Below are 41,169 nucleotides of genomic sequence, written 5' to 3'. Positions count from 1 at the left end.
CTGGACTGCGCAGCAGTCCCAGTCTTTTGAAACAAAGAGCTGGGGCCGCTTCGCGACCCAGCGGGAGCAAGCTCCCTCGCCACGGGTACGGTGCTCACCCTCAGCCGACTGGCATTAGGGCTTGCCCCCTCCCACATTGAGATCTTCATAGGCCTCAGTAATCGTCGCCGCGCTCGGTGATGTCGCGCTCCACCGGCCCTGCATCCGGGTCATACCCCACCGGAAACTTGCCCTTCAGCGTCCATGCAAACGCAATGATCTCGGCAATTGTGCGGTACAACTCTTCCGGAATGCTGTCCCCCAGTTCCATCCGCGCCAGCAGCTTCACCAGCTCGGCGTTTTCATAGATGGGCACTTCATTTTCCCGCGCCAGCTTCAGGATGGCTTCGGCCAGGGCATCGTCGCCCTTGGCCGTCAGGGTGGGCGCCTGCTGGCCGTCGTACTTGAGGGCAATCGCCTGGCGCGGTGGGTTGGCGTTCTTCATGCGGTCTCATCCACCCAGCGTTGCTCCAATCCGGTTTTTGGCCCGCGTGGCGGGGTGCCGAGGTGGCAGTCGAGGTCGCCGACGTTAAGGCCCGACGTCACCAGGCGCTCGCGCAGGGCGCCCAGGTGGCTTTCGATCAGGCTGGCGGTAAACGGCCGCGTCGCCCACAGCTGGCTGGACAGTCTGCCCTGCGTCAGTTGCGCCTGGACCTGCAACGGCCCCAGCGGCTCCATGTCGAAGGCCAGTTCGACGCGCCAGAGCATCTGCTTGGCGTCCTTCTTGTCCTTGCGTTCGGGCTGGTCCTTATCCGGCGGCGGTTCCTCGCGCTGGAACTTGACTTGCAGCGGCACGATGTCTTGCAACGTGCGCATCGGGATTTCCAACTGCCAGGTGCTTTGCAGGCGGCCGTCGGCGGTGGTGCCGGTCTGCTCCAGGCTCGACAGCTGATGGCTCTGCAACCGTGAGATCGCCCCGGCGGCCAGGCGCAGCAGGTTTTCCAGGTCACCTTCGCCTTCCAGTTTCGCCATCAACCGCTCGGGCAACGGGAAACCGGCGGGTATCTGCCGGGCGCTGACCTGGCCGAGGGTGTTCAGGGGGCTGCGCACGAAGTTGGGCAGCACCTGGGCCAGGGTGTTGGCGGCGAGGATGGCATTCATATTGGTGCTGGCGGGCAGGGCGGGCAGTAAGTCGGCGACCAGGCGCAGCAGCGCGCCTTTCATGTCCAGCGGTGGGATCTGTGGGTTTTGCCCGGCAAGCAGTTTGGCTTCAAGAAACGCGCCGCTGTTCTGGATGACTTGCGCCAGTACCTTGGGATTGCTCACTTGCGCCAAGTCCGGCAAAGCGGCCAACAGACGGTCGGCGGCGGCGCGCAGGTCGGCGGAGGTGCTGTCGCCACGGGGCAGGTTCTGCAGCGCAGTGAACACCGCATCCAGCGAGCCTTGGCGGCTTTGCTGGGTCGACAATTGCTGGGTGACGGCCAATTGATCCTTGAGCCCGCTCAGCGGCACAAAACTCAGGGTCTGTGCGTTCTGCACCACGGCGCTGAGCAAGCTGCCGACGCGCAGGGGTTGCGGGCTTTCCACAGTCAGGGTCGCGCCCGCCAGGGCGTTGTTGAGCACGGTGACCAGCGAGCGGTAGATCGCCGGTTGCGCCGTGCCCTGGGGCAGCATCTGGGTGGTCAGCACCTTGGCCTGCAACAGCGTGCCCACCGGCATCTGGTTGGTGTCGATACGGGTGAGGGCGGCGACATTGGCGCTCAAGGCCTGCTGCAGGCTGAGGGTCAGGTTGCCAGTAGACGTCTGGCTCACTGCCACATTGCTGCCCAACGGCAGCGGCTGGGGGCTGGTCGCCTGTACCAGGGTCTGGCGGCCGCCTTCAAGGGTCAGTTTGAGCAGCAACTGGAAGGCTTCACCGCCTTGTTTAAGGGCGATGACTTCGGCGCTCGCGGTTTTCCCAGGGTCGATCAGGCCGATCTGCGGCTCCAGCAGTTTCAGCAACTCGCCGGTTGCAGGCGCAGGGCCGGGCCCGGCCGCCGGGGCGGGTGGAAGCGTAGGAAGGTTGATCTCACCGGTCATCGCGCGCGTCGTCTCTGGGGAAATTGCCCTCTTTAGAGTAGGGCATCACATGTATAATGCCGCCCGTCTGCAAAGAGAGCGCTAAAAACCTCACAACTATTTGATCCAGCTCTCTAAAATCGGTCGCCAAAGCCGTTATTGTGCATTTCTCTTTAACGGCCGCTGCACCGCCGACTTGAACCGTAAAGGCCCGCGATCTTTTGACCAGCCCTCTTCTTGAAGCCATAGCGCTTGCCTGTGAACGCGACCTGCGCCTGCTGTTCGAGCACCTCGAACTGCGCCTGGCCGGCGGCGACATGGTGCAGGTCAGCGGCCCCAACGGTAGCGGCAAGACCAGTTTGCTGCGCCTGCTGGCCGGCTTGATGCAGCCGACGGCGGGTGAAGTTCGGTTAAACGGCAAGCCCCTCAACGCACAACGCACTGAACTGGCGCGCAACCTGGTCTGGATCGGCCACGCCGCCGGCATCAAGGACGTGCTCACCGCTGAAGAAAACCTCAGCTGGCTCAGCGCCCTGCATCATCCCGCTTCCCGCGAGGCCATCTGGCAGGCCCTGGCCGCTGTCGGCCTCAAGGGATTTGAAGACGTACCCTGCCATACCCTGTCCGCCGGCCAACAGCGCCGCGTGGCCCTGGCGCGTCTGTACCTGCCGGGCCCGCCGCTGTGGATCCTCGACGAACCCTTCACCGCCCTCGACAAGCAAGGCGTCGCCCAATTGGAAGAACACCTGGCCCAGCATTGCGAACAGGGTGGCCTGGTTGTCCTCACCACCCATCACACGCTCAATCGCAGGCCCATCGGTTACCGTGATCTGGACCTGGGGCGGTGGTCAGCATGAGCGTGTTTGCCCTGCTGGTCGCCCGCGAAGCACGGTTGTTGTGCCGTCGTCCGGCCGAATTGGCCAACCCGCTGGTGTTCTTCGCGATTGTGATCGCGCTGTTCCCGTTGGCGGTGGGCCCAGAGACTAAACTGTTGCAAACCTTGTCCCCAGGACTGGTGTGGGTGGCGGCGCTTTTATCAGTGCTGCTCTCGCTGGACGGGCTGTTTCGCAGTGATTTCGAAGACGGTTCCCTCGAACAGTGGGTCCTTTCGCCGCACCCTTTGCCACTTCTGGTACTGGCCAAGGTGCTGGCACACTGGGCTTTTTCCGGCCTGGCGCTGGTGCTGCTCTCACCGTTGCTGGCGATGATGCTAGGGTTGCCCACCGAGTGCCTGCCGGTGTTGCTCCTGTCTTTGTTGCTCGGCACGCCAACCCTCAGCCTGTTGGGCGCGGTGGGCGCGGCGTTGACCGTGGGTTTGAAGCGCGGCGGCCTATTGCTGGCCCTGCTGATTCTGCCGTTGTACATCCCGGTGTTGATCCTGGGCAGCGGCGCCTTGCAAGCCGCGCTCATGGGCATGCCGGCGACCGGTTACCTCTTGTGGCTGGGTAGCCTGACCGCCCTGGCGGTAACCCTGACACCCTTTGCTATAGCGGCCGGCCTGAAGATCAGCGTCGGCGAATAATGAGGTCTGACCAAGACGTTATGTTTTAGTCAGTAAAGACCCTACGCTTCTTGCAACGACAAGAAGCAACCGTGATGGAAACAGCAATGAACTGGACCTGGTTTCACAAGCTCGGCTCGCCCAAATGGTTCTATGGCATCAGTGGCAAACTGCTGCCGTGGTTGAGCGTCGCCGCCGTGTTGCTGATCGGCATCGGCCTGGTCTGGGGCCTGGCCTTCGCGCCGCCGGACTACCAGCAAGGCAACAGTTTTCGCATCATTTACATCCATGTTCCTACCGCGATGCTGGCGCAGTCCTGCTACGTGATGCTGGCGGTGTGCGGCATCGTCGGCCTGGTGTGGAAGATGAAACTCGCCGATGTGGCCCTGCAATGCGCTGCGCCCATCGGTGCGTGGATGACCGCCGTGGCGCTGGTCACCGGCGCGATCTGGGGCAAGCCGACCTGGGGCTCGTGGTGGGTGTGGGATGCACGACTGACGTCCATGTTGATCCTGCTGTTCCTGTACTTCGGTCTGATTGCCCTGGGCAACGCGATCAGCAACCGTGACAGTGCCGCCAAGGCCTGCGCGGTGTTGGCTATCGTCGGCGTCATCAACATCCCGATCATCAAATACTCGGTAGAGTGGTGGAACACCCTGCACCAGGGCGCCACCTTCACCCTCACTGAAAAACCGGCGATGCCCGTGGAAATGTGGGCGCCGCTGCTGCTGATGGTGCTGGGTTTCTACTGTTTCTTCGGTGCCGTGTTGCTGCTGCGCATGCGCCTCGAAGTGCTCAAGCGTGAAGCCCGCACCAGCTGGGTCAAGGCCGAAGTGCAAAACAGCCTGGGAGCGCGCGGATGAGTTTTGCTTCTTTCAGTGATTTTCTCGCCATGGGCCACCACGGCCTGTATGTGTGGACGGCCTATGGCATCTGCCTGGCGGTGCTGGCCCTCAACGTCGCCGCGCCGATCCTGGCCCGCAAGCGTTACCTGCAACAAGAGGCGCGACGTCTGCGCCGGGAGACCGAAAAGTGAATCCGCTGCGTAGAAAGCGTCTGTTGATCATCCTTGCGATTCTGGTGGGCGTCGGCATTGCCGTCGGCCTGGCCTTGAGCGCCTTGCAGCAGAACATCAACCTGTTTTACACGCCCACGCAGATCGCGAATGGCGAAGCGCCGATCGACACGCGCATCCGTGCCGGCGGCATGGTGGAGAAGGGCTCGCTCAAACGCTCCGGCGACTCCCTCGACGTGACCTTCGTCGTCACCGACTTCAACAAAGCCGTGACCATTACTTATCGCGGCATCCTCCCGGACCTGTTCCGCGAAGGCCAGGGCATCGTCGCCCTGGGCAAGCTCAACGCCGACGGCGTGGTGGTGGCCGACGAAGTGCTGGCCAAGCACGATGAAAAGTACATGCCACCGGAAGTGACCAAGGCCCTGAAAGACAGCGGCCAATCCGCGCCAACGCCTGCCAAGGAGGGCTAAGCCATGACGTCCGCACTGTTTATTCCAGAGCTGGGCCAGTTGGCGATGATCCTCGCCCTGTGCTTTGCCATCGTTCAGGCCGTGGTGCCGTTGCTCGGTGCCTGGCGCGGCGACCGCCTGTGGATGAGCCTGGCGCAGCCGGCCGCCTGGGGCCAATGTGCCTTCCTGGCGTTCGCGTTCGGTTGCCTGACCTACGCCTTCATGACCGACGACTTTTCCGTCGCCTATGTGGCGAATAACTCCAACAGCGCGTTGCCTTGGTACTACAAGTTCAGCGCTGTGTGGGGCGCCCACGAAGGTTCGTTGCTGCTGTGGGCGTTGATCCTCGGCGGCTGGACCTTCGCGGTGTCGGTGTTCTCGCGCCAGCTGCCGCAAGTGATGCTGGCCCGCGTATTGGCAGTGATGGGCATGATCAGCATCGGCTTCCTGCTGTTCCTGATCATGACCTCCAACCCGTTCACCCGCATCCTGCCGCAGATCCCGGTGGACGGGCACGACCTCAACCCGCTGCTGCAGGACATCGGCCTGATCGTGCACCCGCCGATGCTCTACATGGGCTATGTCGGTTTCTCCGTGGCCTTCGCCTTCGCCATCGCCGCCTTGCTCGGCGGGCGCCTTGATGCCGCCTGGGCGCGCTGGTCGCGGCCGTGGACCATCGTCGCCTGGGCCTTCCTCGGGATTGGTATCACCCTCGGCTCCTGGTGGGCCTACTACGAACTCGGCTGGGGCGGCTGGTGGTTCTGGGACCCGGTGGAAAACGCCTCGTTCATGCCTTGGCTGGTCGGCACTGCGCTGATTCACTCGTTGGCGGTCACCGAAAAGCGCGGTGTGTTCAAGAGCTGGACCGTGCTGCTGGCCATCGCGGCATTTTCCCTCAGCCTGCTCGGCACATTCCTCGTGCGTTCGGGCGTGCTGACCTCGGTGCATGCGTTCGCGTCCGACCCGGAGCGCGGCGTGTTCATCCTGATCTTCTTGCTGTTTGTGGTCGGCGGCTCCCTGACGTTGTTTGCGTTGCGCGCGCCAGTGGTCAAGAGCCAGGTCGGCTTCAACCTGTGGTCGCGGGAAACCCTGTTGCTGGGCAATAACCTGGTGCTGGTGGTGGCCGCTTCGATGATCCTGCTCGGCACCCTGTACCCATTGGTGCTGGACGCCTTGAGCGGCGCCAAGCTGTCCGTCGGCCCGCCGTATTTCAACGCGTTGTTTATCCCGTTGATGGGCCTGCTGATGGTGGTGATGGCGGTGGGCATGCTGGTGCGCTGGAAAGACACCCCGGTGAAATGGCTCGCCGGCATGCTGATGCCGGTGCTGCTCGGCAGCGTGGCCTTGGCGGTGATCGCCGGGTTTGCCTATGGCGACTTCAACTGGGCGGTACTCGCGACCTTCCTGCTCGCCGCCTGGGTGTTGCTGGCCGGCGTGCGCGACATCTTCGACAAGACCCGTCACAAAGGCCTGGTCAAAGGCCTCCCGACCCTGACCCGCAGCTACTGGGGCATGCAGATCGCCCACATTGGCATCGCCGTGTGCGCCCTGGGTGTGGTGCTGTCCAGCCAGAACAGCGCCGAACGCGACCTGCGCCTGGCGCCGGGCGAGTCCATGGACCTGGCCGGTTACCACTTCATCTTCGAAGGTGCCAAGCACTTCGAAGGGCCGAACTTTACGTCAGACAAAGGCACCGTGCGTGTCGTGCGCAATGGCAAGGAAATCGCCGTGCTGCACCCGGAAAAACGCCTGTACACCGTGCAGAGTTCGATGATGACCGAAGCCGGCATCGACGCCGGTTTCACCCGTGACCTGTATGTGGCGCTGGGTGAACCGTTGGGCGAGGGTGCCTGGGCGGTGCGGGTGCATGTGAAACCGTTTGTGCGCTGGATCTGGTTCGGCGGCTTGCTTACCGGCTTTGGTGGTTTGCTGGCCGCGCTGGACCGACGGTATCGGGTCAAGGTCAAGAGCCGGGTGCGTGAAGCCATCGGTCTGCAAGGAGCGGCGGTATGAAGCGTTGGTTGATGGTCGTACCGCTGGCGATGTTTCTGGTGGTGGCGGTGTTCCTGTATCGCGGCCTTTATCTGGACCCGGCCGAGCTGCCGTCGGCCATGATCGGCAAGCCGTTCCCGGCGTTCAGCCTGCCAACGGTGCAGGGCGACAAGACCCTGACCCAGGCCGACCTGCTGGGCAAACCGGCACTGGTCAACGTGTGGGGCACCTGGTGCATTTCCTGCCGCGTCGAGCACCCGGTGCTGAACACGCTGGCCGAGAAGGGCGTGGTGATCTACGGCATCAACTACAAGGACGACAATGCGGCCGCCTTGAAATGGCTGGCGGAGTTTCACAACCCGTACCAACTGGATATCCGCGATGAAGACGGCAACCTCGGTCTGAACCTGGGCGTCTACGGCGCCCCGGAAACCTTCTTCATCGACGCCAAGGGTGTGATCCGCGACAAGTACGTCGGCGTGATCGACGAAGTGGTGTGGCGCGAGCAACTGGCCGCCAAATACCAGGCACTGGTCGATGAGGCCAAGCCATGAAGCGTCTGTTAGCCGCTGCGTTGCTGGCGCTTGGACTGGTCGGCGTGGCCCACGCCGCCATCGACACCTATGAATTCGCGAAGGACGGGGACCGCGAGCGTTTCCGCGAACTGACCAAGGAACTGCGCTGCCCCAAGTGCCAGAACCAGGACATCGCCGACTCCAACGCACCCATCGCCGCCGACCTGCGCAAAGAGATCTTCCGCATGCTGGGGGAGGGCAAGGACAACCAGCAGATCATCGACTTCATGGTCGACCGCTACGGTGATTTCGTGCGCTACAAACCGGCCCTCACCGGTAAGACCGCGCTGCTGTGGTTCGGCCCTGCCGGGCTGCTGCTGGCGGGCGTGGTGGTGATGGCGGTGATCGTGCGCCGTCGCCGTGCTGCGCCGACCGATGGTTCCGACGCGCTGTCCCCCGAAGAGCGCAAACGCCTCGACCAATTGCTGGACACCAAGACTGATGATTGATTTCTGGCTCGCAGCCGGCTTGCTGCTTCTGATTGCCCTGAGTTTCCTGTTGATCCCTGTCCTGCGCGGCCGCCGCGCCCAGCGTGAAGAGGATCGCACCGCGCTGAACGTGGCGCTCTACCAAGAACGCGTGGCCGAGCTGCAAGTGCAGCAGGACGAAGGCGTACTGAATGCCGCGCAACTCGACACCGGCCGCGCCGAAGCGGCGCGTGAATTGTTGGCTGACACGGAAGGCGTGGGAAAACCCCGTGAATCGCGCCTGGGCAAGCCACTGCCATTTCTGGCGGCGTTCTTGGTGCCGGTCCTGGGGGTTGCGTTGTACCTGCATTACGGGGCCAGCGACAAGGTTGAACTGACCCGCGAATTCTCCCAGCCGCCGGTGTCCATGGAAGATATGACCCACCGCCTGGAACGCGCCGCCGCTGCCCAACCGGACTCGCCGGAAGGCCTGTACTTCCTCGGTCGCGCCTACATGGCCCAGGACCGTTCCGCCGATGCCGCCAAGGTGTTCGAACGCACCGTGGCGCTGGCCGGGCGCCAGCCGGAACTGCTCGGCCAGTGGGCCCAGGCGCAGTATTTTGCTGACAACAAACAGTGGTCGCCCAAGGTGCAGGCGCTCACCGACGAGGCGTTGAAGCTCGATCCGAAGGAAGTCACCAGCCTCGGCCTGTTGGGTATCGCTGCCTTTGAAGGCCAGCGTTATCAAGAGGCTATCGACTACTGGAATCGTCTGTTGGCCCAGCTGCCGCCGCAAGACAACTCCCGCGCAGCGCTGCAAGGTGGCATTGATCGCGCTGCCGAGAAGCTCAAAGAGAGTGGCGGCACCGTTGCTCCTCAAAAAACCGTGATGAACGTCCGCGTGGACCTGTCCGCCGACGTGAAAGCCAAGGCCCTGCCCACCGACAGCGTATTTATCTTCGCCCGTGCCGTGAAAGGCCCGCCGGCACCGCTGGCCGCCAAGCGCGTCACCGTCGCCGAGCTGCCCATCACCGTCGAACTCGGCGACGCCGACGCGATGATGCCGCAGTTGAAACTGTCCAACTTCCCTGAAGTCCAACTGGTTGCGCGCATATCCCGGGCCGGTCAACCGACCACTGGCGAATGGATCGGCCGCAGCCAACCCCTGGCCAGCACCACCACTGCCTTGCAGCAGCTGACCATCGACAGTCCGGACAAGTAACTCGAGGAAACGCCTATGACCGCATTTGCACGCATCACCTTGCTCAGCCTGGTACTGGGCCTGAGCGCCTGTGCGGTCCACCGCCCACCTCCCGGGCCCACCGGCCCGACCATCCCACCGTCAGGCCCATCGACCCAGCCGAGCACTAAACCCTCCGGCCCGGTCACCCCGCCACCGAAACCCGTGCCGACCAAATCGCCGACCTTCGCCCCACCACCGGGCGCGGCCAGCCACTGGGACGGCAAGATGCAGGTGTACGTGCTGGAAGACCAGCCCGACACCTTCTACCGCCAGCGCACCTACTACCGCTGGAGCAACGGTTGGAGCCGGTCGATCAGCCCGAACGGGCCTTGGGAAGAGACCGACGTGCAGGGCGTGCCACCGGGGCTAAGCAAGCAGTACGCGCAATGACAAAAGGCGACCTTCGGGTCGCCTTTTTCTTGCCAGTGAAACGCTTTCTCCAAGCCAATGAAGATCAAATGTGGGGTCAAGCTTGCCCGCGATGGCGGTGTGTCAGGCTGCAGGTACACCTTCATCGCAGCCAGTTCCCACAGGAGACCTCATCGGCTGTCAGGCCACCGGACACGCCCGATTCAGCGCTTCATCCACCCACAACTGCGCAATCTCAATCATCTGCACCACCGCCAGCACCTGCTTGCGGCCCGAGCCATCCAGATGCTCGGCACAGTCGTAAGCACACACGGTTGCGGATTCCAGCATCTCGCTTGCATTGCTCAAAGCAGCTTCAGTGCTGAGGCCGGGGCGGACGGTGAAGATGAGGTTGGGTGGAGTTTGAGGCGTGTCATCCGAGGAGGATGGGGGGGATTTGGAGTAACTTTTTTCATGCAGTAAATCTCCATTCAGTTGGAGCTCACCCCATCCGCGACCAAGCAGAAGGGTGGCGAGCTGTACGCAGGTTGGTCGACCAGGGAATGGAAACCCGGCAGGGCCTAAGCCCTCCCACGCACAGCTCGCCATAACGCGAGCACAATAATGCCGCTTGCGCGGCCCTGTGCGCCATTCTAATCCAGGCGACCAAGCCTGATCGCTGATGAGCAGCGATTGCGAGAGGCTAGCGATGCGTTATAGCAACCGCAACCGACAGAGAAGGTAGGAAAAATCGCATATGTTGTGGTGAGCAGGGCTTTTAGTGGTGAGCGGGCTTGCCCCGCGCTGGGCTGCGAAGCAGCCCCAGAACCTAGCGACGGTTCTGTCTGAATCAACGCGGTGGTTTCTATTGGGGCTGCTGCGCAGCCCAGCGCGGGGCAAGCCCGCTCACCACAACAAGCCCGCTCACCACTAAAAGCCCATTCACTACTTAGCTGGGTGTGCTTTTAGATCCACTTCCAACCTTTCACAAAACCTTCATCCAGCCGACCCCCTCCAGTCATGTGCAAGTAATAGCACTGACACCTCCCGCGCCTACTGTCGTTTGAACTCAACCGCAGCCATCCCCTGGCTGTTCAAACAAGACAGAGAAGCCCATGACGCACGCTATCCATGTCGATCACTTGAACAAGACCTTTGCGAAGAAGCCCGCGTTGGTCGACCTCGAACTCACCATTGCCGCTGGTGAGATGGTCGCGCTGATTGGCGCTTCCGGTTCCGGCAAGTCCACGTTGTTGCGCCATTTGGCGGGCCTGGCCTGTTGCGACAAGAGTAACGGCGGCAGCGTCAAGGTGCTGGGCCGGGAGGTGCAGGCCAGTGGACGCTTGAATGGCAAGGTGCGGCGGTTGCGGGCGGACATCGGCTACATCTTCCAGCAGTTCAACCTGGTCAATCGCCTGAGCGTGCTCGACAACGTGCTGCTCGGGTGCCTGGGCCGCATGCCGCGCTGGCGTGGCAACCTGGGGCTGTTCAATGCCGAGGAGAAGGCGTTTGCCATGGCGTCGCTGGCGCGCGTCGGCCTGGCCGATCTGGCCGCGCAACGGGCTTCGACCTTGTCCGGCGGCCAGCAGCAGCGCGTGGCGATTGCCCGTGCGCTGACTCAGCGCGCCGAGGTGATCCTGGCCGACGAACCGATCGCGTCCCTCGACCCGGAGTCGGCGCGCAAGGTCATGGAGATCCTCGCCGACATCAACCGCCGCGACGGCAAGACCGTGGTGGTGACCCTGCATCAAGTCGATTACGCCATGCGTTATTGCCCGCGTGCCGTGGCTCTGAAAGGCGGGCGCATTCATTTCGACGGGCAGGGCAGTTCGATGAGCAGCCAGTTTCTCAACGATTTATACGGTGCCGACGTCAACACCAGCCTGATGTGTTCCGACCAAACCCGCCGTGCCGAAGCGCCCCCTCGGCTGGCCCTGGCGCGCGCTTGAAACCCTACTCACGACCCACAGGAGTCCCGTCCATGTTGAACCGTATCGGCCATGTGTTTTTGTCTGCCGTGTTGCTGGCCAGTGTCGCGCTGGGCAACGCCCACGCCGCTGACAAGGTGATCAATTTCGGCATCATGTCCACCGAGTCTTCGCAGAACCTCAAGAGCATCTGGCAGCCGTTCCTGGATGACATGCACAAGAAGACCGGCCTGACCATCAACGCCACCTTCGCCTCCGACTACGCCGGCCTGATCCAGGGCATGCGCTTCAACAAGGTCGACGTGGCCTGGCTGGGCAACAAGGCCGCGATGGAAGCGGTGGACCGTTCCAACGGCGAGATCTTCGCCCAGACCGCTGCCGCCAACGGCGCCGCCGGTTACTGGAGCGTGCTGATCGTGCGCAAGGACAGCCCGATCAACAACGTCGACGACATGCTCAAGAATGCCAAGAACCTGACCTTCGGCAACGGTGACCCGAACTCCACCTCGGGCTACCTGGTGCCGGGCTACTACGTCTTCGCCAAGAACAATGTGGACGCCGCCACCGCGTTCAAACGCACGCTGAACTCCAGCCATGAGGTCAACGCGTTGAGCGTGGCCAAGGGGCAGTTGGACGTGGCCACCTTCAACACCGAAAGCTGGGACCGCCTGGAAGTCACCCAGCCCGACAAAGCCGCGATGCTCAAGGTGATCTGGAAATCGCCGCTGATCCCGGCCGACCCGATGGTGTGGAGCAAGGCGCTGAGCGACAGCGAGAAAACCAAGATCCGCGATTTCTTTGCCAACTATGGCGACACCGATGAAGAGAAGGCGGTGCTGAAGAACATGCAGCTGGGCAAGTTCCTCGCCTCCAACGACGACCAACTGTTGCCGATCCGCCAGCTGGAGCTGTTCAAGCAGCGCACCACGATCAGCGCTGACAGCAAGCTGGACGCGGCCGACAAGGCCAAGAAACTTGCCGACATCGACGCCGACCTGGCGAAGCTGCAACAGCGCATTTCCGAGCTGGACAAGAAAACTGCGGTCAACGGCTAATCCCCCCGCCTGTATGCGGAGTGCTTTTGGGGTGAGGGGGCTTGTCCCCCTCCGGGTTCACAGCCGAGCCATTGGGGCTGCTGCGCAGCCCAGCGCGGGGCAAGCCCGCTCACCACAGAAGCCAGGCTCACCACAGAAAGCCCACTCATACACATTGATCGAGAGTGACCCATGACTACCTTGCACGCTGAAGCCGTCGGCAAACGCACTTGGCCGCAATACCTCGGCTGGGGCCTGTTCCTGGTCTTGCTCGCCTGGGCCTGGCACGGCGCGGAAATGAACCCGCTGGCGCTGTACCGCGACTCCGGAAACATGGCGACCTTCGCTGCCGACTTCTTCCCGCCGGACTTCCACGAGTGGCGCTCCTACCTCAAGGAGATGATCGTCACCGTACAAATCGCCCTCTGGGGCACGGTGTTGGCCATCGTCTGCTCGGTGCCGCTGGGCATCTTGTGCGCCGACAACATCACCCCCTGGTGGGTCCACCAACCCCTGCGCCGGGTGATGGACGCCTTCCGCTCCATCAATGAAATGGTCTTCGCGATGTTGTTCGTGGTCGCCGTCGGCCTCGGCCCTTTCGCCGGTGTATTGGCCCTGTGGATCAGCACCACCGGCGTGCTCGCCAAGCTGTTTGCCGAAGCCGTCGAAGCCATCGACCCAGGCCCGGTGGAAGGCGTACGTGCCACCGGCGCGAGCGCCCTGCAGGAAGTGATCTACGGCGTGATCCCCCAAGTGATGCCGCTGTGGGTGAGCTACGCGCTGTACCGCTTCGAAGCCAATGTCCGCTCGGCGACGGTGGTGGGCATGGTCGGTGCGGGCGGGATCGGCGTGATCCTCTGGGAAAACATCCGCGCCTTCCAGTTCGTACAAACCTGCGCGGTGTTGCTGGTGATCATCGTGGTGGTGAGCGCTATCGACGTGTTGTCCCAACGCCTGCGCAAGCAGTTCATCTGACGTCGGAGGGGTGCCCACGCGGCGCTTTTTTTTAAACATGCAGTTGTCTAGACAAGATGAGCCGGTGTACCGCGAACTCGCGGATATCCTGCGCCGTGAACTGAGCAGCTACCAGGCCGGCGACTTCCTGCCCGGCGAGGTGCACATGGCCGAGCGCTTTGGCGTCAACCGCCACACCCTGCGCCGGGCCATCGACGAGCTGGTGTTCGAAGGCAGCCTGTTACGCCGCCAGGGCAAGGGCACCCAGGTGCTCGACCGCCCGCTCATTTACCCGATGGGCGCCGAGACCTCCTATAGCCAATCGTTGTCGGCCCAGGGCGTAGGGGTGGAAGCGCTGTTGCTCAAGCGCCGCTACTGCTACGCCAGCCGTGAAGAGGCGCAGCACTTAGGCATCGCCGAGATGGCGCCAATGATCGAACTGCAAACCCTGCGCAAGCTCGACCACCAGCCCGTCAGCCTGATCCGCCATCGCTACTGCGCCAGCCGCGCGCCGTTGCTGGCCGACTACACCGGCGGGTCCTTGCGCCACTACCTGCGCGAGCGTGACCTGCCGCTGACCCGCACCCACAGCCTGATCGGTGCGCGTTTGCCCAACCGTGACGAAGCCGCGCTGCTGATGATGCCCCGGCACTTGCCGGCGCTCACCGTATTCACCCTTTCCCGCGATCGCGATGGCCACCCGGTGGAGCTGGCGCAGTCCACCAGCCGTTCGGATCGCTTCCAGTACCAGGTGATGACTTGATGGAGCCTTTGATGAGCCTGTCCCCGCGTCAACACTGGATCGGCGTGCTTGCTCGCGCCCAGCTCAGTGAACTGCAGCCCCACGAAGCCGCGTTGAAGGACGCCGAATACCAACTGATCCGCGCCCCGGAAATCGGCATGACCCTGGTGCGCGGCCGCATGGGCGGCAATGGCGCGCCGTTCAACGTCGGCGAAATGAGCGTGACCCGCTGTGTGGTGCGCCTGGCCGATGGCCGCACCGGCTACAGCTACCTGGCCGGGCGCGACAAGGTCCATGCCGAGTTGGCCGCCTTGGCCGATGCCCATCTGCAAGGCACGCAACCGAGCCGCTGGCTCAGCGATTTGATCACCGCGCTGGCCAATGCCCAGGCCGCCCGCCGTGCACAAAAAGAAGCCGATACCGCCGCCACCAAGGTCGAGTTCTTCACGCTCGTACGAGGAGAAAACTGATGAGTGCGCCACTGTTGCAGCCGGCGTTTGTTGACCCGGTCCTTGATGCCCAGCGCGGTTTTCGTGCCGCACTCAAGGCCCTCGCCGAGCCCGGTTTGATCCAGCACCTGCCGTGCGCGCCACGCCTCGACGGCCTGGCGCCCGCCACCTACGCCTTGTGCCTGGCGCTCTTGGATACCGACACGCCGCTATGGCTGGCGCCGAGCTTCGACACGCCGCTGATCCGCGCCAACCTGGCCTTCCATTGCGGCTGCCCGTTGACGTCGAAGCGCGAAGACGCGGTCTTCGCGCTGCTCGGCGAACAGGACTTGCTCGACCTCAGTGGCTTCGATCACGGCAATGACCGCTACCCCGATCAGTCCTGCACCCTGCTCGTGCAGCTCACCGACCTGGAAGGCGGTCGCGGCCTGCTCTGGCGCGGCCCCGGCATCAAGGCCCAGCGCCAGGTGCACCTGCCAGTGCCCCAAGGCTTCTGGCACGAACGTCAGCGCCGCGAAGCCTTCCCCCGCGGGCTGGACGTTGTGTTCGCTGCCGGCCACCACTTGATCGGCCTGCCACGCAGCAGCCGCATTGCACAGGAGCAAGCCTGATGTACGTAGCCGTCAAAGGTGGCGAACAGGCCATCGACAATGCCCACCGCCTGCTGGCGAAAAAACGCCGTGGCGATACCGCGATTCCGGAACTGAGCGTGACGCAAATCCGCGAGCAACTGCCGTTGGCCGTGGCACGGGTGATGACTGAAGGTTCGCTGTTCGACGAAGAACTCGCCGCGCTGGCGATCAAGCAAGCGGCGGGGGATCTGGTGGAAGCGATCTTCCTGCTGCGCGCCTACCGCACCACGTTGCCGCGCTTCAGCCCGAGCCTGCCGATCGACACCGCGCACATGTCGCTGAGCCGGCGTTTGTCGGCCACGTTCAAGGACGTGCCGGGCGGTCAATTGCTCGGCCCGACCTTCGATTACACCCATCGCCTGCTGGATTTTGCGCTGCTGGCCGAAGGTGAATATCCAGGGCCGCAGACCACGCCGGAGGCGACGTTGGAAGCCTGCCCGCGCGTCCTCGGCCTGCTCGCCAAAGAAGGCCTGATCAAGCCCGAAGTCGACGACAACGCCACGGTCGCCGACATCACTCGCGACCCGCTGGAATACCCCGCCAGCCGTGCCGAACGCCTGCAAGCCCTGGCCCGTGGCGATGAAGGCTTCCTGTTGGCGCTGGGTTACTCGACCCAACGTGGCTACGGCCGCAATCACCCGTTTGCCGGTGAGATTCGCATCGGTGATGTGGACGTGTGGATCGATCCGCAAGAGCTGGGTTTCCCCATTTGCCTGGGCAGCATCGAAGTGACCGAGTGCGAGATGGTCAACCAGTTCGTTGGCTCGGCCACTGAGCTGGCGCAGTTCACGCGCGGGTATGGCCTGGCGTTCGGGCATGCCGAGCGCAAGGCCATGGGGATGGCGTTGGTCGACCGCTCGTTGCGCGCCGGGGAATACAACGAAGAGATCGTCTCACCGGCCCAGCGCGAGGAATTCGTGCTGGCGCACTGCGACAACGTTGAGGCCGCCGGTTTTGTCTCGCACCTCAAACTCCCGCACTACGTGGATTTCCAGTCCGAGCTGGAGCTGATCCGCAAACTGCGCCAATCCGCCGAGGGCTCCCGCCATGAATGACACGGCCTACAACTTCGCCTACCTCGACGAACAGACCAAACGCATGATCCGCCGCGCGTTGCTCAAGGCGGTGGCGATCCCCGGTTACCAGGTACCGTTCGGTGGCCGCGAAATGCCATTGCCGTATGGCTGGGGCACGGGCGGCATGCAACTGACCGCCGCGATCCTCGGCGCGGATGACGTGCTCAAGGTCATCGACCAGGGCGCCGATGACACCACCAACGCGGTGTCGATCCGCCGCTTTTTCGCACGCACTGCGGGCATTGCCACCACCGAAGCCACGCCGGACGCCACGCTGATCCAGACCCGCCACCGCATCCCGGAAACACCGTTGCAGGCTGGGCAGATCATGGTTTACCAAGTGCCGATCCCCGAGCCGTTGCGCTTCATCGAACCGTCGGAAACCGAGACCCGCACCATGCACGCCCTGAATGATTACGGGGTGATGCACGTAAAGCTCTACGAAGACATCGCCACCTTCGGCCATATCGCCACCAGCTACGCCTACCCGGTGATGGTCGACGAGCGCTACGTGATGGACCCGTCGCCGATCCCCAAATTCGACAACCCGAAACTCGACATGAGCCCGGCGCTGATGCTGTTCGGCGCCGGTCGCGAAAAGCGCCTGTACGCGGTGCCGCCGTATACGCAGGTCACCAGCCTCGACTTTGAAGACCACCCGTTCGCCGTGCAGCAGTGGGAGCACGACTGCGCGATTTGCGGCAGCCATGAGTCGTTCCTCGATGAGCTGATTCTGGATGACGCCGGGACCCAGCGTTTCGTGTGCTCCGATACCTGGTATTGCGCCCAACGGGTTCTGGAGAACAACCAATGAGCCAGGTTCTTTTGACGCAAAAAGCCGACGCACCGCTACTGCAAGTGCGCGACCTGTCCCTGCTGTACGGCCCGGAGAAGGGCTGCCAGGACGTCAGCTTCGATCTGTACCCCGGCGAAGTGCTGGGCATCGTCGGCGAGTCCGGCTCGGGTAAGTCCACCTTGCTCTCGTTGTTGAGCGGGCGTCTGCCACCGCAAGCGGGCAGCATTGGCTATCGCAGCAAGGACGGCGAATGGCTGGACCTCTACAGCGCCAGCGAAGCCGAGCGCCGCACCTTGCTGCGGACCGAATGGGGTTTCGTCGAGCAGAACCCTCGCGACGGCCTGCGCATGGGCGTGTCGGCGGGCGCCAATATCGGTGAGCGTCTGATGGCCCAAGGCGTGCGCAACTATGAGCAACTGCGCGGCGCCGGGTTGGACTGGTTGAGCCAGGTGGAAATCGACCCCCAGCGTATCGACGACTTGCCGCGCACCTTCTCCGGCGGCATGCAGCAGCGCCTGCAAATCGCCCGCAACCTGGTCTCCAGCCCACGCCTGGTGTTTATGGATGAGCCCACCGGCGGCCTGGATGTGTCGGTGCAAGCGCGCCTGCTCGACCTGTTGCGCGGCCTGGTGCGTGAGCTGGACCTGGCGGTGGTGATCGTCACCCACGACCTGGCCGTGGCGCGGCTGCTGGCCGACCGCCTGATGGTAATGCGCCGCTCGCGGGTGGTGGAAACCGGGCTCACCGACCAGATCCTCGACGATCCACAGCACCCTTACTCTCAACTGCTGGTGTCTTCGGTATTGCAGCCATGACAAATGCCTTGATCGAGGTCCGTGACCTCTCGAAAACCTTCACCCTGCACCAGCAGAACGGCGTGGTGCTCAACGTGTTGCGCGGCGTGGAATTCAGCGTGCAGGGCGGTGAGTGCCTGGTGCTGCATGGCGAGTCCGGTGCGGGTAAAAGCACCTTGCTGCGCACCTTGTACGGCAATTATCTAGCGGCGGGCGGCAGCATCCGCGTGCGCCATGCTGGCGAATGGCTGGAGCTGGTCGGCGCCGAGCCGCGTGACATTCTCCAGGTACGTCAACAGACCCTTGGCTATGTCAGCCAATTCCTACGGGTGATCCCGCGTGTGGCTTGCCTGGATGTGGTGATGGAGCCGGCCCTGGCGCGTGGCTGGTCCAAGGCGAATGCGCAGTCCCGCGCCGAGCACCTGCTGACCCGCCTGAACATCCCGCAGCGTCTGTGGCAGCTGGCACCCGGTACGTTCTCCGGTGGCGAGCAACAGCGCGTCAACATCGCCCGCGGTTTCATGGTGGCCTGGCCGGTGATGCTGCTGGACGAACCCACCGCGTCTTTGGACGACAACAACCGCCAGGTGGTGCTGGAACTGATGAACGAAGCCAAGGCTGAGGGCGCCGCGCTGATCGGCATCTTCCACGACCGTGCTGCCCGTGAAGCGGTCGCCGACCGCCATTTCGACATGACCCCCACGTCCGTCGCCACAGAGGAATACGCCCATGCCCGCTGAACAAATCCTCAGTAATGCCCAGATTGTCACGGCTGATCGCATGTTCCTGGGCTCGGTGGTGCTGCGCGACGGCACTATCGTCGACCTCGCCGAGGGCCGCAGCCAGCTGCCCCAGGCCCAGGACCTCGGCGGTGATTACCTGTTGCCGGGCCTGGTGGAGTTGCACACCGACAACCTGGAAAAACACATGACCCCGCGCCCCGGCGTGGACTGGCCGTCGACCTCCGCGGTGCTCAGCCATGATGCGCAGATCATCGCGGCGGGCATCACCACGGTGTTCGACGCGGTGTCCATCGGCGACGTGAACCCCAAGGGCAACCGCATGAAAAAGCTGCCGGCGATGCTCGAGGCCATCGCCCAGGCGGAAGGTGCCGGCCTGACTCGCGCCGAGCACCACCTGCACCTGCGCTGCGAGCTGTGCCACCCGGATACCCTCAGCGTGTTCCGCGACCTGGTGGAAAACCCGTTGGTGCGGCTGGTGTCGGTGATGGACCATTCGCCGGGCCAGCGCCAGTTCGTGCTCGAATCCAAATACCGTGAGTACTACATGGGCAAGTACCACCTGAACGACGAGACCATGGACGCGTTCATCGTGTTGCAGAAAGCCAACTCCCTGGCCTACAGCGACCGCTATCGCGCGGCCATCGTCGAGCATTGCCTGGCGCGTGGCCTGTCGGTGGCCAGCCACGACGACGCGACACTGGCCCACGTGGAAGAGTCGGCGCGCTACGGCATGACCATCGCCGAATTCCCCACCACCCTGGAAGCCGCGAAGGGCTGCCAGGCGCTGAACATGAAAGTCTTGATGGGCGCGCCGAACGTGGTGCGCGGTGGGTCGCACTCGGGTAATGTGGCCGCGGCGGGCCTGGCGGCCGAGGGGTTGCTGGATATACTTTCCAGTGACTACTACCCGGCGAGCCTGTTGCAGGCTGCGTTTGTGCTGGCCGACCAGCAGGACGGCGGCGACCTGTCGCGGGCGGTCAAGATGATCAGCCTGGCGCCCGCGCAAGCGGCAGGCCTGAAGGATCGCGGTGAAATTGCCATTGGCCTGCGCGCCGACCTGGTCCAAGCCCGCAGCCGCCAAGGGCTTCCTGTAGTGCAACAAGTATGGCGACAAGCGAAGAGGGTGTTTTGATGGCAGGCAGGTTGATCTATCTCATCGGGCCCTCCGGCTCGGGCAAGGACAGCCTGCTGGATGCCGCACGCCCCCGTTTGGCCGAGCGCGGTTGCCGCATCGTGCGCCGCGTTATCACCCGCTCGGCGGAAGCGGTGGGTGAAGCGGCGCAGGGGGTGAGCCCGGAGCAGTTTGCCACGATGCAGGCCGAGGGCGCGTTTGCCCTCAGCTGGCAGGCGAATGGCTTGTCCTACGGCATTCCCAGGGAAATCGACGACTGGCTGGCGGCGGGTGACGACGTGCTGGTCAACGGCTCCCGCGCGCACCTGGCGCAGACGCGCGAACGTTACCCGACGTTGCTGGTGTTGCTGCTGACGGTTGACCAGGCCGTGTTACGCCAACGCTTGATCGCACGAGGCCGTGAGGCGTTGGCCGACATTGAAGCGCGCCTGGCGCGCAATGCGCGCTTCACGGCCGACTTGATCGCCGGTCATGGCGCGGGGTTGTTTGTCCTGGACAATTCCGGGCCGCTGGCACATACCGTCGAACGCCTGCTGTGCTGCCTGGACCACGGGCACTCGGCATGCGCCTGACCTTGCTTGGCACCGGTGACGCGCGGCAAGTCCCGGTGTATGGCTGCGAGTGCCCCGCGTGCGGTTTGGCGCGCAGCGATGCCAGCCTGCGCCGCCGACCTTGCAGTGCGCTGGTCGAATGCGGCGACCAGCGCTGGCTGATCGACAGCGGCTTGCCCGACCTCACCGAACGCTTCCCGCCGCGCAGTTTCAACGGGATTCTGCAAACCCACTACCACGCCGATCATGCCCAGGGCCTGCTGCACCTGCGCTGGGGCCAAGGGCTGGTGATTCCGGTGCATGGGCCTGCGGATCCGGAGGGTTTATCCGACCTCTACAAGCATCCGGGTATCCTGGATTTCAGCCAGCCATTCAGCGAATTCGAAACCCGGCAGTTTGGCCCACTCAGCGTCACCGCATTGCCGTTGCAGCATTCCAAGCCGACCCTGGGTTACCTGCTGGAAGGCGAGGGGCGGCGCATCGCCTACCTCACCGACACCGTCGGCCTGCCACCGGCGACCCTGGCCTGGCTGCAACGTGGACCGCTGGACGTGCTGGTGCTGGATTGCTCCATGCCGCCGCAACCGCAGGCACCGCGCAATCACAATGACCTGACGCTGGCGTTGCAGAGCATCGAGGACACAGGGGCTCAGTTGGGTGTGTTGACCCATGTGGGGCATACGCTGGATGCATGGTTGCTGGAGCACCGCCGGGAGTTGCCGCGGCATGTTTCCATTGCTTGGGATGGCCGAGCTATCTAAGCATCGTCATTTCTATTCAAGGCTGAAAGCTTATAAGCGGGCTTTGTTTAATAAGCAGTCGAAAGTGTTTCGGCGTGCTGAAAGGTTCAGTTCCTTATAGACGTTAAGTTGTGTTTTTCCTAATGTTTTTTGTAGTCGGAACATCGGCTTGAACTCGATTGTTTTATTTTATGTGTTTTGATTTTGTAAAAATAAAATCATTTTGTTGGCGGAATTTTACTTCTGATTCTAATTATTTTTTTGGGTTTTTAATTGTGTGGGAAGCTGCGTGCGGCTGGCGGTTGCAAGGGGCCGCTAGTTGCTGATTATATGAGTGATCAGCCCATGGAAATTAAAGTAAGGTTGATTTATGAAGCTTTCTACGTCGTCATCGTTTTCTTGTTATATCGACACTGGTTTGCCGCCTGTGCCTACTTATAAATTGGGACGTTCGACTTCTTTCGGTGGTTCCAAGAAGCCATCGTTTACGACGGATCAGGCCGCAAAAAATCTCACTCGGAGTGGGCATAAGTTTCACGATAAAAATAACGATCGAGAAACAGTGATTGCTTACCGTTTTGAGGGAGGAATGACACCGGCCCAAAAGGAGCGGGCCAAGTTGGCGTTGCAGTCTTGGAGCGATCTTGCCAATGTAAAGTTTCAGGAAAGTGCGCAAAACGCAGATGGGTCAATAACCATAAGAGGCAATCCTGGTGGCAGCGGAGGCGTAGCAAGTGTGCCGGATAAAAGCTTCAGCGCCGTGTCGGCAATCATTGGTACTAAGGGCGCGGAGAGTAATCCAAAGCTGGGCAGTTTTTTTCCACTTGTCACTGTGCATGAATTGGGCCATGCCATAGGCCTTCTACACCCCGGAAAATACAACGGTGGTGGCGGTTATGAACGCGACGCGGAATACGCCGAAGATACACATGCCCGCAGCGTGATGAGTTACTTTTCCGAGCGTAATCAGGCAGGTCATGATTTTAATGGCCTGATGCCTGCCGCGCCGATGATGGATGACGTTGCGGCGATTCAGCGCTTGTACGGCGCTAATACCAAAACCCGAAATACCGATACGACGTATGGCTTCAACTCCAATACCGGGCGTGATTTTTACAGCCTGAAAAATGCCAGCGACAAACCGATCTTCTGTGTGTGGGACGGCGGCGGGGAGGACACCCTGGATTTTTCCGGTTTTACCCAGAAACAGGTCATCAACCTTAATGCCGAAGCGTTCTCCGATGTAGGAGGGCTCAGGGGTAATGTCTCGATTGCCAGGGGCGTAACTGTCGAGAATGCCATCGGTGGCAAGGGCAATGACACCTTGACCGGCAATCACGCGAACAATCGCCTGAAGGGCGGCGGCGGTGAGGACACGCTGGTGGGCGGAGGAGGCGCCGATACGTTCGTCTACGACGATGTGAGCGACTCCACGCCCGAGGCACCGGACACGCTAGCGGACTTTACCTCTGGCGTTGACCGGATCGATGTTTCCGGCCTGCTTAAAACCGCCGGTATCAAAGGGCTCAACTTCGGCGGCCTGACCGGACGACCGGGTGATGCAGTGCTGACGTTCGACCACAAAAGCGGGATGGGGAGTCTTGCTGTCGACCTGTCGGGCAATGGCAAGGCGGATCTCCTGATAAACAGCAAAGGTGAGATCAAACCCGGTGATGTAGTGGGAGGCGGCGGCAAACCGGATGAGCCAAAGCCCGACCCTGAGCCCAACCCCAACCCCAACCCCAACCCTAAGCCTGGCAACTTGGACACCACTTATGGTTTCAACTCCACCAGTGGGCAGCCTGACTCCAGCCTTACATCGCCTTCAGATAAGCCTCGGTTCAAGGTAACGGACGAGGGCGGCATCGATACGCTGGATTTTTCGGGGTTTTCGCAGAATCAGATCATTGACCTGCATGCCGGATCGTCATCTGACGTGGGAGGGATGAATGGCAATGTATCGATCGACGCTTCGACCACTGTTGAAAATGCTATCGGCGGCACAGGCAACGACCTGCTGATCGGTAACCACGTCAGTAATCGTTTGCAGGGCGGCGGTGGCGCTGACAAGTTGTGGGGGGGCGGTGGAGCGGACATCTTCGTATACGACAAGATCAGCGATTCCACGCCTGATCGTCCCGACCTGCTGATGGATTTCTCATCGGGCGAGGACAAGATAGACGTGACCCGGCTGATGTGCGAGGCAGGGATCAAAAAACTGGACTTCGTTGATAGGTTATCGGGGAAAGCAGGCGAAGCGGTCTTGAGCTTTGAAAGCAAAACCGGCATGGGTAGCCTCGGTATCGACCTGACGGGGGATGGCAAGGTTGATCTGTTGGTGAAAACGTTGAGCGAAATCAAGCCGAGTGATGTGGTGGGGCATGAAGACCGAGGCACTGATCCGGCACCGGAGCCAGATCCAGCGCCGACTCCGAAGCCAGACCCGAAGCCAGATCCAGCGCCGACTCCGAAGCCAGATCCGAAGCCGGATCCAGCGCCGACTCCGAAGCCAAAACCCGATCCGGAAACAACTGAAGACACCGTCTACGGCTTCAATTCCAACACGGGCAAGCCGCACATGACGCTTACGTCGGCCAACGATGAGCCAGAATTCGTCGTGCACGATAAAGCTGGCAACGACACCGTCGATTTTTCCGGCTTCAGCCAGGACCAGACCATCAGCCTGCGCGGCGGCACACACTCAAGTGTGGGGGGAATGAAGGACAACGTCTTCATCACGCGCAAAACGGTGGTTGAAAATGCAATCGGCGGTAGTGGTAATGACCGGATTATCGGTAACCGCGCCGACAACATCCTGACGGGTGGCGCCGGAGCTGATCGCCTGTTGGGCGGCGGCGGCTGGAACACTTTCAAGTACAATGCCGCGTCCGATTCGACCCGCGACAGTGCGGACCTGCTATTGGACTTCACCACGGGTATGGACAAGATTGATCTGTCGGCCATGAGCCAGAACGCAGGGGTCACATTGAACCATGTTGAAAAATTCACCTGTAAGGCCGGCGATACCATGATCACGTTTAACCCTAGCACTGCTCGTTACTTGTTAGCGGTCGATATGACCGGGGATGGCAAAGCCGACTTCCTGGTCAAGAGCACGCGCTTGATCAGTCCGGAAGATGTGGTGGGGCTGAAAATGAATGATGAACACGATCTGCTGCGTTTTGAGGGGCTGAGAAAATCCTGATGTCCAATCGAAGCCAGCCGCTTTAAACCAAGGGGCTGGTTTTTGTGATCTCGGGCTTTTTACTGGAACGTCATTCACCGGCCAGCTGGCTCGGTTTCACGGTACGGTTCTAAACCAGTAACCCTTCCACATACTCCACAAACGCCCGTGCCTTGGCACTCGCCATTCTGCCCGTGGCGTACACGGCCCATAAATCCCGCGCGGGTAACTTCCAATCGGCCAGCACGGTCTTCACTTCGCCACTGGCCAGCTCCGGCGCGAACATCCAGGTAGACGACAACGTCAGCCCCAAATGGCTCAACACCGCCGCACGTACACCCTCAGCCGCGGTGACGCGCACGCGCCCATGGGCGACGATGGGGTATTCCTGGTCGCCTTGGGTAAAGCGCCAGTGCGAGCCTTCGCCACGGGTGTAGATGATGGCTTGGTGTTGCAGCACATCCGCCGGGGTGGCGGGCTCGCCGAAGCGTTCGAAGTAGGCCGGGGTGCCCAGGATGACGCAGGGCGATTCACCGATCTTGCGCGCCGTTAGGCTTGAGTCATTCAGGTTGCCCATGCGCAGGGCGACGTCGATGCCTTCTTCGACCAGGTTGAGGCTACGGTCGTCGAGCACCACGTCCACATTCAACTCGGGGAACTGCGTCAGGAAGGGGCCCAGGTGAGGAATGATGTGCATCCGGGCGAAGGTTACCGGAGCGCTGATGCGCAAGTTGCCGGAGAGCCCCGCTCCCGCGCCGCGTGCAGCGTCGTCAGCGGCGTTGGCTTCATCAATGGCGCGCTTGGCCTTCTCGAAAAACACCAGGCCTGCTTCGGTGGGCGTCAGGCCCCGCGTGGAGCGCAGCACCAACCGCACGGCCAGGCGCGTTTCCAATTGCGCAATGCTTTTGGAGACGGCGGGCTGACCGATGCCCAGGCGTTTGGCGGCAGCGGAGAAGGAACCGGTTTCGATCACGTGGACGAAGGTTTCCATAGCGGTGAGGCGGTCCATCGGCTGTTCCTGCTTGGCGTGGCGGCGCTCAAGCCTAAGGCGATGGACGACGGCTGTCATGCGTTTCCCGCCCTGAGCAGGCGGGTTTTCAATATTCAGTAAAACAGCCGTCAGTCAGGGATGGGTATTTTGTGCTTGAGTAAAGATAACTCTAGGGTTACTTTTATTCAGGCCAAGCCAAGGAGGCTGGGGTGCAAAGCAGGTTATTGATCAAGGAACTGCAAGAGGCAGGTTGGGTATTGGATCGGGTCACCGGCAGTCATCATATTTTTACCCATCGCTATAACCCGTACACCCTTCCGGTGCCGCATCCCAAGAAGGACCTGCCGCTGGGCACCGTCAGAAGCATCAGGAAACGCGCCGGTTTGTTTCAGTTTTAAGGAGAGCATTCATGCAATACCCAATCTGTATCGAATGGGGCGATGACTTCACCGCCACCGGTATCCAGATCCCCGATATCCCAGGCGCAGTCACCGCCGGGGACAGTTTTGAAGAGGCCTACAACGCCGCCGTGGAAGTCGCACACATCATGCTGCAAGAGATCGCCGCAGAGGGCGGGGTGATTCCGATGCCAACGTCGGTGGCCCATCATCACGCGAACGAAGACTACGCCGAAATGGGCTGGGGCATGTTGGAGCTGGACGTCACGCCCTACTTGGGCAAGACCGAGAAGGTCAATGTGACCTTGCCCGGTTATGTCATCCAGCGTATCGACCGTTATGTGCGCGAGCACAAGGTCAAAAGCCGTTCTTCATTCCTGGCCGATGCCGCGCTTGAGAAATTGGTGCGGTCTTGAACGGGGCACCGACTGCGGCCACCGGCGCCGTTTGGGATGCCTTGAAGAACGTTGAACAGGTATGTCCTCACCCTTCGGAAAACCGCGTACTTGAACAACACCTGTTTTTTTAGATCTTGTTTTTTCCCTGCGAAAACAACGTGATGCCGTTCAGGTTGTTGTGTTGTCGAGTGTTTAAATTGCAAATGAATGCTTAGTTATATCGCCGCGTATGTCGAACCGCGCAGGTGTTGCGGTTAGAACCACATCTACGTTGGTATCCAGTTTTTCAGCGTGCGAGCGTATCTCCAGAACGGCGGGTCAACGGTCGGTTGGCCGGCGTTCTGGGTTACTCGAACGCCGAAATGGCTTGATTCGGCTCTTTTTATTCACACTAAAGGCGCCGCACAATGAATAACTATGACCTGCGCAGTAGGAGTCCTCTTAATAACCTGCCGGTATCGGACCCCGGCCCGTTTGGTGCGGGGGCTGGAAATAAGCCCGCTTACACAACGGACCAGGCAGCCAAACAACTCTCGCGGGAAAACCTGCGCTTTCATGACCGTAATGATGATTCGACCGTCGATGTGCATTACACGGTAGACAACAGTTTCACTCAACCGCAGCAGCAACGCGTTCGCCAGGCGCTGCAGTCTTGGCAGGATGTCGCCAATATCAACTTTCGCGAGCAGTCAGGCGGCTCGGACGGCACGCTCAACGTGCGCAACAATCCACGCAGCGATCGTGGTGTCTCGACCTCTCCGAACCGTACCACTTCTCACACCACGGCCACGCTTGGCACACAGGGCGGGAACAGCTCAGCCGCATTGGGCAGTCACTTTTCGCTGACTGCCATTCATGAGATAGGCCACGCCATCGGTCTGCATCATCCGGGTGACTACAACGGCGGTAACCCCAATTACCAGACTGGCGCGACCTACGCAGGGGATACGCATGCGCGCACTGTCATGAGTTACTTTTCGGAGAAAAATCAGAAGGGCCATGACTTCAAGGACCAGAGACCGTCCGCGCCGATGATGGACGATATCGCCGCAGCACAACGCCTGTACGGTGCCAACCATCAAACCCGTAACACCGACACCACCTATGGCTTCAATTCCAATACCGAAAGGGAGGCGTTGAGCCTCAAAAGCGCCACGGACAAACCGGTCTTCTGTGTGTGGGACGGCGGGGGTGTCGACACGATGGATTTCTCCGGGTTTGCCCAGGACCAGAACATCGACCTGAACGCCGAATCGTTTTCCGATGTGGGCGGGTTGAAGGGCAATGTGTCGATTGCCAAGGGCTGCACGATTGAAAACGCAATGGGCGGCGCCGGCCGGGACACGCTCTCGGGGAATGATGCCGCTAATCGGCTCAAGGGCGGTGGGGGGGCTGATACCCTGAGAGGCGGGGGTGGCGCGGATACCTTTGTCTACGACAAGGCCAGTGACTCCACGCCGGACCAGCCTGACATGATCGAGGATTTCACCAGCGGTACCGATAAAATCGACGTGTCGGGTGCGTTGAAGGAAGCGGGTGTCCGTGGCCTGGTATTTACCGATCGGTTCACTGGGCGAGCAGGTGAGGCAGTGCTTAAGCAGGATGCCAATACGGGCCAGTCAAGCCTGGCCATTGACCTGAAAGGAACCGGCACTGCGAACTTGTTGGTCAAGAGTAAGGGCGAGATCAAACCGGCCGATGTGCGGTGGGACGGCCAGGCACCGGAGGTCTCACCCTTGCCCAAGCCGGCGCCTGCTCCCACACCGGCGCCTGTCCCAGCGCCTGCCCCCACTCCCGCGCCCTTGCCGGATAAAAAGCAGGACAGTACCGCTGGCGTGATCCACATCTTTGTCGTCACATTGCTAGCGATCTTCTCGCAGTTGCTGAGCCTGCTAACGTCGTCGTCCGGCCAGGCATCCGCTGGAAAAAAACTGCCCTGATTCCACCACTCAAGCGGTGGCGGCCGTGCCCTGGCGCGAAGCACTCAGGAACCGCAGCAACGCCACCAACGGGAATGCACTGCCCACCAGCATCACGCCCAGCCAGCCGCCGTGTTCATACACGCTGCTGGCAATGGCTGAGCCGAAGGCGCCGCCGATGAAGATGCTGGTCATGTACAGCGCATTCAAGCGGCTGCGGCTGTTAGCGTCGAGGGCGTAGATGGCACGCTGGCCGAGCACCATGTTCATCTGCACGCAGAAATCCAGGACCACACCGGTCACCGCCAGGCCGATCACGCTGTACAGCGGGTGCACGAAGGCCGGCAGGAAGCTCAGCGCGGCGAACAGCATGGCCAACAGCGAAGCGCGGTGGGTATGACCGGCATCGGCCAGGCGCCCGGCGATAGGCGCGGCGATGGCACCCAGTGCACCGACCAAGGCAAACAGCGCGATCTCGCTTTGGCTCAGGCCGTGATTGCGCGCCAGTTCCAGTGGGGCGGCGGTCCAGAACAGGCTGAAGGTGGCGAACATGCAACCCTGGTAAAACGCGCGTTGGCGCAGTACCGGTTGCTCACGCAGCAAGGTGCCGAGGGAGCGCAGCAGTTGGCCGTAGCTGGCGCTGTGGTCGGGTTGGCGCTTGGGGATGGTGATCAGCAGCACCACGCTGATAAACGCCATCAACGCCGCCGCCGCCATGAACATCGCGCGCCAGCCGAAGTGGTCCGCCACTACGCTGGACACCGGCCGAGCCAGCAGGATACCGAGCAACAGCCCGCCCATGATGCTGCCGACCACCCGGCCACGGGACTCGGCTGGCGCCAGGTGCGCGGCCAGCGGAATCAGGATTTGCACCGACACCGAACTGAAACCGATCAACAGCGACACCAGCAGGAACAGGTTCGGCTGCTCGGTGACCGCTGCCCCCAACAGGCTGGCGATAGCGAGTACGGTGGTGGCGATCATCAGCTTGCGGTTTTCCAGCAGATCACCCAACGGCACCAGGAAAAACAGGCCCAGGGCGTAGCCGATTTGCGTCAGCGAGACGATCAGGCTGGCCATGGCGGGCGTGAGGCCGATGTCCGGTGCGATCAGCTCGATGATCGGTTGCGCGTAGTAGATGTTGGCGACGATCGCGCCGCAGCAAAACGCAAACAGCATCACCATGCTCCGGGTCATGGTGGTTGTAGCGTGGGAAGTAGCGTTCATGGTGTTCTCATAAAAGCGAAGGAAAGTGGGGCGAGCCTAAAGACAACACCGTAGCCGGGGTAGGCCGTCGGCAGTGATAACACTCATGCCCGGTAATGATGAGTGAATCGTTAACTTTCTGCGCGAGGCCTGATGATACATTCAGGCACAACTGCCGAAACAGGAAATTGACTGTCATGAAAATCACGTTGAACAAGATGCTCCTGGCTTCCACGCTTGCCGCCGCCATGGCCGTTGGTCTTGCCCAGGCTGCCGATGCCCCACGAGTGGGTGTGCGCGGCGCCATTACGGCGATGGAGGGCGATGCGATGCACGTCAAGGTCAACAGCGGCGAGGACGTCATCGTGCACCTCACCCCGGCCACCCAGGTGCGCGCGGTCACCCTGGCCAAGATCGATGAGATCAAGCCCGGCAGCTACATCGGCTCCGCCGCCATGCCCAATGCCGACGGCAGCCTGACCGCGCTGGAAGTGCACGTGTTCCCCCCGGCCATGGCCGGTACGGGCGACGGGCATCGCGCGTTTGATCTGAAAGAAGGCAGCAGCATGACCAACGGCACCGTCGGCGACCTGGTGGTCAGCAACGGGCGGACGTTGACCGTGAAATACAAAGGCGGCGAACAGAAGATCGTAGTGCCGGAGGATGTGCCGATCGTCAACCTGGAGCCGGGGGATCGCAGTTTGCTCAAGGCGGGCGTGAAGGTGGTGTTGTTTGCGGCGCAGGGGGCGGATGGGACTATCACGGCCCAAGCCATCTCAGCCGGCAAGGGTGGCATCACACCACCGATGTAGCGGCCAAACACAAAGCCAAATGTGGGAGGGGGCTTGCCCCCGATAGCAGTGTGTCAGCCAACGGATAAACCAGCTGATATACCGCCATCGGGGGCAAGCCCCCTCCCACATTTATCAATTACTGGCCGCTGTAGATCTGGTCGAAAACGCCGCCATCATTGAAGTGAGTCTTCTGCACCGTGCGCCAGTCACCAAAGGTCTTCTCCACCGACAGGAAGTCGACTTTCGGGAAGCGGTCGGTGTACTTGGCCAGTACTTTCGGATCACGCGGACGCAGGTAGTTGTTGGCGGCGATTTCCTGGCCTTCCGGCGACCACAGGTACTTCAGGTAGTCTTCGGCGGCCACGCGGGTGCCTTTCTTCTCGACCACTTTGTCGACCACCGACACCGGCGGCTCGGCTTCGGCGGAGACGCTTGGGTAGATCACTTCGAACTGATCACGCCCGAATTCACGGGCGATCATCTCGGCTTCGTTCTCGAAGGTCACCAGCACGTCGCCGATCTGGTTGGTCATGAAGGTCGTGGTGGCGGCACGGCCACCGGTGTCCAGCACAGGGGCCTGTTTGAACAGTTTGCCGACAAACGCCTTGGCTTTGTTTTCGTCGCCGCCGTTCTTGAGCACATAGCCCCAGGCCGACAGGTAGGTGTAGCGGCCGTTACCCGAGGTTTTCGGGTTGGGCACGATCACCTGCACGCCATCCTTGAGCAGGTCCGGCCAGTCTTTCAGGGCTTTGGGGTTGCCTTTGCGCACGATAAACACGGTGGCCGAGGTGAACGGCGCGCTGTTGTTCGGCAGGCGGGTGACCCAGTTGTCCGGCACCAGTTTGCCGTTGTCGACCAGGGCATTGATGTCGGTGGCCATGTTCATGGTGATCACGTCAGCCGGCAGGCCGTCGATCACCGAGCGCGCTTGTTTGCTGGAGCCGCCGAAGGACATCTGCAAGGTCAGCTTGTCGTTCGGGTGCTCGGCTTCCCAATGTTTCTGGAAGGCGGCGTTGTAGTCCTTGTAGAAGTCGCGCATTACGTCGTACGAGACGTTGAGCAGTGTGACGGGGGCAGCCTGGACGGCGCCCGCCAGGGCAAGGCCGGCGGCCAGGAGAGAGGCGCTAACGAGTTTTTTCACTGCTCATTCCTTGTTGTTCGAGAAGGTTGTCGATTGAGTGAGGGCAATTTGCCAGCGACTATAGCTGGCGCCGCATAGACGTTTAAAGATTAAAACGCACTTTGCTTATTCCACTTTCTTAAAAAGCGCATTGCCACAGCGCGAGCAAAAGGCCGCGTTAGGCTCATGGCTGTTTTTCTTGCACACCGGGCAGTCGGTTTGCAGTTGTTCACCGCGCATGGCACTGGCCAGTTCGGCGGTGAAAATACCGGTGGGCACGGCAATGATCGAATAACCGGTGATCATCACCAGCGACGAAATCACCTGGCCCAGCGGCGTCTTCGGCACGATATCGCCAAAGCCCACGGTGGTCAGCGTGACGATGGCCCAGTAGATGCCTTTCGGGATGCTGGTAAAGCCGTGTTCCGGGCCTTCGATCACGTACATCAAGGTGCCGAACACCGTCACCAGGGTGCACACGCTGACCAGGAACACCACGATCTTCTGCTTGCTGCCGCGCAGCGCCGCCATCAGGTAATTGGCTTGCTTGAGGTAGGGGCTGAGCTTGAGCACGCGGAAGATTCGCAGCATGCGGATGATGCGGATGATCAGCAGGTACTGCGCGTCGCTGTAATACAGCGCAAGGATGCCGGGCACGATCGCCAGCAAATCCACCAACCCATAAAAGCTGAAGGCATAGCGTAACGGCTTGGGCGAGCAATACAGGCGCAACCCGTACTCGATCAGGAAGATCAGCGTGAAGCCCCACTCGATGTAGGCCAGCACATCGGCATAGTTCTGGTGTATCTGGTCGATGCTGTCGAGCATCACGATCACCAGGCTGGCGAGGATGATCAACAGCAGGATGCCGTCAAAGCGCCGCCCGGCGACCGTGTCACTTTGAAAAACCATGACGTAGAGCCGCTGGCGCCAGTCGTTGTTGCTGTCCATAAATCCCGCCCGAATCGAATATCGAGCAAGCCTAGGGGGATTCGAAGGGCCTGTCCATGCGGGGTTTGCGCAGCACTCGGGCGCCTGCGCGCACCAGCCAGCAGGCGAGGATGAACGGTGCGGTCAGCGCGGGCAGGTGCAGGGCGGCAAAGCCTGGCGTGAGGAGGATCGCCAGCAGGAGGCCGAGCAGCGGCAGCCAGGGTTGGCGACGCACTTGGCTCAGTGCCACGGCAGCCAACGCCGGGTTATAGCCGTGCAGGCCGAGGAGGGCGCTGGCGGGTTCCTGCAGCCACAGCGCGATCAGCATGCCGGCACTGGCGCCGATCAGGGCCCATACGCAGGCGCGTCGGTTGGCCAGCCACAGGCCCAGTGCAATCGAGGCACCGGCCACCGGCTGATCCAGCAGCATGATTTGCGCCAGGCCGGTGAAGGGCGCGGTGAGCACGGCCAGGGTGTCCGACTCGGTCACGGCAAACGTGCTCGGCGGTACCGTGCCCAGCAGTAACCAGCCCAGGCCGACAAAAGGTGCGGTATAGGCCGGCAAGTCATCGGGCTGGCTGGCGTGTTTCAACCAGTGCCGCGTCAGGATCGCACTCAAGCCGCCGCACGCCAGGATCAGCGGCGGCAACAACGCCGACCAGGCGAAGTGCTGGCTGATCAACACACCCAGCAGCACACCGTTATAGCTATAAAGCCCGGCCTGGCGTTCAACCTTGGGATAGCCCCGGCGCTGGGCCGTGAGCAAGCCCGCCACGCCACCGAGCAGCGCCCCGCCCAGCAGGGCCGGTGCGCCGATCAGGATGGCGAGCAGGCACAGCAGGCCACACAGGGGATGGCGTTGCAGGAAGATCTGGCTGAAGCCGTTGAGCAGGGCTTCGGCCCAGTCGGGGCAGGTTGGGTTGTGCATGGGTCGAGTTTCTAAGGGGGATCACCACAGAGGATTAGAGTAGGGTTTCGATCCGCAGTGAATTGGTCGACCCCGGCTGCCCGAACGGCACCCCCGCCGTAATCACCAACGTGTCCCCACGCTCCGCCATGCCCTGCGCCTGTGCGATCTCCAGCGCCGTGGAACACACTTCATCTACCTGGCGCAGGCGGTCGTTGACCACCGAATGCACGCCCCAGGCCACGCTCAAGCGCCGTGCCGTGGACAGGTTCGGCGTGAGGTTGAGGATCGGCGCCACCGGCCGTTCCCGCGCCGCGCGCAGGCTGGAACTGCCCGATTCGCTGTAGTTCACCAGCACCGCCACCGGCAGGATGCTGCTGATGCGGCGGATCGCGCAGCTGATGGCGTCCGACACCGTGGCATCCGCCTTGGGCCGGCTGACATCCAGCTGGGCCTGGTAGTCAGGGCCGTTTTCCACTTGGCGGATGATCTTGCTCATCATCTGCACGGCCTCCAGCGGGTACTCACCGGAGGCGGTTTCCGCCGACAGCATCACCGCGTCCGCGCCTTCGGCCACGGCATTGGCGACATCGGTAACTTCGGCACGGGTCGGCGCCGGGGAGAAACGCATGGACTCCAGCATCTGCGTGGCCACCACCACCGGTTTGCCCAGCTGGCGGCAGGTGCTGATGATGTCTTTCTGGATCTGCGGCACGCTCTCGGCCGGCACTTCCACGCCAAGGTCACCTCTGGCCACCATGATTGCGTCGCTCAGTTCGGCGATTTCCCGCAGGCGCTGCACGGCCGAGGGTTTCTCGATCTTGGCCATCAGGAAGGCTCTGTCGCCGATCAGCTCACGGGCTTCGCGGATATCCTCCGGGCGCTGCACGAACGACAGCGCCACCCAGTCCACACCCAGTTCCAGGCCGAAGCTCAGGTCACGCCGGTCCTTGGCGGTCAGTGGGCTGAGTTCCAACAGGGCTTGCGGAACGTTCACGCCTTTGCGGTCAGACAATTCGCCGCCGTTCAGCACGGTGGTGTCGATGGCGTCGGCGTGTTTGGTGATCACCCGCAGGCGCAACTTACCGTCGTCCAGCAGCAGGTCCATGCCGGGCTCAAGGGCCTGGATGATTTCCGGGTGAGGCAGGTTGACCCGGCGTTGGTCACCGGGTGTTTCGTCGAGGTCCAGGCGCAGGGCCTGGCCGCGTACCAACTGCACCTTGCCCTCGGCAAACCGCCCGACCCGCAGCTTCGGCCCTTGCAGGTCCATGAGGATGCCCAGCGGGTAATTCAGCTGGCGCTCCACCTGGCGAATCCACTGGTAGCGCTGGGCGTGGTCGGCGTGGTCGCCGTGGCTGAAATTGAGCCGGAAGATATTCACGCCGGCTTCCACCAGCTCGCGGATATCATCGATACCGTCAGTGGCTGGGCCCAGGGTGGCGAGGATTTTGACCTTCTTGTCAGGCGTCATGTTTGGCAGTCTCAAGGATCAGGATGGCGCGGAAGTCGTTGACGTTGGTGCGCGTCGGCTCGGTGACGATCAAACCGTCGAGGGCGGCGAAATAGCCGTAGCCGTCGTTGTTATCCAACGCGTCGCTGGCCGACAGGCCGAGCGCTTCGGCGCGGCGGTAACTGCACGGCGTCATGATCGCGCCGGCGTTGTCTTCCGAGCCGTCGATGCCGTCGGTATCACCGGCCAGGGCGTAGACGCCGGGCAGACCTTTGAGGCTGTCGGTGAGGCTCAGCAGGAATTCCGCATTGCGCCCGCCACGGCCATCGCCGCGCACGGTCACGGTGGTTTCGCCGCCGGAGAGGATCACGCACGGCGCCGCCAGCGGCTGGCCGTGCTGGACGATCTGCCGGGCGATGCCGGCGTGCACCTTGGCCACGTCCCGTGCTTCGCCTTCAAGGTCGCCCAGGATCAACGGGCTGAACCCGGCCTGGCGCACTTTTACCGCCACCGCTTCCAGGGATTGCTGGGGGCGGGCGATCAATTGGAAGTGGCTGCGGGCAAGCACCGGGTCGCCGGGCTTGACGGTTTCCGAGGCCGGGTTCTGCAACCAGCTGCGCACTGAAGCCGGGGCGTCGATGTGGTAGCGCTTGAGAATCGCCAAGGCCTGTTGCGAGGTGCTCGGGTCGCCGACCGTGGGGCCGGAGGCGATCACCGTGGCCTGGTCGCCCGGCACATCGGAAATCGCATAGGTGTACACCGTCGCCGGCCAGGCCGCTTTCGCCAGGCGGCCACCCTTGATCGCCGAGAGGTGCTTGCGCACGCAATTCATCTCGCCAATGGTCGCCCCGGATTTGAGCAGGGCTTTGTTGATCGCCTGTTTGTCGGCCAGGGTGATGCCTTCGGCGGGCAGGGCCAGCAGGGCAGAGCCGCCGCCGGACAGCAGGAAAATCACACGGTCGTCTTCGCCGAGGTTGCTGATCAACGCCAGCACGCGCTGTGCCACGGCCAGGCCGGCGGCGTCGGGCACGGGGTGGGCGGCTTCGACCACTTCGATTTTCTGGCAGGGCGCGCCGTGGCCGTAACGGGTGACCACCAAACCGGTGACTTCGCCCTGCCAGCCGTTCTCCACGACCAAGGCCATGGCGGCGGCGGCCTTGCCGGCGCCGATCACGATCACACGGCCGCTGCGGTCGGCGGGCAGGTAGGGTTCGAGGACTTGCCGGGGGTGGGCGGCGTCGATGGCTGTGGCAAACAGCTCGCGAAGCAGGTGTTGCGGATCGACCGACATAAGCGGGCTCCCGGGGGATTCTTGTTATTAGAGGTGAGGCTTGGAATGCGATCAAAGTGTGGGAGGGAGCAAGCCCCCTCCCACACTTTGATCGCATTTCATCAGGGGCTATTTATCGCGAATCGAAAAATTCGCCATATGCTCCAGCCCCTTGATCAGCGCCGAATGGTCCCAGTTACCGCCGCCAATCGCCGTGCACGTGCTGAACACCTGTTGGGTGCCGGCGGTGTTCGGCAGGTTGATCCCCAGCTCCTTGGCGCCGGCCAGGGCCAGGTTGAGGTCCTTCTGGTGCAGGTTGATACGGAAGCCCGGATCGAAGGTGCCCTTGATCATGCGTTCGCCATGCACTTCGAGGATTTTCGACGAAGCAAAGCCGCCCATCAGCGCTTCACGCACCTTGGCAGGGTCGGCGCCGTTCTTGGCGGCGAACAACAACGCTTCGGCCACCGCCTGGATGTTCAGCGCGACGATGATCTGGTTGGCAACCTTGGCGGTCTGGCCATCGCCATTGCCGCCCACAAGCGTGATGTTCTTGCCCATGGCCTGGAACAGCGGCAAGGCGCGTTCGAAGGTCTGCGGCTCACCACCGATCATGATGCTCAGGGTGCCGGCCTTGGCGCCGACTTCACCACCGGACACCGGTGCATCCAGGTACTGCGCGCCGGTCTCGTTGATCTTCGCCGCGAACGCCTTGGTGGCGGTGGGGGAGATCGAGCTCATGTCGATCACCACCTTGTTCGGCGACAGGCCTGCAGCCACGCCGTCTTTGCGGAACAACACGTCATCGACCTGCGGGGTGTCCGGCACCATGACGATGATGAACTCGGCTTCCTGCGCCACTTGCTGCGGGTTGGCCAGGGCCACGGCACCCGCGTCGAGCAGCGCTTGCGGGGCCTTGCCGTGATGCTCGGAGAGGAACAGTTGGTGACCTGCTTTCTGCAGGTTGGCGGCCATGGGTTGGCCCATGATGCCGGTGCCGATGAATCCGATTTTAGCCATGACGAAAATCCTCTTGTTATTACACCGCAGGTCCCCTGTGGGAGGGGGCTTGCCCCCGATGACGGTGTGTCAGGTAAAACAGTACTGACAGACCCGCCGCTATCGGGGGCAAGCCCCCTCCCACATTGGTGTTGCGTAGTGTTGGTTAGATGGCGTTATGGGTCTTGAGCCAACCCAGCCCCGCTTCGGTGGTGGTCAACGGCTTGTACTCGCAGCCGACCCAACCCCGGTACCCGATGCGGTCCAGGTGTTCGAACAGGAAGCGGTAGTTGATCTCCCCGGTCCCCGGCTCGTTGCGCCCAGGGTTATCCGCCAGTTGGATGTGGTTGATCTCTTCCAAGTGCGCGGCCATGGTGCGGGCCAGGTCACCTTCCATGATTTGCATGTGATAGATGTCGTATTGCAGGAACAGGTTGTCGCTGCCGACCTGCTCGCGAATCGACAGGGCCTGCGCCGTGTTGTTCAAGTAGAAGCCTGGAATGTCGCGGGTGTTGATCGCTTCCATCACCAGCTTGATGCCCACCGCTTGCAGCTTTTCGGCGGCGTATTTGAGGTTGGCGACGAAGGTTTTTTCCAGGGTCTTGTCATCAATGCCTTGTGGTCGAATGCCCGCCAGGCAGTTGATCTGGGTGTTGCCCAACACCTCGGCGTAGGCAATCGCCAGCTTGACCCCGGCACGGAATTCCTCGACCCGGTCCGGGTGGCACGCCAGGCCGCGTTCGCCCTTGGCCCAGTCGCCGGCCGGCAGGTTGAACAGCACCTGGGTCAGGCCGTGGGCGTCCAGTTGCGCCTTGATTTCGGCGGAGCTGAATTCATACGGGAACAGGTACTCGACACCTTCGAAACCGGCATCGGCGGCCGCTTTGAAACGGGCAAGGAAGTCCTGTTCGGTAAACAGCATGGACAGGTTGGCGGCGAAACGCGGCATAAGGTTCTCCTTAATCGAGCAGGGAAATGGCAGTCGGCGCATCGTTGCCGACCAGTGCCAGGTCTTCGAATTCGTTGACGGCGTTGATCTCGGTGCCCATGGAAATGTTGGTCACGCGTTCCAGAATAATTTCAACGATCACCGGCACCTTGAATTCTTCGATCATTGCCTCGGCACGGCGCAGTGCCGGTGCGATCTGGCCGGGTTCGAACACGCGCAGGGCCTTGCAACCCAGGCCTTCGGCGACGGCGACGTGGTCCACGCCATAACCGTTGAGTTCCGGGGCGTTGAGGTTGTCGAAGGACAGCTGCACGCAGTAGTCCATTTCAAACCCGCGCTGGGCCTGGCGGATCAAGCCCAGGTAGGAGTTGTTCACCACCACGTGGATGTACGGCAGCTTGAACTGCGCGCCCACGGCCAGTTCTTCGATCATGAACTGGAAGTCATAGTCGCCCGACAGTGCCACTACCTTGCGGCTCGGGTCGGCCTTGACCACGCCGAGAGCGGCGGGGATGGTCCAACCCAGCGGGCCGGCCTGGCCGCAGTTGATCCAGTGGCGTGGCTTGTACACGTGCAGGAATTGCGCGCCGGCAATCTGCGACAGGCCGATGGTGCTGACGTAGCAGGTGTCTTTGCCGAACACCTGGTTCATTTCTTCATACACACGCTGTGGCTTGACCGGCACGTTGTCGAAGTGAGTCTTGCGGTGCAGGGTGGCTTTGCGTTGCTGACAGTCGTGCAGCCAGGCACTGCGGTCCTTGAGCTTGCCGGCGGCTTTCCACTCGCGGGCGACTTCGATAAACATCGTCAGTGCGGAACCGGCGTCGGACACGATGCCCAGGTCCGGGGTGAAGACGCGGCCAATCTGCGTCGGCTCGATGTCGACGTGAATGAACGTGCGGCCCTCGGTGTAGACCTCGACCGAACCGGTGTGGCGGTTGGCCCAGCGGTTACCGATGCCCAGCACCACGTCCGACTTGAGCAGGGTCGCGTTGCCGTAGCGGTGAGAGGTTTGCAGGCCGACCATGCCCACCATATGTGGGTGATCGTCCGGGATGGTGCCCCAGCCCATCAGCGTCGGGATCACCGGGATACCGGTGAGTTCAGCGAACTCAACCAGCAAGTCGCTGGCGTCGGCGTTGATCACGCCGCCACCGCTGACCAGCAGTGGGCGTTCGGCCTGGTCCAGCAGGGCCAGGGCTTTCTCGACCTGGATGCGGGTTGCCAACGGCTTGGCCAGGGGCAGTGGCTGGTAGGCGTCGATGTCGAATTCGATCTCGGCCATTTGCACGTCGAACGGCAGGTCGATCAACACCGGGCCGGGGCGGCCGGAGCGCATTTCGTAGAAGGCTTTCTGGAAGGCGTACGGCACTTGGCCAGGTTCGAGGACAGTGGTCGCCCACTTGGTCACCGGTTTGACGATGCTGGTGATGTCCACGGCCTGGAAGTCTTCCTTGTGCATACGGGCGCGGGGGGCCTGGCCGGTAATGCACAGGATCGGGATCGAGTCGGCCGAGGCGCTGTACAGGCCGGTGACCATGTCGGTGCCCGCCGGGCCCGAGGTGCCGATGCACACGCCGATATTGCCGGCCTTGGTCCGGGTGTAACCCTCGGCCATGTGGGAGGCGCCTTCAACGTGGCGAGCAAGGACGTGATCGATGCCACCCACCTTCTGCAAGGCCGAGTACAGCGGGTTGATCGCGGCGCCTGGGATACCGAAGGCGGTGTCCACGCCTTCACGGCGCATCACCAGGACGGCGGCTTCGATTGCTCTCATTTTGCTCATGATTTTGGTGCCTCTTGCGTTTTGTAATTGTATACAAGTGGTGTCTGGCCAAAGTGTATTCACGGCGAGCGGCGTAGGTCAATGCATTTTATAAACTGGCCTTTGCGTTCGTCGGAACGGCTTTTTTCGACGTGTGGAGCCTTTGTGCGAAAATATTGTATACAAAATTAAAATCAATTGTGTTCTATTTGTTTGATCAAGCATCTGATCATTCAGACCGCCACGGCATTCCCAATAACAAAAGAAGGACGGCACCATGAGCGCTTTAACCTTGAAACTCGCCACCCAACTGGCCAGCCAGGCCCTCACTGCAGGGCGCACCCTGTCGGCAGCGCCGCTGACCATTGCGGTGCTCGACAGCGGCGGGCACCTGATCACCCTGCAGCGCGAAGACGGCGCCAGCCTGCTGCGCCCGCAGATCGCCATTGGCAAGGCCTGGGGCGCGATTGCCCTGGGCAAGGGCTCACGCCTGCTGGCACTGGACGCACAGCAACGCCCGGCGTTTATCGCCGCTCTGAACAGCCTGGGGCAGGGCAGCGTGGTGCCGGCGCCGGGTGGGGTGTTGATTCGGAATCAGGCAGGCGTGGTACTGGGCGCGATTGGGATCAGCGGGGATGCGTCGGATATTGATGAGCAGTGTGCGATCACGGCGATCGAGGGGGTGGGGTTGATGGCGGATGCGGGGGTGTCTGCTTGATTCGTCGTTGACGATTCGACTTGCCCCCGATTGGCACAGGCGCCACGGTCTATCAGTCCGGCTCACACCCCTTGAGCACCAACCGGATAATCGTCTGCGCCGCCGCTTCGTAATCCGCTTCATCCAACTTGGCCTTGCCGGTCACCGCCGAGATCTGCCAGTCGAAGTCCGCATACGTCTGCGTGGCCGCCCAGATGCTGAACATCAAGTGATTGGGGTCAATCGCCGCGATCAGGCCGCGATCGACCCAATGCTGGATGCACGCGATGTTGTGCTTGGCTTGGGCGTTCAACTGTTCGACCTGGTCGGCGCTGAGGTGCGGGGCGCCGTGCATGATTTCGCTGGCGAATACCTTGGAGGCAAACGGCAGGTCGCGGGAGATGCGGATTTTTGAGCGGATGTAGTTGCTCAGCACCACCGAAGGCTCACCGTCCGGATTGAACGGCGTGGAAGCGGCCAGGATCGGCTCGATAATGCTCTCGAGCACCTCGCGGTAGAGGTTGTCCTTGGACTTGAAGTAGTAATAGACGTTGGGCTTTGGCAGCCCGGCCTTGGCGGCGATGTCGCTGGTTTTAGTCGCGGCGAAGCCTTTGTCGGCAAACTCCTCGCTGGCCGCCCGCAGGATTTTTTCTTTGTTGCGCTCGCGAATGGTGCTCATAAACCAGAGGTTTCCTTGCCAGGACAGGCGGTTGCGCATGGTAGCACCGGCCATCCGCGAGCCTCAACAATGTGCCCGTAAAGCGTTGCTCCGCGCTATGCTCGGCCCCTCCCTCTCTAATGGAAGCCCGATTCATGGCAGGAAGCAGTTTGTTGGTGTTGATCGACGATATCGCCGCGGTACTCGATGACGTTGCCCTGATGACAAAAGTGGCGGCGAAGAAGACCGCCGGCGTGCTCGGCGATGACTTGGCGCTCAATGCCCAGCAGGTCTCCGGGGTGCGCGCAGAGCGGGAAATTCCCGTGGTGTGGGCGGTGGCGAAAGGGTCGTTCGTCAACAAGTTGATCCTGGTGCCGGCCGCTTTGCTGATCA

44 protein-coding genes (1 of these 44 running past the window's edge) are annotated in these 41,169 nt (G+C 61.9%); 30 read left to right on the top strand and 14 right to left on the bottom strand.

Going from position 1 to position 41,169, the window contains the following annotated elements:
• Positions 1-154: 154 nt before the first annotated feature.
• Both AO064_RS07700 and fliK read right to left on the bottom strand, forming a co-directional pair.
• On the bottom strand, positions 155-484 hold the full coding sequence (locus AO064_RS07700; RefSeq protein ID WP_046035741.1) for an EscU/YscU/HrcU family type III secretion system export apparatus switch protein: 330 nt from the start codon (positions 482-484) through the stop codon (positions 155-157).
• Positions 481-2,058, bottom strand: coding sequence for a flagellar hook-length control protein FliK (fliK, locus tag AO064_RS07695; protein WP_064052914.1), 1,578 nt, complete (start codon positions 2,056-2,058; stop codon positions 481-483). Before fliK ends, AO064_RS07700 begins: the two co-directional genes overlap by 4 nt.
• Before the next feature lie 200 nt (positions 2,059-2,258).
• Between fliK and ccmA the strand changes: the two genes are divergently transcribed.
• The 10 genes from ccmA to AO064_RS07645 all read left to right on the top strand — a co-directional run bounded on the left by ccmA (position 2,259) and on the right by AO064_RS07645 (position 9,612).
• On the top strand, positions 2,259-2,894 hold the full coding sequence (gene ccmA, locus AO064_RS07690) for a cytochrome c biogenesis heme-transporting ATPase CcmA (protein WP_064052913.1): 636 nt from the start codon (positions 2,259-2,261) through the stop codon (positions 2,892-2,894).
• Positions 2,891-3,559, top strand: a complete 669-nt coding sequence (gene ccmB / locus AO064_RS07685; protein WP_012723033.1) for a heme exporter protein CcmB — start codon at positions 2,891-2,893, stop codon at positions 3,557-3,559. Before ccmA ends, ccmB begins: the two co-directional genes overlap by 4 nt.
• A gap of 86 nt (positions 3,560-3,645) precedes the next feature.
• Positions 3,646-4,401 carry a heme ABC transporter permease gene (locus AO064_RS07680; protein WP_012723034.1) on the top strand — a complete coding sequence of 252 codons (756 nt, stop codon included), beginning with the start codon at positions 3,646-3,648 and terminating at the stop codon, positions 4,399-4,401.
• A complete protein-coding gene (ccmD, locus tag AO064_RS07675; RefSeq protein ID WP_003172771.1) occupies positions 4,398-4,574 on the top strand; it encodes a heme exporter protein CcmD in 177 nt (58 codons plus the stop codon). The genes AO064_RS07680 and ccmD overlap by 4 nt, the downstream gene beginning before the upstream one ends.
• Positions 4,571-5,026: a cytochrome c maturation protein CcmE gene (gene ccmE / locus AO064_RS07670; protein WP_012723035.1), complete on the top strand. Its 456-nt coding sequence runs from the start codon at positions 4,571-4,573 to the stop codon at positions 5,024-5,026. Before ccmD ends, ccmE begins: the two co-directional genes overlap by 4 nt.
• Before the next feature lie 3 nt (positions 5,027-5,029).
• Positions 5,030-7,018 (top strand): heme lyase CcmF/NrfE family subunit, encoded by a 1,989-nt coding sequence (locus tag AO064_RS07665; RefSeq protein ID WP_064052912.1) that lies wholly within the window; start codon positions 5,030-5,032, stop codon positions 7,016-7,018.
• The gene (locus AO064_RS07660; RefSeq protein ID WP_046035737.1) at positions 7,015-7,551 is read left to right on the top strand and encodes a DsbE family thiol:disulfide interchange protein; all 537 of its coding nucleotides are present in this window, start codon (positions 7,015-7,017) and stop codon (positions 7,549-7,551) included. Before AO064_RS07665 ends, AO064_RS07660 begins: the two co-directional genes overlap by 4 nt.
• Positions 7,548-8,021 carry a cytochrome c-type biogenesis protein gene (locus AO064_RS07655; RefSeq protein ID WP_064052911.1) on the top strand — a complete coding sequence of 158 codons (474 nt, stop codon included), beginning with the start codon at positions 7,548-7,550 and terminating at the stop codon, positions 8,019-8,021. Before AO064_RS07660 ends, AO064_RS07655 begins: the two co-directional genes overlap by 4 nt.
• On the top strand, positions 8,014-9,201 hold the full coding sequence (gene ccmI, locus AO064_RS07650) for a c-type cytochrome biogenesis protein CcmI (RefSeq protein ID WP_064052910.1): 1,188 nt from the start codon (positions 8,014-8,016) through the stop codon (positions 9,199-9,201). The genes AO064_RS07655 and ccmI overlap by 8 nt, the downstream gene beginning before the upstream one ends.
• A gap of 15 nt (positions 9,202-9,216) precedes the next feature.
• On the top strand, positions 9,217-9,612 hold the full coding sequence (locus AO064_RS07645; protein ID WP_064052909.1) for a hypothetical protein: 396 nt from the start codon (positions 9,217-9,219) through the stop codon (positions 9,610-9,612).
• Between the two features lie 159 nt (positions 9,613-9,771).
• On the opposite strand, the gene AO064_RS30900 is transcribed toward AO064_RS07645, so the two are convergent.
• A complete protein-coding gene (locus tag AO064_RS30900; RefSeq protein ID WP_167355312.1) occupies positions 9,772-9,921 on the bottom strand; it encodes a DUF6124 family protein in 150 nt (49 codons plus the stop codon).
• A 764-nt stretch (positions 9,922-10,685) separates the two neighbouring features.
• On the opposite strand from AO064_RS30900, the gene phnC reads away from it, so the two are divergent.
• The 14 genes from phnC (at position 10,686) to AO064_RS31050 (ending at position 24,346) form a co-directional block, all read left to right on the top strand.
• Positions 10,686-11,519 (top strand): phosphonate ABC transporter ATP-binding protein, encoded by an 834-nt coding sequence (gene phnC / locus AO064_RS07635; RefSeq protein WP_064052908.1) that lies wholly within the window; start codon positions 10,686-10,688, stop codon positions 11,517-11,519.
• A 32-nt stretch (positions 11,520-11,551) separates the two neighbouring features.
• Positions 11,552-12,553, top strand: a complete 1,002-nt coding sequence (gene phnD, locus AO064_RS07630) for a phosphonate ABC transporter substrate-binding protein (RefSeq protein WP_012723050.1) — start codon at positions 11,552-11,554, stop codon at positions 12,551-12,553.
• Positions 12,554-12,724: 171 nt separating this feature from the next.
• Positions 12,725-13,507, top strand: a complete 783-nt coding sequence (phnE, locus tag AO064_RS07625) for a phosphonate ABC transporter, permease protein PhnE (RefSeq protein ID WP_012723051.1) — start codon at positions 12,725-12,727, stop codon at positions 13,505-13,507.
• A 37-nt stretch (positions 13,508-13,544) separates the two neighbouring features.
• Positions 13,545-14,249, top strand: coding sequence for a phosphonate metabolism transcriptional regulator PhnF (gene phnF / locus AO064_RS07620; protein WP_012723052.1), 705 nt, complete (start codon positions 13,545-13,547; stop codon positions 14,247-14,249).
• 11 nt (positions 14,250-14,260) lie between these two features.
• Positions 14,261-14,698 (top strand): phosphonate C-P lyase system protein PhnG, encoded by a 438-nt coding sequence (gene phnG / locus AO064_RS07615; protein ID WP_043205020.1) that lies wholly within the window; start codon positions 14,261-14,263, stop codon positions 14,696-14,698.
• A complete protein-coding gene (phnH, locus tag AO064_RS07610; RefSeq protein ID WP_064052907.1) occupies positions 14,698-15,288 on the top strand; it encodes a phosphonate C-P lyase system protein PhnH in 591 nt (196 codons plus the stop codon). The genes phnG and phnH overlap by 1 nt, the downstream gene beginning before the upstream one ends.
• Positions 15,288-16,364 carry a carbon-phosphorus lyase complex subunit gene (locus tag AO064_RS07605; protein ID WP_064052906.1) on the top strand — a complete coding sequence of 359 codons (1,077 nt, stop codon included), beginning with the start codon at positions 15,288-15,290 and terminating at the stop codon, positions 16,362-16,364. The genes phnH and AO064_RS07605 overlap by 1 nt, the downstream gene beginning before the upstream one ends.
• On the top strand, positions 16,357-17,199 hold the full coding sequence (locus AO064_RS07600) for an alpha-D-ribose 1-methylphosphonate 5-phosphate C-P-lyase PhnJ (protein ID WP_064052905.1): 843 nt from the start codon (positions 16,357-16,359) through the stop codon (positions 17,197-17,199). Before AO064_RS07605 ends, AO064_RS07600 begins: the two co-directional genes overlap by 8 nt.
• Complete coding sequence (gene phnK, locus AO064_RS07595; RefSeq protein ID WP_012723057.1) at positions 17,196-17,996, top strand: phosphonate C-P lyase system protein PhnK; 801 nt, start codon at positions 17,196-17,198, stop codon at positions 17,994-17,996. The genes AO064_RS07600 and phnK overlap by 4 nt, the downstream gene beginning before the upstream one ends.
• Positions 17,993-18,715 (top strand): phosphonate C-P lyase system protein PhnL, encoded by a 723-nt coding sequence (gene phnL, locus AO064_RS07590; RefSeq protein ID WP_064052904.1) that lies wholly within the window; start codon positions 17,993-17,995, stop codon positions 18,713-18,715. The genes phnK and phnL overlap by 4 nt, the downstream gene beginning before the upstream one ends.
• On the top strand, positions 18,705-19,850 hold the full coding sequence (locus AO064_RS07585) for an alpha-D-ribose 1-methylphosphonate 5-triphosphate diphosphatase (protein WP_064052903.1): 1,146 nt from the start codon (positions 18,705-18,707) through the stop codon (positions 19,848-19,850). The genes phnL and AO064_RS07585 overlap by 11 nt, the downstream gene beginning before the upstream one ends.
• Complete coding sequence (gene phnN / locus AO064_RS07580) at positions 19,850-20,422, top strand: phosphonate metabolism protein/1,5-bisphosphokinase (PRPP-forming) PhnN (RefSeq protein WP_012723060.1); 573 nt, start codon at positions 19,850-19,852, stop codon at positions 20,420-20,422. Before AO064_RS07585 ends, phnN begins: the two co-directional genes overlap by 1 nt.
• Positions 20,413-21,162 (top strand): phosphonate metabolism protein PhnP, encoded by a 750-nt coding sequence (gene phnP, locus AO064_RS07575; RefSeq protein WP_064052902.1) that lies wholly within the window; start codon positions 20,413-20,415, stop codon positions 21,160-21,162. Before phnN ends, phnP begins: the two co-directional genes overlap by 10 nt.
• Positions 21,163-21,511: 349 nt before the next feature.
• Positions 21,512-24,346 carry a M10 family metallopeptidase C-terminal domain-containing protein gene (locus AO064_RS31050; RefSeq protein WP_082893895.1) on the top strand — a complete coding sequence of 945 codons (2,835 nt, stop codon included), beginning with the start codon at positions 21,512-21,514 and terminating at the stop codon, positions 24,344-24,346.
• Between the two features lie 109 nt (positions 24,347-24,455).
• Here AO064_RS31050 and AO064_RS07565 read toward each other — a convergent pair whose 3' ends face one another.
• Positions 24,456-25,334 (bottom strand): LysR family transcriptional regulator, encoded by an 879-nt coding sequence (locus AO064_RS07565; RefSeq protein WP_064052900.1) that lies wholly within the window; start codon positions 25,332-25,334, stop codon positions 24,456-24,458.
• A gap of 191 nt (positions 25,335-25,525) precedes the next feature.
• Here AO064_RS07565 and AO064_RS07560 point away from each other — a divergent pair, with 191 nt between their 5' ends.
• The 3 genes from AO064_RS07560 to AO064_RS07550 all read left to right on the top strand — a co-directional run bounded on the left by AO064_RS07560 (position 25,526) and on the right by AO064_RS07550 (position 28,052).
• Positions 25,526-25,714 (top strand): type II toxin-antitoxin system HicA family toxin, encoded by a 189-nt coding sequence (locus AO064_RS07560; RefSeq protein ID WP_064052899.1) that lies wholly within the window; start codon positions 25,526-25,528, stop codon positions 25,712-25,714.
• A gap of 11 nt (positions 25,715-25,725) precedes the next feature.
• On the top strand, positions 25,726-26,130 hold the full coding sequence (locus tag AO064_RS07555) for a type II toxin-antitoxin system HicB family antitoxin (protein WP_064052898.1): 405 nt from the start codon (positions 25,726-25,728) through the stop codon (positions 26,128-26,130).
• 389 nt (positions 26,131-26,519) lie between these two features.
• Positions 26,520-28,052 (top strand): M10 family metallopeptidase C-terminal domain-containing protein, encoded by a 1,533-nt coding sequence (locus AO064_RS07550; RefSeq protein WP_064052897.1) that lies wholly within the window; start codon positions 26,520-26,522, stop codon positions 28,050-28,052.
• A gap of 9 nt (positions 28,053-28,061) precedes the next feature.
• Here the strand turns inward: AO064_RS07550 and AO064_RS07545 are convergent, their stop codons facing one another.
• Complete coding sequence (locus AO064_RS07545) at positions 28,062-29,258, bottom strand: MFS transporter (RefSeq protein ID WP_012723066.1); 1,197 nt, start codon at positions 29,256-29,258, stop codon at positions 28,062-28,064.
• Positions 29,259-29,434: 176 nt separating this feature from the next.
• On the opposite strand from AO064_RS07545, the gene AO064_RS07540 reads away from it, so the two are divergent.
• Positions 29,435-30,049 carry a DUF5666 domain-containing protein gene (locus AO064_RS07540; RefSeq protein WP_064052896.1) on the top strand — a complete coding sequence of 205 codons (615 nt, stop codon included), beginning with the start codon at positions 29,435-29,437 and terminating at the stop codon, positions 30,047-30,049.
• Positions 30,050-30,167: 118 nt separating this feature from the next.
• On the opposite strand, the gene AO064_RS07535 is transcribed toward AO064_RS07540, so the two are convergent.
• The 8 genes from AO064_RS07535 to gcl form a co-directional block, all read right to left on the bottom strand.
• Positions 30,168-31,172, bottom strand: coding sequence for a sulfate ABC transporter substrate-binding protein (locus AO064_RS07535; RefSeq protein ID WP_033897617.1), 1,005 nt, complete (start codon positions 31,170-31,172; stop codon positions 30,168-30,170).
• Between the two features lie 105 nt (positions 31,173-31,277).
• The gene (locus AO064_RS07530; protein ID WP_012723069.1) at positions 31,278-32,102 is read right to left on the bottom strand and encodes an ion transporter; all 825 of its coding nucleotides are present in this window, start codon (positions 32,100-32,102) and stop codon (positions 31,278-31,280) included.
• Positions 32,103-32,133: 31 nt separating this feature from the next.
• Positions 32,134-33,009 carry an urea transporter gene (locus AO064_RS07525; RefSeq protein ID WP_064052895.1) on the bottom strand — a complete coding sequence of 292 codons (876 nt, stop codon included), beginning with the start codon at positions 33,007-33,009 and terminating at the stop codon, positions 32,134-32,136.
• 34 nt (positions 33,010-33,043) lie between these two features.
• A complete protein-coding gene (gene pyk, locus AO064_RS07520; protein ID WP_064052894.1) occupies positions 33,044-34,459 on the bottom strand; it encodes a pyruvate kinase in 1,416 nt (471 codons plus the stop codon).
• The gene (locus AO064_RS07515; protein WP_064052893.1) at positions 34,449-35,729 is read right to left on the bottom strand and encodes a glycerate kinase type-2 family protein; all 1,281 of its coding nucleotides are present in this window, start codon (positions 35,727-35,729) and stop codon (positions 34,449-34,451) included. The genes pyk and AO064_RS07515 overlap by 11 nt, the downstream gene beginning before the upstream one ends.
• Positions 35,730-35,837: 108 nt before the next feature.
• A complete protein-coding gene (locus AO064_RS07510; RefSeq protein WP_012723073.1) occupies positions 35,838-36,728 on the bottom strand; it encodes a 2-hydroxy-3-oxopropionate reductase in 891 nt (296 codons plus the stop codon).
• A gap of 145 nt (positions 36,729-36,873) precedes the next feature.
• On the bottom strand, positions 36,874-37,656 hold the full coding sequence (hyi, locus tag AO064_RS07505) for a hydroxypyruvate isomerase (protein WP_064052892.1): 783 nt from the start codon (positions 37,654-37,656) through the stop codon (positions 36,874-36,876).
• A 10-nt stretch (positions 37,657-37,666) separates the two neighbouring features.
• Complete coding sequence (gene gcl / locus AO064_RS07500; RefSeq protein WP_064052891.1) at positions 37,667-39,442, bottom strand: glyoxylate carboligase; 1,776 nt, start codon at positions 39,440-39,442, stop codon at positions 37,667-37,669.
• 256 nt (positions 39,443-39,698) lie between these two features.
• Between gcl and AO064_RS07495 the strand changes: the two genes are divergently transcribed.
• Entirely contained in the window at positions 39,699-40,139 is a 441-nt protein-coding gene (locus AO064_RS07495; RefSeq protein WP_064052890.1) for a GlcG/HbpS family heme-binding protein, read from the top strand.
• A 52-nt stretch (positions 40,140-40,191) separates the two neighbouring features.
• Here AO064_RS07495 and AO064_RS07490 read toward each other — a convergent pair whose 3' ends face one another.
• Positions 40,192-40,797, bottom strand: coding sequence for a TetR/AcrR family transcriptional regulator (locus tag AO064_RS07490; RefSeq protein ID WP_012723077.1), 606 nt, complete (start codon positions 40,795-40,797; stop codon positions 40,192-40,194).
• 134 nt (positions 40,798-40,931) lie between these two features.
• Between AO064_RS07490 and AO064_RS07485 the strand changes: the two genes are divergently transcribed.
• Positions 40,932-41,169, top strand: the beginning of a protein-coding gene (locus tag AO064_RS07485) for a DUF808 domain-containing protein (protein WP_012723078.1). 677 nt of this gene lie beyond the right edge of the window; the window shows 238 of its 915 coding nt (coding positions 1-238); the start codon lies at positions 40,932-40,934; the stop codon falls past the right edge of the window.

Origin of the sequence: Pseudomonas marginalis (genome assembly GCF_001645105.1) — a bacterium.
GTDB classification, from domain to species: domain Bacteria; phylum Pseudomonadota; class Gammaproteobacteria; order Pseudomonadales; family Pseudomonadaceae; genus Aquipseudomonas; species Aquipseudomonas petroselini.
This window is presented reverse-complemented; position numbering and strand designations above follow the sequence as displayed.

Excerpts from the sequence above, each read along its gene's own strand:
- AO064_RS07700 (WP_046035741.1), bottom strand. The coding sequence starts at position 484 with ATGAAGAACGCCAACCCACCGCGCCAGGCGATTGCCCTCAAGTACGAC.
- fliK (WP_064052914.1), bottom strand. The coding sequence starts at position 2,058 with ATGACCGGTGAGATCAACCTTCCTACGCTTCCACCCGCCCCGGCGGCC.
- ccmB (WP_012723033.1), top strand. The coding sequence starts at position 2,891 with ATGAGCGTGTTTGCCCTGCTGGTCGCCCGCGAAGCACGGTTGTTGTGC.
- AO064_RS07680 (WP_012723034.1), top strand. The coding sequence starts at position 3,646 with ATGAACTGGACCTGGTTTCACAAGCTCGGCTCGCCCAAATGGTTCTAT.
- ccmD (WP_003172771.1), top strand. The coding sequence starts at position 4,398 with ATGAGTTTTGCTTCTTTCAGTGATTTTCTCGCCATGGGCCACCACGGC.
- AO064_RS07665 (WP_064052912.1), top strand. The coding sequence starts at position 5,030 with ATGACGTCCGCACTGTTTATTCCAGAGCTGGGCCAGTTGGCGATGATC.
- AO064_RS07660 (WP_046035737.1), top strand. The coding sequence starts at position 7,015 with ATGAAGCGTTGGTTGATGGTCGTACCGCTGGCGATGTTTCTGGTGGTG.
- AO064_RS07655 (WP_064052911.1), top strand. The coding sequence starts at position 7,548 with ATGAAGCGTCTGTTAGCCGCTGCGTTGCTGGCGCTTGGACTGGTCGGC.
- ccmI (WP_064052910.1), top strand. The coding sequence starts at position 8,014 with ATGATTGATTTCTGGCTCGCAGCCGGCTTGCTGCTTCTGATTGCCCTG.
- AO064_RS07645 (WP_064052909.1), top strand. The coding sequence starts at position 9,217 with ATGACCGCATTTGCACGCATCACCTTGCTCAGCCTGGTACTGGGCCTG.
- AO064_RS30900 (WP_167355312.1), bottom strand. The coding sequence starts at position 9,921 with ATGCTGGAATCCGCAACCGTGTGTGCTTACGACTGTGCCGAGCATCTG.
- phnC (WP_064052908.1), top strand. The coding sequence starts at position 10,686 with ATGACGCACGCTATCCATGTCGATCACTTGAACAAGACCTTTGCGAAG.
- phnD (WP_012723050.1), top strand. The coding sequence starts at position 11,552 with ATGTTGAACCGTATCGGCCATGTGTTTTTGTCTGCCGTGTTGCTGGCC.
- phnE (WP_012723051.1), top strand. The coding sequence starts at position 12,725 with ATGACTACCTTGCACGCTGAAGCCGTCGGCAAACGCACTTGGCCGCAA.
- phnF (WP_012723052.1), top strand. The coding sequence starts at position 13,545 with ATGCAGTTGTCTAGACAAGATGAGCCGGTGTACCGCGAACTCGCGGAT.
- phnG (WP_043205020.1), top strand. The coding sequence starts at position 14,261 with ATGAGCCTGTCCCCGCGTCAACACTGGATCGGCGTGCTTGCTCGCGCC.
- phnH (WP_064052907.1), top strand. The coding sequence starts at position 14,698 with ATGAGTGCGCCACTGTTGCAGCCGGCGTTTGTTGACCCGGTCCTTGAT.
- AO064_RS07605 (WP_064052906.1), top strand. The coding sequence starts at position 15,288 with ATGTACGTAGCCGTCAAAGGTGGCGAACAGGCCATCGACAATGCCCAC.
- AO064_RS07600 (WP_064052905.1), top strand. The coding sequence starts at position 16,357 with ATGAATGACACGGCCTACAACTTCGCCTACCTCGACGAACAGACCAAA.
- phnK (WP_012723057.1), top strand. The coding sequence starts at position 17,196 with ATGAGCCAGGTTCTTTTGACGCAAAAAGCCGACGCACCGCTACTGCAA.
- phnL (WP_064052904.1), top strand. The coding sequence starts at position 17,993 with ATGACAAATGCCTTGATCGAGGTCCGTGACCTCTCGAAAACCTTCACC.
- AO064_RS07585 (WP_064052903.1), top strand. The coding sequence starts at position 18,705 with ATGCCCGCTGAACAAATCCTCAGTAATGCCCAGATTGTCACGGCTGAT.
- phnN (WP_012723060.1), top strand. The coding sequence starts at position 19,850 with ATGGCAGGCAGGTTGATCTATCTCATCGGGCCCTCCGGCTCGGGCAAG.
- phnP (WP_064052902.1), top strand. The coding sequence starts at position 20,413 with ATGCGCCTGACCTTGCTTGGCACCGGTGACGCGCGGCAAGTCCCGGTG.
- AO064_RS31050 (WP_082893895.1), top strand. The coding sequence starts at position 21,512 with ATGAAGCTTTCTACGTCGTCATCGTTTTCTTGTTATATCGACACTGGT.
- AO064_RS07565 (WP_064052900.1), bottom strand. The coding sequence starts at position 25,334 with ATGGACCGCCTCACCGCTATGGAAACCTTCGTCCACGTGATCGAAACC.
- AO064_RS07555 (WP_064052898.1), top strand. The coding sequence starts at position 25,726 with ATGCAATACCCAATCTGTATCGAATGGGGCGATGACTTCACCGCCACC.
- AO064_RS07550 (WP_064052897.1), top strand. The coding sequence starts at position 26,520 with ATGAATAACTATGACCTGCGCAGTAGGAGTCCTCTTAATAACCTGCCG.
- AO064_RS07545 (WP_012723066.1), bottom strand. The coding sequence starts at position 29,258 with ATGAACGCTACTTCCCACGCTACAACCACCATGACCCGGAGCATGGTG.
- AO064_RS07540 (WP_064052896.1), top strand. The coding sequence starts at position 29,435 with ATGAAAATCACGTTGAACAAGATGCTCCTGGCTTCCACGCTTGCCGCC.
- AO064_RS07530 (WP_012723069.1), bottom strand. The coding sequence starts at position 32,102 with ATGGACAGCAACAACGACTGGCGCCAGCGGCTCTACGTCATGGTTTTT.
- AO064_RS07525 (WP_064052895.1), bottom strand. The coding sequence starts at position 33,009 with ATGCACAACCCAACCTGCCCCGACTGGGCCGAAGCCCTGCTCAACGGC.
- pyk (WP_064052894.1), bottom strand. The coding sequence starts at position 34,459 with ATGACGCCTGACAAGAAGGTCAAAATCCTCGCCACCCTGGGCCCAGCC.
- AO064_RS07515 (WP_064052893.1), bottom strand. The coding sequence starts at position 35,729 with ATGTCGGTCGATCCGCAACACCTGCTTCGCGAGCTGTTTGCCACAGCC.
- AO064_RS07510 (WP_012723073.1), bottom strand. The coding sequence starts at position 36,728 with ATGGCTAAAATCGGATTCATCGGCACCGGCATCATGGGCCAACCCATG.
- hyi (WP_064052892.1), bottom strand. The coding sequence starts at position 37,656 with ATGCCGCGTTTCGCCGCCAACCTGTCCATGCTGTTTACCGAACAGGAC.
- gcl (WP_064052891.1), bottom strand. The coding sequence starts at position 39,442 with ATGAGCAAAATGAGAGCAATCGAAGCCGCCGTCCTGGTGATGCGCCGT.
- AO064_RS07495 (WP_064052890.1), top strand. The coding sequence starts at position 39,699 with ATGAGCGCTTTAACCTTGAAACTCGCCACCCAACTGGCCAGCCAGGCC.
- AO064_RS07490 (WP_012723077.1), bottom strand. The coding sequence starts at position 40,797 with ATGAGCACCATTCGCGAGCGCAACAAAGAAAAAATCCTGCGGGCGGCC.